General features: G+C 65.7%; 49 protein-coding genes and 1 tRNA gene (1 of these 50 cut by a window edge). 27 read left to right on the top strand and 23 right to left on the bottom strand.

What is annotated here, in order from left to right; all coding sequences use genetic code 11:
- Window positions 1–440: the 5' portion of a MarR family transcriptional regulator gene (locus QW887_RS24280; RefSeq protein WP_316195140.1), read on the bottom strand. 118 nt of this gene lie to the left of the window's left edge; only the first 440 of its 558 coding nucleotides appear in the window; it begins with the start codon at window positions 438–440; the stop codon falls past the left edge of the window.
- Between the two features lie 165 nt (window positions 441–605).
- Between QW887_RS24280 and QW887_RS24275 the strand changes: the two genes are divergently transcribed.
- From QW887_RS24275 to fahA, 5 genes are all read left to right on the top strand, one after another.
- The gene (locus tag QW887_RS24275) at window positions 606–2,240 is read left to right on the top strand and encodes an FAD-dependent oxidoreductase (RefSeq protein ID WP_316195138.1); all 1,635 of its coding nucleotides are present in this window, start codon (window positions 606–608) and stop codon (window positions 2,238–2,240) included.
- A gap of 13 nt (window positions 2,241–2,253) precedes the next feature.
- Window positions 2,254–2,481, top strand: coding sequence for a DUF2783 domain-containing protein (locus QW887_RS24270; protein WP_315750764.1), 228 nt, complete (start codon window positions 2,254–2,256; stop codon window positions 2,479–2,481).
- A gap of 27 nt (window positions 2,482–2,508) precedes the next feature.
- On the top strand, window positions 2,509–3,465 hold the full coding sequence (locus QW887_RS24265; RefSeq protein WP_315750766.1) for an MBL fold metallo-hydrolase: 957 nt from the start codon (window positions 2,509–2,511) through the stop codon (window positions 3,463–3,465).
- On the top strand, window positions 3,465–4,811 hold the full coding sequence (gene hmgA, locus QW887_RS24260; RefSeq protein ID WP_316195136.1) for a homogentisate 1,2-dioxygenase: 1,347 nt from the start codon (window positions 3,465–3,467) through the stop codon (window positions 4,809–4,811). The genes QW887_RS24265 and hmgA overlap by 1 nt, the downstream gene beginning before the upstream one ends.
- Before the next feature lie 198 nt (window positions 4,812–5,009).
- Window positions 5,010–6,284 (top strand): fumarylacetoacetase, encoded by a 1,275-nt coding sequence (fahA, locus tag QW887_RS24255; protein ID WP_316195134.1) that lies wholly within the window; start codon window positions 5,010–5,012, stop codon window positions 6,282–6,284.
- A 178-nt stretch (window positions 6,285–6,462) separates the two neighbouring features.
- Here the strand turns inward: fahA and QW887_RS24250 are convergent, their stop codons facing one another.
- Complete coding sequence (locus QW887_RS24250; RefSeq protein WP_315717011.1) at window positions 6,463–6,774, bottom strand: DUF1272 domain-containing protein; 312 nt, start codon at window positions 6,772–6,774, stop codon at window positions 6,463–6,465.
- 92 nt (window positions 6,775–6,866) lie between these two features.
- Entirely contained in the window at window positions 6,867–7,346 is a 480-nt protein-coding gene (locus tag QW887_RS24245; RefSeq protein WP_315717012.1) for an Lrp/AsnC family transcriptional regulator, read from the bottom strand.
- A gap of 122 nt (window positions 7,347–7,468) precedes the next feature.
- Here QW887_RS24245 and hppD point away from each other — a divergent pair, with 122 nt between their 5' ends.
- Window positions 7,469–8,587 (top strand): 4-hydroxyphenylpyruvate dioxygenase, encoded by a 1,119-nt coding sequence (hppD, locus tag QW887_RS24240; protein WP_315717013.1) that lies wholly within the window; start codon window positions 7,469–7,471, stop codon window positions 8,585–8,587.
- 367 nt (window positions 8,588–8,954) lie between these two features.
- On the opposite strand, the gene QW887_RS24235 is transcribed toward hppD, so the two are convergent.
- The 4 genes from QW887_RS24235 to QW887_RS24220 all read right to left on the bottom strand — a co-directional run bounded on the left by QW887_RS24235 (window position 8,955) and on the right by QW887_RS24220 (window position 14,100).
- Window positions 8,955–10,067 (bottom strand): CaiB/BaiF CoA-transferase family protein, encoded by a 1,113-nt coding sequence (locus QW887_RS24235; RefSeq protein ID WP_316195132.1) that lies wholly within the window; start codon window positions 10,065–10,067, stop codon window positions 8,955–8,957.
- Between the two features lie 283 nt (window positions 10,068–10,350).
- A complete protein-coding gene (locus QW887_RS24230) occupies window positions 10,351–11,151 on the bottom strand; it encodes a xanthine dehydrogenase family protein subunit M (RefSeq protein WP_316165695.1) in 801 nt (266 codons plus the stop codon).
- Between the two features lie 18 nt (window positions 11,152–11,169).
- A complete protein-coding gene (locus QW887_RS24225; protein ID WP_315717017.1) occupies window positions 11,170–13,515 on the bottom strand; it encodes a xanthine dehydrogenase family protein molybdopterin-binding subunit in 2,346 nt (781 codons plus the stop codon).
- Between the two features lie 99 nt (window positions 13,516–13,614).
- On the bottom strand, window positions 13,615–14,100 hold the full coding sequence (locus QW887_RS24220; protein WP_315717018.1) for a (2Fe-2S)-binding protein: 486 nt from the start codon (window positions 14,098–14,100) through the stop codon (window positions 13,615–13,617).
- Between the two features lie 296 nt (window positions 14,101–14,396).
- Between QW887_RS24220 and QW887_RS24215 the strand changes: the two genes are divergently transcribed.
- The 4 genes from QW887_RS24215 (at window position 14,397) to QW887_RS24200 (ending at window position 20,854) form a co-directional block, all read left to right on the top strand.
- The gene (locus QW887_RS24215) at window positions 14,397–16,433 is read left to right on the top strand and encodes a HAMP domain-containing methyl-accepting chemotaxis protein (RefSeq protein WP_316185585.1); all 2,037 of its coding nucleotides are present in this window, start codon (window positions 14,397–14,399) and stop codon (window positions 16,431–16,433) included.
- A gap of 407 nt (window positions 16,434–16,840) precedes the next feature.
- The gene (locus QW887_RS24210; RefSeq protein ID WP_316185584.1) at window positions 16,841–18,355 is read left to right on the top strand and encodes an MFS transporter; all 1,515 of its coding nucleotides are present in this window, start codon (window positions 16,841–16,843) and stop codon (window positions 18,353–18,355) included.
- The gene (gene otsB, locus QW887_RS24205; RefSeq protein WP_410052219.1) at window positions 18,356–19,177 is read left to right on the top strand and encodes a trehalose-phosphatase; all 822 of its coding nucleotides are present in this window, start codon (window positions 18,356–18,358) and stop codon (window positions 19,175–19,177) included.
- Window positions 19,178–19,393: 216 nt separating this feature from the next.
- A complete protein-coding gene (locus QW887_RS24200; RefSeq protein ID WP_315750791.1) occupies window positions 19,394–20,854 on the top strand; it encodes a trehalose-6-phosphate synthase in 1,461 nt (486 codons plus the stop codon).
- Between the two features lie 38 nt (window positions 20,855–20,892).
- Here QW887_RS24200 and QW887_RS24195 read toward each other — a convergent pair whose 3' ends face one another.
- The gene (locus QW887_RS24195; protein WP_315717023.1) at window positions 20,893–21,237 is read right to left on the bottom strand and encodes a hypothetical protein; all 345 of its coding nucleotides are present in this window, start codon (window positions 21,235–21,237) and stop codon (window positions 20,893–20,895) included.
- A 221-nt stretch (window positions 21,238–21,458) separates the two neighbouring features.
- Between QW887_RS24195 and QW887_RS24190 the strand changes: the two genes are divergently transcribed.
- Window positions 21,459–21,548: transfer RNA gene (locus QW887_RS24190), tRNA-Ser, on the top strand.
- A 56-nt stretch (window positions 21,549–21,604) separates the two neighbouring features.
- Here the strand turns inward: QW887_RS24190 and QW887_RS24185 are convergent.
- The gene (locus QW887_RS24185; protein WP_316195130.1) at window positions 21,605–22,504 is read right to left on the bottom strand and encodes a helix-turn-helix domain-containing protein; all 900 of its coding nucleotides are present in this window, start codon (window positions 22,502–22,504) and stop codon (window positions 21,605–21,607) included.
- 184 nt (window positions 22,505–22,688) lie between these two features.
- On the opposite strand from QW887_RS24185, the gene QW887_RS24180 reads away from it, so the two are divergent.
- The 3 genes from QW887_RS24180 (at window position 22,689) to QW887_RS24170 (ending at window position 27,775) form a co-directional block, all read left to right on the top strand.
- The gene (locus QW887_RS24180) at window positions 22,689–23,621 is read left to right on the top strand and encodes an alpha/beta hydrolase (RefSeq protein WP_316195128.1); all 933 of its coding nucleotides are present in this window, start codon (window positions 22,689–22,691) and stop codon (window positions 23,619–23,621) included.
- Window positions 23,622–24,024: 403 nt separating this feature from the next.
- Window positions 24,025–25,230, top strand: coding sequence for an MFS transporter (locus tag QW887_RS24175; protein ID WP_316195126.1), 1,206 nt, complete (start codon window positions 24,025–24,027; stop codon window positions 25,228–25,230).
- 847 nt (window positions 25,231–26,077) lie between these two features.
- A complete protein-coding gene (locus QW887_RS24170; RefSeq protein ID WP_315827899.1) occupies window positions 26,078–27,775 on the top strand; it encodes a methyl-accepting chemotaxis protein in 1,698 nt (565 codons plus the stop codon).
- A gap of 23 nt (window positions 27,776–27,798) precedes the next feature.
- Here QW887_RS24170 and QW887_RS24165 read toward each other — a convergent pair whose 3' ends face one another.
- From QW887_RS24165 to QW887_RS24145, 5 genes are all read right to left on the bottom strand, one after another.
- A complete protein-coding gene (locus QW887_RS24165; protein ID WP_316195124.1) occupies window positions 27,799–28,260 on the bottom strand; it encodes an NUDIX domain-containing protein in 462 nt (153 codons plus the stop codon).
- A 4-nt stretch (window positions 28,261–28,264) separates the two neighbouring features.
- The gene (locus QW887_RS24160) at window positions 28,265–29,506 is read right to left on the bottom strand and encodes a DUF763 domain-containing protein (RefSeq protein WP_315827901.1); all 1,242 of its coding nucleotides are present in this window, start codon (window positions 29,504–29,506) and stop codon (window positions 28,265–28,267) included.
- 87 nt (window positions 29,507–29,593) lie between these two features.
- On the bottom strand, window positions 29,594–30,574 hold the full coding sequence (locus QW887_RS24155) for a homoserine O-succinyltransferase (protein WP_316195122.1): 981 nt from the start codon (window positions 30,572–30,574) through the stop codon (window positions 29,594–29,596).
- A 12-nt stretch (window positions 30,575–30,586) separates the two neighbouring features.
- Entirely contained in the window at window positions 30,587–31,891 is a 1,305-nt protein-coding gene (locus QW887_RS24150; protein WP_315717032.1) for an O-acetylhomoserine aminocarboxypropyltransferase/cysteine synthase family protein, read from the bottom strand.
- Between the two features lie 150 nt (window positions 31,892–32,041).
- Window positions 32,042–32,998, bottom strand: coding sequence for an alpha/beta hydrolase (locus QW887_RS24145; RefSeq protein ID WP_315827903.1), 957 nt, complete (start codon window positions 32,996–32,998; stop codon window positions 32,042–32,044).
- 141 nt (window positions 32,999–33,139) lie between these two features.
- On the opposite strand from QW887_RS24145, the gene QW887_RS24140 reads away from it, so the two are divergent.
- On the top strand, window positions 33,140–34,027 hold the full coding sequence (locus QW887_RS24140) for a branched-chain amino acid aminotransferase (RefSeq protein WP_316195119.1): 888 nt from the start codon (window positions 33,140–33,142) through the stop codon (window positions 34,025–34,027).
- A gap of 1 nt (window position 34,028) precedes the next feature.
- On the opposite strand, the gene QW887_RS24135 is transcribed toward QW887_RS24140, so the two are convergent.
- Genes QW887_RS24135 through QW887_RS24125 form a run of 3 tightly spaced genes read right to left on the bottom strand, consistent with a single transcriptional unit; the run spans window position 34,029 to window position 37,106 of the window.
- On the bottom strand, window positions 34,029–34,910 hold the full coding sequence (locus QW887_RS24135; RefSeq protein WP_315750812.1) for an acyl-CoA acyltransferase: 882 nt from the start codon (window positions 34,908–34,910) through the stop codon (window positions 34,029–34,031).
- A 39-nt stretch (window positions 34,911–34,949) separates the two neighbouring features.
- The gene (locus QW887_RS24130) at window positions 34,950–35,912 is read right to left on the bottom strand and encodes an amino acid--[acyl-carrier-protein] ligase (RefSeq protein ID WP_315717036.1); all 963 of its coding nucleotides are present in this window, start codon (window positions 35,910–35,912) and stop codon (window positions 34,950–34,952) included.
- A gap of 42 nt (window positions 35,913–35,954) precedes the next feature.
- Window positions 35,955–37,106, bottom strand: coding sequence for an acyl-CoA dehydrogenase family protein (locus tag QW887_RS24125; protein WP_410052618.1), 1,152 nt, complete (start codon window positions 37,104–37,106; stop codon window positions 35,955–35,957).
- Between the two features lie 417 nt (window positions 37,107–37,523).
- Here QW887_RS24125 and QW887_RS24120 point away from each other — a divergent pair, with 417 nt between their 5' ends.
- From QW887_RS24120 to mtnA, 3 genes are all read left to right on the top strand, one after another.
- On the top strand, window positions 37,524–37,796 hold the full coding sequence (locus QW887_RS24120) for a phosphopantetheine-binding protein (RefSeq protein WP_315717167.1): 273 nt from the start codon (window positions 37,524–37,526) through the stop codon (window positions 37,794–37,796).
- 89 nt (window positions 37,797–37,885) lie between these two features.
- Window positions 37,886–38,761, top strand: a complete 876-nt coding sequence (locus QW887_RS24115) for an S-methyl-5'-thioadenosine phosphorylase (protein ID WP_316195117.1) — start codon at window positions 37,886–37,888, stop codon at window positions 38,759–38,761.
- Window positions 38,762–38,773: 12 nt separating this feature from the next.
- Window positions 38,774–39,880: an S-methyl-5-thioribose-1-phosphate isomerase gene (gene mtnA, locus QW887_RS24110; RefSeq protein WP_315717039.1), complete on the top strand. Its 1,107-nt coding sequence runs from the start codon at window positions 38,774–38,776 to the stop codon at window positions 39,878–39,880.
- A gap of 89 nt (window positions 39,881–39,969) precedes the next feature.
- Here mtnA and QW887_RS24105 read toward each other — a convergent pair whose 3' ends face one another.
- A complete protein-coding gene (locus QW887_RS24105; RefSeq protein ID WP_315750818.1) occupies window positions 39,970–40,605 on the bottom strand; it encodes an HAD-IA family hydrolase in 636 nt (211 codons plus the stop codon).
- Window positions 40,606–40,695: 90 nt separating this feature from the next.
- Between QW887_RS24105 and QW887_RS24100 the strand changes: the two genes are divergently transcribed.
- A complete protein-coding gene (locus QW887_RS24100) occupies window positions 40,696–41,466 on the top strand; it encodes a S1 family peptidase (RefSeq protein WP_409999278.1) in 771 nt (256 codons plus the stop codon).
- 110 nt (window positions 41,467–41,576) lie between these two features.
- A complete protein-coding gene (locus QW887_RS24095) occupies window positions 41,577–43,079 on the top strand; it encodes an NAD(P)/FAD-dependent oxidoreductase (protein WP_315750821.1) in 1,503 nt (500 codons plus the stop codon).
- A gap of 217 nt (window positions 43,080–43,296) precedes the next feature.
- Here the strand turns inward: QW887_RS24095 and QW887_RS24090 are convergent, their stop codons facing one another.
- The gene (locus tag QW887_RS24090; protein ID WP_315750850.1) at window positions 43,297–44,214 is read right to left on the bottom strand and encodes a response regulator transcription factor; all 918 of its coding nucleotides are present in this window, start codon (window positions 44,212–44,214) and stop codon (window positions 43,297–43,299) included.
- Window positions 44,204–47,578 (bottom strand): ATP-binding protein, encoded by a 3,375-nt coding sequence (locus tag QW887_RS24085; RefSeq protein ID WP_316195115.1) that lies wholly within the window; start codon window positions 47,576–47,578, stop codon window positions 44,204–44,206. Before QW887_RS24085 ends, QW887_RS24090 begins: the two co-directional genes overlap by 11 nt.
- Window positions 47,579–47,764: 186 nt before the next feature.
- Between QW887_RS24085 and urtA the strand changes: the two genes are divergently transcribed.
- The 7 genes from urtA to QW887_RS24050 all read left to right on the top strand — a co-directional run bounded on the left by urtA (window position 47,765) and on the right by QW887_RS24050 (window position 54,737).
- Window positions 47,765–49,027 carry an urea ABC transporter substrate-binding protein gene (urtA, locus tag QW887_RS24080; protein ID WP_316187897.1) on the top strand — a complete coding sequence of 421 codons (1,263 nt, stop codon included), beginning with the start codon at window positions 47,765–47,767 and terminating at the stop codon, window positions 49,025–49,027.
- A 240-nt stretch (window positions 49,028–49,267) separates the two neighbouring features.
- Window positions 49,268–50,194, top strand: coding sequence for an urea ABC transporter permease subunit UrtB (gene urtB, locus QW887_RS24075; protein WP_316165667.1), 927 nt, complete (start codon window positions 49,268–49,270; stop codon window positions 50,192–50,194).
- 39 nt (window positions 50,195–50,233) lie between these two features.
- Complete coding sequence (urtC, locus tag QW887_RS24070; protein ID WP_315751134.1) at window positions 50,234–51,373, top strand: urea ABC transporter permease subunit UrtC; 1,140 nt, start codon at window positions 50,234–50,236, stop codon at window positions 51,371–51,373.
- A 10-nt stretch (window positions 51,374–51,383) separates the two neighbouring features.
- Window positions 51,384–52,139, top strand: coding sequence for an urea ABC transporter ATP-binding protein UrtD (gene urtD / locus QW887_RS24065; RefSeq protein ID WP_315751135.1), 756 nt, complete (start codon window positions 51,384–51,386; stop codon window positions 52,137–52,139).
- 204 nt (window positions 52,140–52,343) lie between these two features.
- Window positions 52,344–53,033 (top strand): urea ABC transporter ATP-binding subunit UrtE, encoded by a 690-nt coding sequence (gene urtE, locus QW887_RS24060; protein WP_315751136.1) that lies wholly within the window; start codon window positions 52,344–52,346, stop codon window positions 53,031–53,033.
- A 36-nt stretch (window positions 53,034–53,069) separates the two neighbouring features.
- A complete protein-coding gene (gene fmdA / locus QW887_RS24055) occupies window positions 53,070–54,299 on the top strand; it encodes a formamidase (protein ID WP_315827910.1) in 1,230 nt (409 codons plus the stop codon).
- Window positions 54,300–54,395: 96 nt separating this feature from the next.
- The gene (locus QW887_RS24050) at window positions 54,396–54,737 is read left to right on the top strand and encodes a zinc ribbon domain-containing protein (protein WP_315717050.1); all 342 of its coding nucleotides are present in this window, start codon (window positions 54,396–54,398) and stop codon (window positions 54,735–54,737) included.
- A gap of 29 nt (window positions 54,738–54,766) precedes the next feature.
- Here the strand turns inward: QW887_RS24050 and QW887_RS24045 are convergent, their stop codons facing one another.
- From QW887_RS24045 to QW887_RS24035, 3 genes are all read right to left on the bottom strand, one after another.
- Window positions 54,767–55,591 carry an MlaD family protein gene (locus QW887_RS24045; protein WP_315717051.1) on the bottom strand — a complete coding sequence of 275 codons (825 nt, stop codon included), beginning with the start codon at window positions 55,589–55,591 and terminating at the stop codon, window positions 54,767–54,769.
- Window positions 55,592–55,647: 56 nt separating this feature from the next.
- A complete protein-coding gene (locus tag QW887_RS24040) occupies window positions 55,648–56,364 on the bottom strand; it encodes a DUF1614 domain-containing protein (protein ID WP_315717052.1) in 717 nt (238 codons plus the stop codon).
- Between the two features lie 113 nt (window positions 56,365–56,477).
- A complete protein-coding gene (locus QW887_RS24035; RefSeq protein WP_315717053.1) occupies window positions 56,478–57,047 on the bottom strand; it encodes a class GN sortase in 570 nt (189 codons plus the stop codon).
- Between the last annotated feature and the right edge of the window lie 36 nt (window positions 57,048–57,083).

The raw sequence follows: 57,083 nt of genomic DNA, 5'->3' as shown, positions 1-57,083 counted from the left end.
ATTTCGCGCTCGCGCTGCTGCAAACGCGGGATCAGCTCCTCGTACAGCGTCTTGCCCTTACGTGTCAGGCGCAGACGGAACTCGCGGCGATCCTCGGCGTTCTCGACGCGCTCGATCAGCCGCCGCTCCAGCAACGACGTCACGGCCCGGCTGATGGTCGATTTGTGCGTGCGGGTGCACGCTGCGACATATTGCGCGCTGCAGGCCTCGCGGCGGAAGCCGAGCGTCGCCAGCACGCGCCATTCCGGAATGTCGAGCCCGTAGCGCTCCCGATACTCGACGGCGAGCGCCGCGCTGACCTCGGCGGCCAGACGGTTGAGCCGGAATGGCGCGAACTTGAACAGGTCGAGCCGCTCGTCGTCCTGCGGCACTGCGGCATTTCGGTCATCCTCGACCGGCTTCGCCTGCCGCCTGGACGTCGCGGTAGATGGCTTCGCCAAGATCGCGCTCCGATTTTTGAGTTGACGCGGCCGAAGCCGTCGGCTTTAGAATAGTTGCAGGTGAGACTATCTGGCAAGACGGCCAGATGCCTCGCCCGAGGAAATGTCGGTCGCTTCGAAAGTCGTCGCTTCGAAAGTCCAAGAAAACCACAAGGCGAGCAAGCCATGGTGCAGGCCAATCCGGGGCAGGGCGCGAGCCAGGCGAAGGTTCAGTTCGGCTATCATCGGCACGAAGACCAGGATCAGGCCACGCCGGCCGCGCATCCGGTCGTCGTCGTGGGTGCGGGTCCCGTCGGGCTGTCGTTTGCCATCGATCTTGCGCAGCGCGGCCATGCGGTCGTGGTGCTCGATGATGCCGACCGGATCGGCGAGGGCTCGCGCGCGATCTGCTTCTCCAAGCGCTCGCTGGAATATTGGGATCGCCTCGGCGTTGGCGACCGGATGGTCGACAAGGGCGTGGTGTGGAACGTCGGCCGCATCTTTCACGGTCCGTCCGAGCTCTATCAGTTCAACCTGCTGCCGGAGCCCGGGCACAAGCGGCCGGCCTTCATCAACCTGCAGCAGTTCTATGCCGAGGCCTATCTGGTCGATCGCGTCAACGCGCTGCCGGAGATCTCGCTGCGCTGGCGCAACAAGGTCACCGCGCTCGAACAGCGCAACGATCATGTCGTGCTGACGATCGAGACGCCGGACGGCCCCTATCGGCTGTCGGCGCAATATGTGATCGCCTGCGACGGCGCGCGCTCGTCGCTGCGCCAGATGGTCGGCGCGGGTTTTTCCGGCAAGGTGTTCGAGGATCAGTTCCTGATCGCCGACGTCAGGATGACGGCCGAATTCCCCACCGAGCGCTGGTTCTGGTTCGATCCGCCGTTCCATGCCGGGCGCTCGGCGCTGTTGCACCGGCAGCCGGACAATGTCTGGCGCATCGACCTGCAGCTCAGCCGCTATGCCGATCCCAACGTCGAGAAGCAGCCGGAGAATGTGCGGCCCCGGATCGCGCGCATGCTCGGCCATGATCAGTTCGAATTCGAATGGATCTCGCTCTACAAATTCCAGTGCCGGCGCATGGAGCGCTTCATTCATGGTCGCGTCGTCTTCGCTGGCGATTCCGCCCATCAGGTCTCGCCGTTCGGCGCGCGCGGTGCCAATTCGGGGCTCGAGGATGCCGAGAATCTGGCCTGGAAGCTCGATCGCGTGCTGCGCGGAACCTCGCCCGCGACGCTGCTCGAAACCTACCATCTGGAGCGAAGCGCGGCCGCCGACGAAAACATTCGCGAATCCACGCGGGCGACGGATTTCATGGCGCCGAATTCGCACCAGGAAGCGCGGCTGCGCAAGGTGGTGCTCGCGCTCGCCAGGGACACCGAATTCGGCAAGCGCATGGTCAATGGCGGCCGGCTGTCGGTTCCCTCGGTCTACCAGACGCCGTTGTCGACCGAAGACGACGAGGCCTGGCACAGTGGCCCTCGTCCGGGAACATCGATGCCGGATGCGCCCCTCGAGACGGCAGACGGACGGCACCTTCACCTTACCGATGCATTCAATGCTCAGGGCCGGCGCTTCACCCTGCTGTCTTTTGCCAATGGTGAGGCGATCGATGTACCCGACGATGTCGGTGTCGTCAGCATCGGCGGTCCGAATGGACTTGCCGATGGCGAGGGTTTCGCGGGCAAGCGTTACGGGGCCGAACCCGGCACCTCCTATCTGCTGCGTCCGGATGGCTATGTCGCGGCGCGCTTCCGGCACCCGCGCCGCGCCGCGATCGCGGCGGCGGTCGCACGCGCCTCCGGCCTGAACTGAGGAAGCCGCAACGATGACGCTCTCGACCGCTTCCAATTTCGCCAAGCCCGACGATGCCTTCCGCGCCATTGTCGAAGCGCATCGCGGCCTCTCGGACCTCGAAAGCGCCGATCTCGATGCGGCGTTGGTCCTGATCCTCGCCAATCACATCGGTGACATCGGTGTGCTGGGCGAGGCGATCGCGCTGGCGAAACGCAGCATGGCGGATGCCGGCCAACAGCAACAACAGCAGCAGCAATAGGCTGCTGCACACACAAGGAATGAAGTGATGGCGAAGGGTTTCGCATCGACCACGGATCTCGCCGAGAAGAAGGTCACCTTCTCGGAGATCGGCCCGGATCTCTATGCTTTCACGGCGGAGGGCGATCCGAACTCTGCGGTGATCGTCGGCGACGACGGCTGCATCGTGTTCGACGCGCAGGCGACGCCGGCGATGGCCAACAAGGTGATCGAGCGGGTCAAGACCGTCACCGACAAGCCGATCAAATATGTCGTGCTGTCGCACTACCACGCCGTGCGCGTGCTCGGCGCCTCGGCCTATCATGCGCAGGGCATCGTCGCCTCGCAGGAGACGCACCGGCTGATCGTCGAGCGCGGCCAGCAGGATTGGGACTCCGAATACGGCCGTTTCCCGCGCCTGTTCCAGGACGCCGAGAGCATTCCCGGCCTGACCTGGCCGACCCTGACCTTCGAGGGCGAGATGACGATCCATCTCGGCAAGCGCGAGGTGCAACTGATCCAACTCGGCGCGGGCCACACCTCCGGTGACATCGTCGCCTGGGTGCCGGACGCCGAGGTGATGTTCTCCGGCGATCTCATCGAATATCACTCGGCCTGTTATTGCGGCGATGCCTATTTGCGCGAATGGCCGTCGACCTTGAACGAGATCCGCGACTTCAATCCCAAGGCGATCGCGCCGGGCCGCGGCGATGCGCTGAAGGGCGAGGCCACCGTGCGTGAGGCGATCGCGATGACGCGCGACTTCGTCACGTCGCTGTATGGCGCGGCCGAGATGTCGGTCGCCAAGGGGCGCAGCCTGAAGGAGTCGATGGCGGCGACGCGCGAGGTGATGGATCCGAAATTCTCGAGCTTCGCCATCTACGAGCACTGCCTGCCGTTCAACGTGTCGCGCGCCTATGACGAGGCCAGCGGCATCGACGATCCCGTGATCTGGACCGCCGAGCGCGACCGCGAGATGTGGGCCCGCCTGCAAGGAGAAGGATGATGAACGTCAACACATCGCCTGACCAGCTCAACCGCGCCACCGGGCAGGTGACGCCGGGCTACATGTCCGGCTTCGGCAATTCGTTCGAGACCGAGGCGCTGCCCGGCGCACTGCCGATCGGCCGCAACTCGCCGCAGCGCTGCGCCTACGGGCTCTATGCCGAGCAACTCTCGGGTTCGCCGTTCACCGCTCCGCGCGGGTCCAACGAGCGCTCCTGGCTGTATCGCATCCGTCCGTCGGTGAAGCATTCCGGCCGCTTCGCCAAGGTCGATGCCGGGCTGTGGCGCACCGCGCCCTGCCACGAGCAGGAGATCACGGTGCAGCAACTGCGCTGGGATCCGACACCGTTGCCGTCGGGCGATGTGACGTTCCTGCAGGGCGTGCAGACCATGACGACGGCCGGCGACGCCGCGACGCAGGCCGGCATGGCCGCGCATGTCTACGTCATCACCAAGTCGATGGTCGACCAGCATTTCTACAATGCCGACGGCGAGCTGATGTTCGTCCTGCAGCAGGGGCGCCTCAAGTTCGTTACCGAGTTCGGCCGCATCGATGCAGAGCCCGGCGAGATCGTCGTGATCCCGCGCGGCGTCAAGTTCCGGGTCGAGATCCCGGCGGGGCCGGCGCGCGGCTATCTCTGCGAGAATTATGGCGGTGCGTTCACGCTGCCGGAGCGCGGACCGATCGGCGCCAACTGTCTCGCCAATGCCCGCGACTTCCTGACGCCGGTCGCCTCCTACGAGGACAAGGACACCCCGACCGAGCTCTACGTCAAGTGGGGCGGCGCGCTGTTCAAGACCGAGCTCGAACATTCTCCGATCGACGTCGTCGCCTGGCACGGCAACTACGCGCCCTACAAATACGACCTGCGCACCTTCTCGCCGGTCGGCGCCATCGGCTTCGACCATCCCGATCCGTCGATCTTCACCGTGCTGACCTCGCCGTCGGAGACGGCCGGCACCGCCAACATCGACTTCGTGATCTTCCCCGAGCGCTGGATGGTGGCCGACAACACCTTCCGTCCGCCGTGGTATCACATGAACATCATGTCGGAGTTCATGGGGCTGATCTACGGCGTCTACGACGCCAAGCCGCAGGGCTTCGTGCCGGGTGGCATGAGCCTGCACAACTGCATGCTGCCGCACGGGCCGGATCGCGAGGCGTTCGAACACGCCAGCAATGGCGAGTTGAAGCCGGTCAAGCTCACGGGCACCATGGCCTTCATGTTCGAGACGCGCTTTCCCCAGCGCATCACGAAGCATGCGGCGGAGTCCGGCACCTTGCAGCCGGACTATGCCGATTGCTGGAACGGGCTCGAAAAGCGCTTCGATCCGAACCGGCCGTAGCCACGACCTCCGCCGTCATTCCGGGGCGCCGCGCAGCGGCGAGCCCGGAATCCATAACCACGATCGGCCGTGGGGATGCAAAGCTCGGCCACAACCACTGTGCCCCACACATCTGCCCGTTGCTATGGATTCCGGGCTCGCGCTGCGCGCGCCCCGGAATGACGAGCGGAGACATGGTCCGAACTCAGGAAGACAACTGTGCCCCACCCCAACGATCCCTCGCTCCGCTCCTTCATCCCGGTCGATCCGTCTTCCGACTTCCCGATCCAGAACCTGCCTTATGGCGTGTTCTCGGCGCAGGACTCGCCGAAGCCGCGCGTCGGCGTGGCGATCGGCGACGTCGTCCTCGACCTCGCCGTGCTCGAGGACGAAGGCCTGCTCGATCTGGCGCCGGCCTATGAGGTGTTCGCGCAATCCTCGCTGAATGCCTTCATGGCGCTCGGCCCCGCCGTGTGGTCGAAGACGCGGGCTGCGATCAGCGCCCTCTTGCGCCAGGACAATCCGCGGCTGCGCGACGACAAGCCGTTGCGTAGCCGGGCGCTGCTGCCGCGCTCCGACGTTACGCTGCATCTGCCGTTCCATGTCGCCGGCTACACGGATTTCTATTCGTCGAAGGAGCACGCCACCAATGTCGGCGTCATGTTCCGCGGCAAGGACAATGCGCTGCAGCCGAACTGGCTGCACATGCCGATCGGCTATAACGGCCGCGCGTCGACCGTGGTCGTGTCGGGCACCCGAGTGCGTCGGCCGCGCGGACAGCTGAAGCCGCCGGGCGCTGACGTGCCGAGCTTCGGGCCATGCAAGCGGCTCGATTTCGAGCTGGAGATGGGCGTCGTCATCGGCCAGTCCTCGCCGCTCGGCGAGATGCTGACCGAGGCGCAGGCGGAGGCGATGATCTTCGGCTTCGTGCTGCTCAACGACTGGAGCGCGCGCGACATCCAGCAATGGGAATATGTGCCCCTCGGCCCGTTCCAGGCCAAGGCGTTTGCGACGTCGATCAGCCCGTGGGTGGTGACGCGGGAGGCGCTGGAGCCGTTCCGCGTGTCGGGGCCAACGCAGGATCCGACGCCGCTGCCCTACCTGCGGCAGAAGGAGGCGCAGAACTACGATCTCTCCCTCGACGTGGCCTTGCGCGCCTCCGGCAGCAACGCCGCGCAGACCATCGCGCAGACCAATTTCAAGTACATGTACTGGTCGAGCGTGCAGCAGCTGATGCACCATGCCTCGTCCGGCTGCGCCATGAGTGTCGGCGATCTCCTGGGGAGCGGCACCATCTCCGGTCCGGAAAAGCACCAGCGCGGCAGCCTGCTGGAGATCAGTTGGAACGGCACCGAGCCGGTCGAGCTCGCGGGTGGAATCAAGCGCACATTCCTGGAGGATGGCGATTCGTTGGTGATGCGCGGCTGGTGTCAGGGCGAGGGCTATCGCGTCGGCTTCGGCGAGGTGGAAGGGACGATCGTCGTAGCCGAATAGCCGCCATACCCTCCGCAGTCATTCCGGGGCGGCCCGCAGGGCCGAGCCCGGAATCCATAATCACGATCGAGAGTGTGGATGGAGGGCATAGCCACGAATAGCTCGAGCTACACGTTCGCTTGTGAGTATGGATTCCGCGCTCGCGCTACGCGCGCCCCGGAATGACGGGGGGAAGGGCCTAGCGCTCCACCGGCGGCACGTCCTTCACGCCAGCGACGAAGGCAGTTACATCCTCGGCCGAATATTTCAGATGCACGCGCTTGTCCGACGGCACTTGTTTCACCGCGCAGACGCCCGGCCGCCATTCGTGTTCGGGGCGGATCGGCCGCGGCGCGAAGCCGCCACCGCAATTCGGGCAGACGTTGAATAGCTTCGTCTCGACGCAGTTGGCGCAGAAGGTGCATTCATAGGAGCAGATGCGCGCGTCCTGCGCCTGTGGCGGCAGGTCCTTGTCGCAGTACTCGCAGTTGGGACGAAGCTGCAGGGCCATGGTCGTCTCGCCGGGTGATTGAAACAGGTGAGTGTCGCAGAGGTGCCAGCGATGTTGAATGGCGGATTTCCCTCGATTTGCGCCAGGCCGGATCAGCTCGATGGCAGCAACGCCAGCGGCAGCCTGGTGCTCTCCTTGAGACGGTCGAGTACGATCGACGAGCGGACATGCGCCACGCTCTGGTGCGGCATCAGCACGTTGTTGACGATGTCGGACAGGCTCTTGAGATCGCGCAGCACGACCTTGAGCAAATAGTCGGAATCGCCGGTCAGCGCGTAGGCCTCCTGGATGTCGTCGACGCGGTTGACCAGCGCGCGAAACTTCTGCGCATTGTCGGGCGAATGCGTCGCCAGGGTGATCTGGATGAAGGCAATCAGCTCGAAGCCGAGCGCCTGGCTGGCGAGCTGCGCGCGATACCCCGCGATCACGCCGTCCTGCTCCAGCCGCATCCGGCGCCGCGAGCACTGCGAGGCCGACAGGCCGGCGATGTCGGCCAGCTCCTGGTTTGTGAGCCGGCCGTCGTCCTGCAGCGCGGCCAGGATACGGAGATCGAAGCTGTCGACCGAAATCATGCGCCATTTCCTCTGGTCGTGCATGGATCGTGCATATCCAGGCGAAAATGACAATGGTTTGCATGCCCTGTGCGCGGAATTCGGGAGATGATCGGCACATCAAGCTGAAGGAGCTTCCCCCGATGGGTCCATTTCCGCACGATGCGCCTCCTGCCACCATCTCCGCCGACAACCCGATGGGCACGGACGGCTTCGAGTTCGTCGAATATGCGCACCCCGAAGCAAGCGAGCTGCACGCGCTGTTCAAGCTGATGGGCTTCGCCGCGGTCGCGCGCCACAAGACCAAGGCGATCACGCTGTACCGCCAGGGTGACATCAACTACCTCGTCAACGAGGAGCCGGGCAGCCACGGCCACGACTTCGTCGCCGCGCACGGGCCGTGTGCACCGTCGATGGCGTTCCGCGTGGTCGACGCCAACAAGGCTTACGACCGCGCGATCGCGCTCGGTGCCGAGCCGGCCGACCTGCCTGCATCGCAGAAGACCTTGGACGTTCCTGTCATCAAGGGCATCGGCGGCAGCCTGCTGTATCTGGTCGATCGCTACGGCGCCAAGGGCTCGGCCTATGATCTCGAATTCGAGTGGACCGGCGCGCGCGACCCGCGCCCCGTAGGCTCCGGCCTGTACTACATCGATCACCTGACCCACAACGTGCACCGCGGCCGAATGGATGTCTGGGCCGGCTTCTACGAGAAACTGTTCAACTTCCGCCAGATCCGCTTCTTCGACATCGAGGGCCGCGCCTCCGGCCTGTTCTCGCGCGCGCTGACCAGCCCCGACGGCAAGATTCGGATTCCGATCAACGAGGATGCCGGCGATTCCGGGCAGATCGAGGAGTATCTCAAGATCTATTGCGGTGAAGGCATCCAGCACATTGCTTGCGGCGCCCGCGACATCTACGCCACCGTCGAGGGCCTGCGCGCATCAGGCCTGCCGTTCATGCCGTCGCCGCCCGACACCTATTTCGAGCGCATCGAGTCTCGCCTGCCCAAACATGGCGAGGACCTCACCCGCCTGCAGAGAAACGGCATCCTGATCGATGGCGAGGGAGTCGTCGCTGGCGGTCACACCAAGGTGTTGCTGCAGATCTTCTCGGCCAATGCGATCGGGCCGATCTTCTTCGAGTTCATCCAGCGCAAGGGCGACGACGGTTTTGGCGAAGGCAACTTCAAGGCGCTGTTCGAGTCGATCGAGGAAGACCAGATCCGCCGCGGCGTGCTGAAGGTGGAGGCGGCGGAGTAGGCGAAGGAAGCAGGCCGTCATTGCGGGAAGCGGAGCGACGAGCAATCCAGACTTCCGTCTGTCCCTGGAATGCTTGGCTTCGCTGGCAATGACGGCGTGATTGGAGGCAGTTTGCCGCCAAACTCTCAACTGTCGTCCCGGGCCAGCCCGACGGCGCGTAAGCGGCGTTGGGCACCGACTCGGGACCCATACCGCAGGGTGCGTCGATGAGGCACGGCGACAGATAATCGTCGTTTCAGGACGGCCGGTGGTTATGGGTCCCCGCGTTCGCGGGGACGACACTGAGATTGAGGCGACGGCGTAGCCAACTCGTTGACATCGGAACAGTCGAGCAGCGCTCGATCGGCGCTGCTGCAGCGATCGAGCTTTACCGCCCTGCCTGCCAAGCGCTCACCACAGCGCCGATCTCCGTCACCTCCGGCTCGCGGATATTCGACGGCGTCCGCGAGAACCTTGGCGCCGGCGCGGGCTGCGTCACGCCGTGCCGCTCGACGAACACGCCACGCGCGGCCATGTGCGCATGCTTCGGTGCCTCCGACATCGTCAGCACCGGCGCGAAGCAGATGTCGGTGCCCTCCATGATCGCGCACCATTGCTCGCGCGTCTTGCTCTTGAACACCGCGACCAGCTTCTCCTTCAGCGCCGGCCAGGCGCGCGGGTCCATCTGCGCGTCGAAGGCGGGATCGGAGAGGTCGGCATGCTGCCGCAGCAGCGCGTAGAACTGCGGCTCGATCGAGCCGATGGAGATGAAGTTGCCACAGGCGCATTCGTAGACGCCGTAGAAGTGCGCGCCGCCGTCGAGGAAGTTGCGCTCGCGCCCCTCGGTCCAGCGGCCCATCGCGGTGAGGTCGAAGAACATCGCGAGCAGCGAGGCCGCGCCGTCGCACATCGCGGTATCCACCACCTGCCCCTTACCGGACTTCGAGGCTTCGAGCAGTGCGGCAAGCACACCGACGACCAGATAGAGCGCACCGCCGCCGAAATCCCCGACCAGGTTGAGCGGCGGCACCGGCCGCTCCCTGGGTCCGATCGCGGCCAGCGCGCCGGTAATCGAGATGTAGTTGATGTCGTGACCGGCCGCATGCGCCAGCGGTCCGTCCTGGCCCCAGCCCGTCATGCGACCGTAGACGAGCTTCGGATTACGCGCGAGCACGACCTCGGGGCCGAGGCCGAGCCGCTCCATCACGCCGGGCCGGAAACCCTCGATCAGCGCGTCGGCACCGGCGAGCAGATCGAGCACCTGGGGGATGACCCCCTTGTCCTTGAGATCCAGCTCGATCACCTTGCGGCCGCGGCCGGCGACCGACTTCATGGTCTTGCGCGCACCGACGCGATCGAGCGTCACCACCTCCGCGCCCATGTCGGCCAGCAGCATACAGGCGAACGGACCCGGTCCAATGCCGGCGAACTCGACGATGCGGAAGCCCGCGAGCGGTCCGGTGGCGCGGATCTCGGTCTGTGGTGCGGTCTTGTCGAGCACGTTTGTCTTGTCCCTGCGGTGCTTCGGCGCGTGATGAGGTCGATCGGACAAAGATGGTCGCCGTGACCTTCACCCTCCGCCTCCAGGGGAGGGTGGGTGTGCTTGGCTGCTGTCCGCATCAATCAAACATCATCACGCGCGATGCGTTTCCTGATCCTTTGATTGTCCCGCGTGCATCAGGCCAACGCAAGCGCGCTGTATGCCGCAAAGCAAAACGGCGCGCATCGCTGCGCGCCGCATGGAATTTGTCGTGCCGTTGCGCGGAATGATCCGCGTCGTGAGGTCAGCCCGCGGCTTGCACCGCGCGCTGCGCCATCACCTTCACCAGATTGGCACGGTAATCGGCGGAGCCGTGGATGTCGCTCAAGAGGCCTGACGCCGACACCGTGACCCCGTCGATCGCCGAGGCCGACCAGTTCGACTTCAGCGCCGCCTCGATCGCCGGCACGCGCATCACGCCGCTCTGCGAAGCGCCGGTGGCCGCAACGCGGACGTCGCCGCCCTTCGTCTTTGTGACGAACACGCCAGTGAGCGCGAAACGCGACGCCGGGTGGCGCATCTTGGCGTAGCCGGCCTTTTCCGGCACCGGGAACGACACCTGGGTGATGATCTCGCCGTCCTCCAGCGCCGTCGTGAACAGGCCCTTGAAGAAATCATCCGCCGAGATCGACCGCTTGTTCGTCTTCACGGTGGCGCCGAGCGAGATCAGCGCCGCCGGGAAATCCGCCGCCGGATCGTTGTTCGCGATCGAGCCGCCAATCGTGCCGCGGGCGCGCACCGCGGGATCGCCGAGCACCGAGGTGAGATGGGCGATCGCGGGGATCGCCTTCTTCACATCGGCATTGGTCATGATGTCGTAGTAGGTGGTCGCGGCCTTGATGACGAGCGTGTCGCCCGACAACTGCACCCCGATCAGGTCCTTGATCTTGCCGATGTCGATGACATCGGACGGAGCAGCAAGGCGCTGCTTCATCACCGGGATCAAGGTGTGACCGCCGGCAAGGAACTTGGCTTCGCTGCCCTTGGCGAACAGCGCCGCCGCCTCGTCGACCGAGGAGGCACGATGATAAGTCGTCTGATACATGGTTGCTCCTCCGTTCGATCAGGCGTTGCCGTGGATCGCGTGCCAGACGCGGTCCGGCGTCGCCGGCATTTCCAGCTTGTTGTTGCCGATCGCATCCGTGATCGCGTTGATCACGGCGGCGGATGCGCCGATCGCGCCGGCCTCGCCGCAGCCCTTCACGCCGAGCGGATTACCCGGGCACAGGGTCGTGGTGTGGCTCAGCTTGAAGGACGGCACGTCGTCGGCGCGCGGCATCGCGTAGTCCATGAACGATGCCGTCACCGGCTGGCCGTTGCTGTCATAGATTGCGTGCTCGAGCAGCGCCTGGCCAATGCCCTGGACCAGACCGCCATGGACCTGGCCCTCGACGATCATCGGGTTGATCAGCCGGCCGAAATCGTCCGCCGCGACGAAGTTGACGAACGACGTCTTGCCGGTGGCCTCGTCGACCTCGAGCTCGCAGATATAGGTGCCGGCCGGGAAGGTGAAGTTGGTCGGATCGTAGAACGCAGTCTCCTTCAATCCGGGCTCCATGCCGTCCGGCAGGTTGTGCGCGGTGTAGGCAGCGAGCGCGACCATCGGCAGCGCGATCGACTTGTCGGTGCCGGTCACCTTGAACTCGCCGTTCTCGATGACGATGTCGCCTTCCGAGGCCTCCAGCGCATGCGCTGCGATCTTCTTGGCCTTGGCCTCGACCTTCTCCATCGCCTTGAGGATCGCGGTGAGGCCGACTGCGGCCGAGCGCGAGCCGTAGGTGCCCATGCCGAACTGCACCTTGTCGGTGTCGCCATGAACGATCGAGACTTGGCTGATCGGCACGCCCAGGCGCTCGGCGATCAGCTGGCAGAAGGTGGTCTCGTGGCCCTGGCCGTGGCTGTGTGATCCGGTGAGCACCTCGATGGTGCCGACCGGGTTGACGCGGATCTCGGCCGATTCCCACAGACCGACGCCGGCGCCAAGGCTGCCGACTGCCTTTGACGGCGCGATGCCGCAGGCCTCGATGTAGCAGGAGAAGCCGAGGCCGCGCAGCTTGCCCTGCGCCTTGGCGGCCGCCTTGCGCGCCGGGAAGCCGGCGTAGTCGATCGCCTTCATCGCCGCGTCGAGCGAGGCGTTGAAGTCGCCGGTGTCGTAGGCCATGATCACGGGGGTCTGGTGCGGGAACTGGGTGATGAAGTTCTTGCGCCGCAGCTCGGCCGGATCGACCTTGAGCTGACGCGCTGCGGTCTCCATCAGCCGCTCCAGCAGGTAGCTCGCCTCAGGGCGTCCGGCGCCACGATAGGCGTCGACCGGCGTGGTGTTGGTGTAGACGCCCATCACCTCGGCATAGATCGCCGGGATGTTGTACTGGCCCGACAGCAGGGTCGCGTACAGATAGGTCGGCACCGAGGACGAGAACAGCGACATGTAGGCGCCGAAATTGGCGTGGGTCTTGACCCGCAGCCCCAGGATCTTGTTGTCGGCATCGAGCGCCATCTCGGCCTTGGAGATGTGGTCGCGGCCGTGCGCGTCGGTCAGGAACGCCTCGGTGCGATCGCCGGTCCACTTCACCGGACGGCCGACCTTCTTGGAGGCCCACAGCGCCACCATCTCCTCGGGATAGATGAAGATCTTGGAGCCGAAGCCGCCGCCGACGTCGGGCGCGATGACGCGCAGCTTGTGTTCTGGTGCGATGTTGTAGAACGCCGACAGCACCAGGCGAGCGACGTGCGGGTTCTGCGACGTCGTATAGAGCGTGAAATGCTCCTCGGCCGCATCGTACTCGGCGATCGCCGCGCGCGGCTCCATCGCGTTCGGCGCCAGCCGGTTGTTGGTCAATTCCAGGGTGACGACGTTGGCGGCCTTGGCGAAGGCGGCGTTGACCGCCCCCTCGTCGCCAATATGCCAGTCATAGACGACGTTGCCGGGGGCCTCCGGGTGAAGCTGCGGCGCGCCGGGCTTCAGCGCGGAGGGCATGTCGGCGACCGCCGGCAGCTCCTCATATTCGACCACGACGGCCTCGGCGGCGTCGCGGGCGAGGTTCTTGCTCTCGGCGATCACGACCGCCACGGCCTGGCCGACGAATCGCACGGTCTCCGGCGCCATCGCCGGCCATGCGCCCATCCTCATCGGCGAGCCGTCCTTCGAGGTGATGGCCCAGCCGCAGATCAGGTTGCCGACCTTGTCGTCGACGATCTGCCTGCCCGTGAGCACCGCGACCACGCCGGGCATTGCCTCGGCGGCCGAGGAGTCGATGCTCTTGACCTTGGCGTGCGCGTGCGGGCTGCGGATGAAATGGGCAAAGGTCATGCCCAACAGCTTGACGTCGTCGACGTAACGGCCCTTGCCGGTGATGAAACGCTTGTCCTCCTTGCGGACGACGCTGGCGCCAATGCCTTCCATACCCATGCGAATCTCTCCCCTACCGGAGTTCTATTGTCCCGCCGCGGCCATCGCGCGCAGCGGTCGTGGTCTCGGTATTGCGGTAAACGGCGGCTCTCGCCGGCCTCATTCGGCAGCTTGCGCGACCTTCATCCGTCCGGCAGCGTCGAGCACGGCCTTGACGATGTTGTGATAGCCGGTGCAGCGGCAGATGTTGCCTTCCAGCTCCTCGCGCACCGTGCTCTCGTCGAGCTCGCCTCCGTGGCGGTGCACAATGTCGATGGCCGACATGATCATCCCCGGCGTGCAATAACCGCATTGCAGGCCGTGATTGTCGCGGAAGGCCGCCTGCATCGGGTGCAGCTCGTCACCCTTGGCGATGCCTTCGATGGTGGTGACGTTGGCGCCCGCGGCCTGGCCGGCCAGCACAGTGCAGGATTTCACGGCACGGCCGTCGATATGGACGACGCAGGCGCCGCATTGGCTGGTGTCACAGCCGACATGGGTGCCGGTGAGGTTCAGATGATCCCGCAGGAGGTGAACGAGCAGGGTGCGATCCTCGGCCTCGACCGAGACCGCCTTGCCGTTCACCGTCAGTTTGACTGTCGACACGAGTAACCTCCCGATGAATTTTTCTTATTCTGATTAGAAACAGCGCCCTCAGGACTTTGCAACTCGAATTTTCGTCTCTGATGTCATTGCGACGTCTTGCGCGCGGCCCCGGCGATTCGGTCGCATGTGGCACGCCATGCGAGGCGGCACCGGCGCGGGTGAGCGCAGGCGGCAGGCCGATGCCGCCCATTTACCGCCCCTTAGCCATTGTGACGTAGTTTTGATCACGCTCTGGTGCGTTGCTGCCGGGCGGTTGGTTTCTGGCCAATATAAAGAATGGCGTGTCGGGGGTGGGAATGTCTGCGCAGCTTGCGCCGCAGTCGCGGCGTGCCAATTTTCTGACCCTGCGATTTCGCGGCAAGATCTTCTTGGGCTTTGCCGTGGTGCTGGCCATCTCCGCCGTCAGCATCGGCTTCTCCTATCTGGGGTTCGAGCGGGTCGCCGCGGCGGTGGCGGCCTATCGCAGCAGCGTTGCGGAAGCCGACACCACCCGCACCATCGATCGCGAGCTGGTCTCGTACCAGGCTCTCGCCCGTTACTATGCCCTGACCGGCAAAGCCGACGACGAGGCGGCGGCCACCGCTGCCCAGCAGGCGCTCCAGGCCGCGATCGACAAATCGATGGCCGCGACCGGCGCCGAGCGGCGGGCGCAGGTCGGCAAGCTGCAGGCGCAGTTTCAGGCCTTCGCCAAGACATTCTCGAGCATCGTTGCCCTGACCCGCGAGAACGCGAAGCTGGCGACCGACCAGATCGGCATCATCGGCAACAAGATCCGCTTCAAGTTCGATGATCTGGCGGACACCGCCGCGCTCGCCGGCCTGCCGTCCGTGCAGACGACGGCCAAGGACCTCACCGGCCAGTACCTGACCGTGTCCGCGCTGGTCGGGACCTACATCGCCAAGCCCGATGCTAAGACGGCGGACGGCGCCATCGCGCGCACGCGCTTCCTGGAAACCTCGCTGGTGACGATCTATGCCAATGACGAGAAGATCACCCAGCGCGTCGCCGAGCTCGGCGACCTGATCAAGCAGTACCGCGCCGCCTTCATCAAGCTGTCGGAGAACATGAAAGCGCTCGGCAAGCTCGAACAGGAGATGGGCGTCGTCGGGACCGAGATCATCGCGCTGTCGAACGAGCTGAAATCCGAGGTCGCCTCCGACCAGCAGCGCATCGAGGCCGCCGCCAACACCACCATCGCGGACATCGAGCGGCTGATCGCGATGCTGGCGATCGGCGGGCTGACGCTCGGCGCCGTGCTGGCGCTGATGCTCGGCAACGGCATTTCCAGGCCGATGATCACGATGTGCAAGGCGATGCGCGAGCTCGCCTCGGGCAATTTCGACGTCCGGCTGCCCGGCCTCGGGCGCGCCGATGAGATCGGCGAGATGGCGGCCGCCGTCGAGGAGTTCAAGGTCCAGGCGGTGGCCAAGGCCGAGCGCGACGCCGCGACGCAGGACGCCCAGAACAAGGCTGCGGGCGCCGCGCGCCGGGCCGAGCTCATCCGCTTCGCCGACGAGTTCGAGACCGCCGTCGGCTCGATCGTGTCCAACGTCTCGAGCTCGGCCGAGCACCTCGAGCAGGCGGCTTCGACCCTGACGCGCACCGCCGAGACCACGCAGTCGCTGGCGAGCCGCGTGAGCGGCACCTCCGACCAGGCCACCGGCCGCATCCACTCGGTCGCGAGCGCGACCGACGAGCTGTCGGCCTCGGTCGATGAGATCGGCCGCCAGGTCCGCGAGTCCAGCCGCATCGCGGAATCCGCCGTCGCCCAGGCCGAGGAGACCGACGGGCGCATCGGCAAGCTGTCGCGCGCGGCGCAGGAGATCGGCGACGTCGTCAAGCTGATCACCGCGATCGCCGAGCAGACCAACCTGCTCGCGCTGAACGCCACCATCGAGGCGGCACGCGCCGGCGATGCCGGCCGCGGCTTCGCGGTGGTGGCTTCCGAGGTCAAGTCGCTGGCGGAGCAGACCGCCAAGGCGACCGACGACATCTCCAACCACATCTCCGGCATGCAGGCAGCGACCCAGGAGTCGGTGACCGCGATCAAGCAGATCGGCGGCACGATCCGCCAGATCTCGACCATCGCCTCGTCGATCGCGACCGCGGTCGAGCAGCAGGGCGGCGCGACCCAGGAGATCGCCAGGAACGTGCAGAGCGTCGCGGCAGGCACGCAGGCCGCCGCCGCCGATATCACCCAGGTCAATCGCGGCGCGACCCAGACCGGCGAGGCCTCGGAGGAGGTGCTGCGCTCGGCCCAGTCGCTGTCCTCGGAAAGCGCCCGCCTGCGCGCGGAGCTCAACCGCTTCATGGCGAACATCCGCGCGGCGTGAGTTTTGCGGCGACAGGCTGGTCTTCACGCCGCTCGCAAATGCGTTGGCGAGCCTGCGGCCAAACCCTCCGCTGTCATCCCGGCGAACGCCGGGATCCATACGCCGCGGCAGATGTGTCACGGGCGGTATCGATTGCGTGCCCCAATCTTGCACCACGCGGTACGGATCCCGGGTCGCGCTCGCTCCGCCCGCTTGCCCGGGACGACAGCTGAAATGAGGCGCGCCTGGGCCTCACCCAGGAAACGCTGCGGCCCCCCGGGGCGGGTCGAGCGCCGAACCCCGCCCCACTTCCGGGAACCCAGCGCGCGGCGAGACGTTGGGTCGCAGCGGCAGGGTTTCATTGCCGCATTTGCTTCATCCTCTCGGTCGAGCATGCGGTGCGACCCGCGCCGTCGCATTGGGATTCCATGGCACCCCGACAGGCATCCTTTCCGCACCTCCGCGTCATCACGTCAGCGCCGCAATCCAGCGCGCCGCCGGGCGACACGGCTGGCCAGGATCGAATCATCGAAACCAACATCCCCGCCCGGCTCGACGACCTCCGCTGGAGCGCCTTTCACACCCGCGTCGTGCTGGCGCTCGGCATCACCTGGGTGCTCGATGGGCTCGAGGTGACGCTCGCCGGCGCCTTGTCGGGAGCACTCAAGCAGAGCCCGGCGCTGCATTTCTCCAATCTCGAGATCGGGCTTGCCAACAGCGCCTATCTCGGCGGCGCGGTGATCGGCGCCCTCGGCTTCGGCTGGCTCACCGATCGCATCGGTCGCCGGAAACTGTTCTTCATCACGCTCGCGCTGTATTTGTCGGCGACCGCCGCCACGGCGCTGTCCTGGAACGTCGCGACCTACGCGCTGTTTCGCTTCCTGACCGGCGCCGGCATCGGCGGCGAGTATACCGCGATCAATTCGACGATCCAGGAGCTGGTGCCGGCGCGCTATCGCGGCTGGACCGATCTCATGATCAACGGCAGCTTCTGGCTGGGTGCCGCGCTCGGCGCCGTCGGCGCCATCGTGCTGCTCGATCCTGATGTCGCCGGCCCGGATGTCGGCTGGCGGCTGGCCTACGGCATCGGCGCCTGTCTCGGCCTGGTCGTGCTGGTCATGCGGATGTGGATTCCGGAAAGTCCGCGCTGGCTGATGATTCACGGCCATCCCGAAGAGGCGCATCGGATCGTGGCGGAGATCGAACGCGACGTCACCGGCCACGACCGCGAGGCGCGCGCAAAGGAATTGCCGAGGATGCGGCTGCGGATGCGTAGCCACACGCCGTTACGAGAGGTCGCGCATACGCTGTTCTCGGTCTATCGTCAGCGCTCGCTGGTCGGGCTGACGCTGATGATCGCCCAGGCGTTCTTCTACAACGCGATCTTCTTCACCTTCGCGCTGGTGCTGACCGACTTCTACGGCATCAAGTCCGATCATGTCGGCTGGTACATCCTGCCCTTCGCGGCCGGCAACGTGCTCGGGCCGCTGCTGCTCGGCCGTCTGTTCGACACGCTCGGGCGCCGCGCCATGATCACCTTCACCTATGGCGTCTCCGGCGTGCTGCTCGCGCTCACCGGCTATCTGTTCTCGATCGGAGTGCTGAGCGCCGCGACGCAGACCGCGGCCTGGATGGTGATCTTCTTCTTCGCGTCACCGGCGGCGAGCGCCGCCTATCTCACCGTGTCGGAGAATTTTCCGCTGGAAGTGCGCGCGCTCGCGATCGCGCTGTTCTACGCCATCGGCACCGGGATCGGCGGCATGGCGGGACCCGCGCTGTTCGGCGCGCTGCTCGACAGCGGGGCGCGCGGCGCGGTGTTCGGCGGCTATCTGTTCGGTGCCGCGCTGATGCTGGTGGCGGCGCTCGTCGCTTGGCGCTATGCCATCGCGGCCGAGCGCAAATCGCTCGAGCAGGTGGCGCGCCCGCTCGCTGTCATGGAGTAGATGATGATGTCCGACAACTCCGATCTGATCGGTTCTCCTGTGGCGGAGCCCGCCGAGATCGTTCCGACGCCGGTGAGTCTCGTGCCGCATCTTCGCGAGGTGGCGATCCTGCTCGATATCGACGGCACCCTGCTCGATCTCGCGCCGACACCGCGCGAGGTGTGGGTCCCGCCGGGGCTTGCCGAGGCACTGAACGCGTTGCTGCAACGAACCTCCGGCGCGCTGGCGCTGGTCTCGGGCCGCTCACTCAACGACATCGATCTCATCTTCGCGCCGGAGGTCTACCCCGCCGTCGGCGGTCATGGCGCGGAGATGCGGCTCGGCGGCGGCGGTGAGGCGGATGCGATCAAGGCGCCGCCGCTGGACAAGGAGCTGAAGCGCAGGCTCGCTGCGATCGCCAAGCTCAGCCCCGGCATTCTGCTCGAGGACAAGGGGTACTCGCTGGCGCTGCATTATCGCCTCGCGCCGCAGGCGGAGAAGGCGATCTACGAGGAAGTGTCGCGCATCCGCGCCGAGTTGCCGGAGGCGCCGATCGAGGTGCTGCCCGGAAAATGTGTGTGCGAGATCAAGCATGCCGGCTTCACCAAGGCGAGCGGCGTGCGCGAGCTGATGCGGCACGCGCCCTTCAAGGGACGCAAGCCGTTCTTCATCGGCGACGACGTCACCGACGAGACGGTGTTCGCGATCATGCCGGATTTCGCCGGCCTGTCGTTCTCGGTCGGCCGTCGGGCGCTCGGTGTCGACGGACATTTCGACGCTCCGGACGACGTGCGCGCGTTCCTGGCGCTCCTCGCCGACGGCGGAACTAATTCATCGACCTAGCGGTCCGCGCAGTGGTTCGGTATCGCCGCGTTATTAGTTCCATCCGCCATGCATTCGCATGTTGCATGCGTCGCTCTTGATTAGAAACGTTCTGACTTGATTGACGCTGTGATTACACCGCGCGAATGCCCGAATTTGGTTTCATTTGGTTGAAAGGGTGGCCTGGAACCATATTGATGAACAGCTGTTAACCGACATGACCAACAGGAGGGAGCTGTGAACCTCGTCGTGGTTTCGAATCGGGTGGCACGTGGCAAAGCCAACGAGCCAATGACCGGCGGACTTGCGGCAGCATTGCTGCCCATCGTGGAGAAATCGGGGGCAGTATGGGTGGGATCATCGGGACGTGTGCGCGACGGCGCGCAGACGGAACCGATCGCGGAGATCGAGCAGATCGGTGAAGGCGCGCTCGCGCTGCTGGATCTGCCGGCTGCGCACTATGCCGGCTACTACGAAGGCTTCGCCAATTCGGCGCTGTGGCCGGCGCTGCATTCACGCAGCGATCTGATCAGCGTCTCGCATGATGATTATCGGTCCTATCGCGAGGTCAACGCCTTCGTGGCGCGCGCGCTGCTCCGGTTCCAGAAGCCGGACACCTTGTTCTGGATCCAGGACTATCACTTCCTGTCGCTCGGCGCGGAGTTGCGCACGCTCGGTGTTAAGAGCCCGATCGGTTTCTTCCTGCACACGCCGTGGCCCGCGCGCAGCGTCATCGACAGCGTGCCGAATCACCGCGATCTCGTCACCGCGATGCTCGCCTATGATCTGATCGGCTTCCAGACCGAGGACGATCGCGAGAACTTCACCGCCTGCATCCGCGCCGATCTCGGCTTGCAGGTGCGTGACGGCGTGGTCAGGTCGCTGCACGGCCGCACACGTCTGGCGGTGTTCCCGATCGGCATCGATGCCGACAAGTTTGCGCAGCAGGCGGCGAAGGCGGTGGCGCATCCGGACGTGTCGCGGCTGCGCCGCAGCCTGCACGGCGAGAAGCTCGCCATCGGCGTCGATCGGCTCGACTACTCCAAGGGCCTCGTCAACCGCATCAACGCGTTCGACCGGATGTGGACGATGCACCCGAGCCTGCTGCGCGCCGTGTCGTTGCTGCAGATCGCAACGCCGTCGCGCGAATCGATCGAGGCCTATGGCAATCTGCAGAGCGAGGTCGCGCGCCTCGTCAGCGAGGTCAATGGCCGCCACGGCGAGGTCGACTGGACGCCGATCCGCTACCTCAACAAGGGCTATGGTCAGGGCGTGCTGGCCGGCCTCTATCGCAGCGCCCAGGTCGGCGTCGTCACGCCGCTGCACGACGGCATGAACCTGGTGGCGAAGGAGTATGTCGCCGCGCAGAGCCCGGTCGATCCCGGCGTGCTGGTGCTGTCGAAATTCGCCGGCGCCGCCAACGAGCTCGACGCGGCGCTGATCGTCAATCCGCATGACATCGACGGCATGGCGCGGACGATCGCGATGGCGCTGTCGATGCCGCTCAACGAGCGCCGCATGCGCTATGAGATCATGATGACGAAGCTGCGCCGCCATTCGATCCAGCAATGGTTTGCCGACTTCGTCGAGACCCTGCAAGACGGTGACTCGGCCGAGGTCGAGATCGAGCCTCTGCCTGCAGCGCCGGCGGGTTTTCTGGCCGGCCGCATGCTGTCGCCCGGCGCGCGCTATCACTGAACCGGGCGTTACACCTCGCCGCCGCACGGCGGCGAGGCTCAATGGCAGTAGGAGACGCCGTCGAGCACGGCGCAGCGCAGCTTGTTTGGCGAACTCGGATTGTCCATCGGCACCATCCCGTTGCCCTGTCCGACGAACACGCCGGGTCCCACCACCACCGATGCCTTGTTGCCGACGATGACGGACGGGTGCGGCTTCAGGCTGGACTTGGTCCCGTCCGGCCACAGGATCGCATCGCCCTGCCAGATCCCCTTGCGGCCGTCGTCGCAGGTCACGTCGACGCCCTGCTTGGTGCATTGATCGGCGCGCGCCGGGCCGGCGGCAGTCAGGCTGAATGCTGCCGCCAGCAGCACGGCGAGACGGGCAGGGGTGGATGACGGCATCGCGAGGTCCCTCGTGTGCAGCCGGACCGACGGGCTGCAAATCAGTGGTCGTGCCGGCCGGCCGGCCGGTTCATCGATCGGCCGGCGAGCGGCGGCGGCCCCCGGCCGAGCCCGCAACCAGGGCGGATTGATGATTTTTATCAGCGATTTGGGGGAAATTTGCCGCCGAGGCCCCCGCCCGGCTTGCAAAACGCCGCCGACCCCGCCAAGAGAGGGCCGCCGGAGAGATGGCCGAGTGGCTTAAGGCGCACGCTTGGAAAGCGTGTGTGCGGGAAACCGTACCGTGGGTTCGAATCCCACTCTCTCCGCCAGTCACCCATCCCAGCCATTCCGTTCAGTTGCGAGAAGATGAAATCGCTGCGGGCCGTCAGCCCTCCGGCCTCTTCCGCACGAGCGTGCGCGGGGGCACGCCATATCGACGGCGGAAGAGGCGGCTAAAATGCGAGGGGTCGTTGAAGCCCCAGCGCAGGGCAATGTCGGTGATGCTCTCGGTTCGGCGCGCGGCTTGGAGGTCGCGGCGGCAGCGGTTGAGGCGGCGCTGGCGGATGCATTCCGAGGGCGTGGTGCCGTGCTCGGCGAACAACAATTGTACGGAGCGGACGGATAGTCCGAAGTGGGCGGCGATCTCGGCGCTGTCGAGATCGGGGTCGTGCAGCTGTGCGTCGATGTAGCTCATGATGCGCGCGAACCGCGCGGATGAGCGGCGCGGTGCAGCGTCGCGGCGCACGAGGCGCGCAGCCCTGGCGACGATCTCGAGCCCGGTATCGACGGCGGCATGGGCCTCGCGGTCGTCCATCTCGGCCAGCGTGCCGGCGAAGCCCTCGAAGTAACCGGACACGGCGGCGCCGAAGCCGTGCCGGCCGGGCAGATGCAGGGGGCCGCGTCCGATCAGGTCGGGGTGAAAATTCCGGATCACGGCTTCAGGGCAGGCGATCATCATCTTGCGCAGCGGACTGAGCGTGGCGAAGGCGAGCGTCTCGCGCGTGTTCCAGACGATCACGTCGCCCGCTTCGAACAGCACCGTGCCCGTTGAGTCCTCGCCGCGCTCCCGGCCCTCGATCACGGTCATCACGACCACCAGACCGGCATCGGAAGCGCGGCGCATCCCGGCGCAGCCCTGTGCGACCTGCGCTTCGATCACGAGAGCATCGCCTAGCTGCCTCAACTGCTGACGGAGCGAGATGGCCTCGTGAATGGTCCAGCCGAGCAGTGGGTCGAGGGACGTCGTGGGCGCGGTCAGCGAGGCAAACCCTTGCACGTTCGGCATCTGCAACGCTTTCCCTCGGCCGCCCGGAGGCCCTCGCTTGCGGCGGCTGCGTCCGCCCGCGTTTCGCCGTCGTCCGGGTTCGCTTTCGCTGCCGTCCGGGACGTCGGTGCCGCGCTTGGACTAGAGCCTAGGCTGTGAACGCCGTGCAGACAAGGCGGAGAGACGAGAGCAAAGGGAGGTTGCAATGGTCGGTTCGGAACTGCGGGCTGGGTTCGAGAAGGTGGCCTTCAAGGCCGACGATGGTACGGTGCTGCGCGGCTGGCACGTGCCGCCGCAGGGGGACGCGCCGACAGCGCCCATCGTCGTGCTTCATCACGGCTTTAGCGGGCTCAAGGAAAGCTATCTCGACAAATATGCCGCCGCGTTCAGCGCAGCCGGTCTCGGCGCGCTGGTCTATGATCCCCGCAATTTTGGCGAGAGCGAAGGGCGCGTCCGGCAGGAGATCGACCCGATGCAGCAGCTGGCCGACTACCGCGATGCCATCACCTTCGCAATGACCCTGCCGCGCGTCGATCCCAGAAGGCTCGGCGCTTGGGGCTCCAGTTATGGCGGCGGTGTCGCCATCCAGGCGGCGGCGATCGATCAGCGCATCCGCTGCGTGGCAGTGCAGGTCTCGTTCCTCAGCGGCGGCGCGATCTGGAGCCACATTCCGGCGGAGACGAAGGCGCAGCTGTCGCAGCTGTTCGTAGGCGAGCGATTGGCCCGTGCCGCGGGCGAGCCGCCGATGACCATGCAGGTTGTCGCGCAGGATCCGGCGACGACGCCGTGCATCCTGGGGACATCGGACGCCTACGACTGGTGCATGGAGGCGGCGAAGATCTCGCCGCTGTGGCGCAACGAGGTTACCGTGCGCAGCCTGGAGCTCACCTTCAGCTTCGAGCCGGTCGCCTTCTTGCATCGCATCGCGCCGCGGCCCCTGATGTTGATCGCGGCCGAGGGCGACATGCTGATGCCGATCGAGGCGTCGCGGGAGGCGTTCGCGCGCGCCGGCGAGCCAAAACAGTTTGTCAGTTTGCCTTGCGGGCATTTCGCGCCCTATGTCGAGCACTTCGAACAATCATCCTCGGCTGCCCGTGACTGGTTCCGATCACACCTCCTTCAGACGCGCGAAGCTTGAGCTCCGCCGATAGGGTGGGGCTATCGCATATGAGGCGACAAGCTGTGGCGAGCGCTCGTTTCGCGGCCATCCTTCGCGATGGCCGCCTAAGGCGGCCTCTCGGGATGAGGGTCTTTTTCGCGGCCCTCATGGTGAGGAGCGCCGCTCTGCGGCGCGTTAGGCGATGCTCTTGCTTCGCCTTGAGACCCATGGGGGCTGACGATCGGCTGCTCCCGTGCGGCGCTGCTCATGCTGTTCCTGCTCGGGCCGGCGGCCGTGCGTGCAGTTGCCGGCACTGGCACGAGCACCCCGCCGGTGGCGGGGCCGCAATTCCGAAACAGCGGGGCTGATTCGGCGCGAATGCTCTAGAATTAGGATTGCAACGCGCGCCGCGCGTCACCTCCGTGCAGTGCCCCCGTCCGAAATGCCCCCCGTCATCGCCGACCCCTCCCTCCTGCGCGTCCTGATCGTGCTGGCCGTCACCCAGCTCATCGCCTGGGGCACGCTCAGCCTGCCAGCGGTGATCGGCCGGGCCATGGCGGCGGATCTGGAGATGGATCTGACCGCGATCTTCGCCAGCACCACGGTGCTGTACATGTCGATGGGGCTCTGCTCGCCGCTGCTGGCGCGGCCGTTCGTCAAGCACGGTGGCCGCCGCGTCATGATCGCGGGTACCCTGCTGGCCGCGCCGGGCTACGCGCTGCTGTCGGCCGCGCAGGGGCCGCTCTCCTACTACGCCGCATGGCTGCTGCTCGGCGTGGCCGGCAGCGCCACGCTCTCGACCGCCTCCTACATCGTGCTCAACGAAATCGCGGGCCTGCGAGCGCGCAGCGCCATCGGGGCGCTGATGCTGGTCACGGGCCTGTCGAGCAGCATCTTCTGGCCGGTCACCTCGGCCCTCTCGGCGCATATCGGCTGGCGCAGCACCTGCCTCGTCTATGCCGGCCTGCTGCTGCTGGTGTCGCTGCCGCTGTTCGTGTTCCTGCTGCCGCGGCGCGTCCATGATCATCTGCCGCCGTCCTCGGATGCGGCGGCATCGGCCCCCGCAGCGACGCCGTCGCGCGGCACGTTCTATCTGCTGGTCGGCGCCTCCGGCCTCAACGCCTTCGTCGCGTTCGGGATGGGGGCGGTGCTGATCGAGCTGTTGAAAGCCGAAGGCCTGTCGGCGGCCGAGGCGGTCGGCTTCGGCTCGATGCTAGGCGTGATCCAGATCAGCGCCCGCGCCATCGATTTTCTCGGCGGCGGCCGCTGGGACGGCATCAGCACCGCGATCGTCGCCGGACTGGCGCTGCCGGTGGCGATGCTGCTGCTGATGCTGAGCGACGGCTCGCACGCCGCGATCGGCGGCTTCATCCTGATCTACGGCCTTGGCAGTGGCGCGCTCGCCGTGGCGCGAGCCACGATGCCGCTGGTGTTCTACGACAAGGCGGCGTTCGCCAAGGCGTCCGCCCAGATCGGACTGCCGCTCAACCTGCTGTCGGCGGTGTCGGCGCCCATCCTCGTCGAGCTCTTGACCCGCTACGGCAGCAAAGCGCCGCTGGCGCTGAGCCTTGCCTGCTCGTGCGCGGCGGTGGTCATCCTGTTGCTGCTGCGGCAGCGCCGGCCGGCGCGCGCGGCGGTCTCTCCCTGAGGCGTTCGACCGAGTCGCCCGTCGGACCGGACATGGGCTCGCCGGGAGCGCCGGGCCGCGGGGACAGGTCGCATCCGTCCTGCGCCACAACGCGAAGTTCGGTCGTTGCTTCAACGACATCGCCGCAGCCGCGCCCGCCTGCGCAAATTTTGTTCTTTCGTTTTATCGGAATTCGTGCTTCTCTCTGATTGTCCCGCCTCATCGACGAGGGGCGCTGCGCATCGTCAGGAGCGTTGGGGTGGGATGTGATGGACGGGCAGGCGCCGACTGACGAGCGGCGCCGGCACGGACGGTCAAGTCGCATGGTCCTGGCATCCCGACGCTGATGCCTGCGTGGCGTGCCATTGGTGCGTTGTCGCAAACGGGGGCAAGAACGCCGGTCCCCGGGGAGAGTGCGAAGCAGCCGTAACACCATTGCGCAGGGAAGGCCGGGCAAACCCGGCTGAACCTGTGGTTCCTGCCCCGTGCATTCCTTTCCGCACGGGGGCCGCAGGAATCAGCCGATGCCTGGTCTTCCCTGCGCCCTCGATGAGGTGAGGGCTGAGCTGCACAAAGCTCGGGCGCCTGACGCGTCGCGACGACGAAACTCCGTGGGAACTCGACACCTAACCCACTGGAACTTCGCAGGGAACCGGCCGTCCCCTTGGATGATACCTCGGATTATCGCATGTTAGTTCGAACGATCGCCACCCCAGGTCGGGTTGGTTGTTCTCTGGCTTGAGTTCGCGTGAGTGGACATGATCCGTCCAAAAACTAATTAGTTCGACAGTGTTCGGGCGGCACGGATAGCAAACCATTAATGTACGGTTGGTATCGTGCATACAGTCCACGCAACGAGAACCAGAAAATGCGACACCTGACTGTCTATCAGCGTCTCGCGGCGATCATCGCCGTGATGTCGATCGCACTGTTCGCCGTCTCCGCCATGCAGATCCTGATGCTGCGCGGAACCGTTCTCGAGGAGCGGCAGACCATGGTCCGCAACCTCGTCGAGTCCGCCGTCAAGGTGCTGAGCTATTATGACGCCGCGGCGACCGCCGGCAAGATGGCGCCGGAGCAGGCGCGGCAGCAGGCCTACGCCGCGATCGGCGCAATGCGCTGGGGCCAGTACAACGACTATCTCGGCGTCTACGGAACCGGATCGTCGGATGCGGGCGTGACCTATGTCCACGCCAACCCGAAATACATCAACGTCAACCGCTGGGACTTCAAGGATTCCACCGGCAAGCTCCTGATCCAGGACATCGTGCGCATGGCGCGCGCCGGCGGCGGCTTCGTCGAGTACAAGGTGCCGCGCGCGGGGGGGACGACCGAGCTGCCGAAGATGTCCTACGTCGGCGCTTATGGCAGCGGCGACAAGATGCTGGCGATCCAGGCCGGCGTGTATGTCGACGACGTCGATGCGGTCGTCTATCAGCGCGCGCTGTGGGCCGGCTTCGGCGCGCTCGCAGGTCTGCTGGTGGCCGCGGTCGTCGCCTTCTGGCTCGGACGCAGCGTCGTCGTTCCGCTCGACCGTACCTGCGCCGTGATGGACGAGCTGACCAAGGGCAATCTGGGCCTCGAGGTGCCGTTCACGGATCGCAGGAACGAGATCGGCCGCATGGCGCGCAGCCTGCAGATCTTCAAGGACCATCTCGCCGAGAGCGAGCGTCTCCGGGCCGAGCAGGAGCAGTCCAAGCAGCAGGCCGCCGAGGAGCGCCGCACGGTGCTGGTGCGGATCGCCGACGAGTTCGAGCGCTCGATCGGCGGCGTGATCCAGACCACCGCGACCGCCGCCGGCGAGCTGCAGACCTCGGCGCAATCGATGTCGAGCATCGTCGCCGGCACGACCGACCAGAGCGCGAAGGTGGCCGCGGCCGCCGAGCAGACCGCCAAGAACGTGCAGACGGTGTCGGCCTCCGCCGAGCAGCTGTCGTCATCGATCCAGGAGATCGCCAAGCAGGTCACGCAGTCGTCCTCGATCGCTCAGAACGCGGTCGGGCAGGCGACGCGGACGGAGGCGATGGTCGACCGGCTGGTCCACGCGTCGCAGAAGATCGGCGAGGTCATGGCGCTGATCCAGACCATCGCCGGCCAGACCAACCTGCTGGCGCTGAACGCCACCATCGAATCGGCGCGTGCCGGCGAGGCCGGCAAGGGCTTCGCGGTGGTCGCCAACGAGGTCAAGGCGCTGTCGGCGCAGACCGCCAAGGCAACCGAGGAGATCACCAGCCAGATCGAAGCCATCCGCGACGCCACCGGCTCCACCGTCAACGCCATCCGCGAGATCGGCGCGACCATCGGCCAGATGAACGAGATCACCGACGCGATCGCAGCCGCGGTCGAGGAGCAGGGTGCCGCGACCAAGGAAATTGCCCGCAGCGTCCAGCAGGCGGCGCAGGGCACCCAGGGGGTCATGCAGCACATCGTCGGCGTGCGCGAGGCGTCCGGCCAGGTCGGCGCCGCGGCGGCGCAGGTGCTGAGCGCGGCCTCCCAGCTTGGCAGCCAGTCGGATCAGCTCAAGACCCAGACCGGGCGATTCCTCGGCAACGTCCGAGCGGCGTGACGTCGGCGGCGGATGGTGACAGTTCACCCTCCGCCGATCGCCACGACACGGTCGAGCAGCGCGGCCTGGGCTGGATTGATCCGGACCCTCGCCTCGGCGAGATCGAACCAGGCGGCGCGGTCCACCTCGGGAAAGCGCCTGACGTGGCCGCTACGCGGCGGCCATTCGAGCTCGAACGCGTTGCTGGTGATGCTGTCGGCATCGAGATCGATTTCGGCGGCGAATGCCTCGACCACCTTGCCGCCGCGCTGCTTGATCTCGCCGAGCGGCACGAGCGGCGCCGTCAGCGTCGTGCCGAGCTCCTCGGCGAATTCGCGCCGCGCCACCGCCTCGGCCGCCTCGCCGGCACCGAACTCGCCCTTCGGGATCGACCAGGCGCCGAGATCCTTGTTGCGCCAGAACGGGCCGCCGGGATGCACCAGCAGCACCTCGAGTCCATCGGCGGTGCGGCGAAAGGCGAGCACGCCCGCGCTGTGCGCCGGCATGCCGCTACGCCTCGCCGGTGCGCTGGATGAGGTCGCGCTCCCAGCCGAACACCGAACGGCCGTCGAGCTCTGGCGAGGCGGCGCGCTCCGTCGCGATGTAGGCATCGAGCGAGGGGCCGGTCGCGCTGCGCTCCAGCCGGCGGGCCTGGTCGTCGAGCCGCTTCAGCGCCGACAGCGCCTCGTCGCGGCCGAGCTTGGCGTTGCCGACAGCCGATTTGAGCACGCGGATGGTCTCGTCATAGACCTTGATCGGCACCGGATAGGGATGCCGGTCCTTGCCGCCATGCGCCAGCGAGAACCGCGCCGGGTCGCCGAATCGATACGGCGCGCCATGCACGACCTCGGCGACCATGGCGAGCGAGCGCACGGTGCGGGCGCCGACGCCCGGCGTCAGCAGCAGGTCGGGGAAGTCGACCGGGCCGCGCTCGGCCGCGGCCGCCAGCGTGCCGTGGAGGCGGCGGGCGAATACGTCCTTCGGCCTGACGTCGTGATGCGCCGGCATGACCAGATGCGGCAGCAGGCCCTGCGCCGGCTCCGGCGCGCTCAGCCGTTCGAACTCGGTGACGACGCGGTCGGGGCCGAGCTCGGCGAGCAGCTCGAGCTGGGCGTCGCGCGACGGCGCGGCGCGCTTGTCGGTGAGGTTGACGATCTCGCCCTGGACGGGACCGTCGATGGCGCTGTGCGGAGCGTCGACGAAGCTCGCGAGCTGTTGCGAATGCCAGTGATAGCGCCGGGCCTGGCGGGCGTCGCCATTCATGCCCTGCTGCACCACGGTCCATTTGCCGTCGGCGGTGACGAAGAAGCCGTGCAGATAGAGGTCGAAGCCGTCCTGCACCGCGGCGCTGTCGACCTTGGCGACGAGCTTGCTGGTCCGCACCAGCTCCTCGCCGTCGAGGCCGAGCCGGTCGCCGAGCAGGCGCAGCTCGTCGGGCGTCTTGCGCGAATGCTCGCCGCGGCCGCCGCAGACGTAGATGCCGAGCTCGCCGGACAGCGGCTTCAGCCCGCGCTTCAGAGCGCCGATCACGCTCGTGGTGATGCCGGAGGAATGCCAGTCCATGCCCATGACGGCGCCGAACGACTGGAACCAGAACGGATGCGACATCCGCGCCAGGAATTCGTCGCGGCCGTAATGATGCACGATCGCCTGGGTGATGATGGCGCCGAGCGAGGCCATGCGCGTGCCGAGCCAGGCCGGGACGCGTCCGGAATGGAGCGGAAGATCGGCGCTGCCGGTGCGTCGGGCCATCGGAACCTTGCAAGCGAAGTGTGCCGTGCCAATCTAACAGATTGCGCGCGACTGCGCGATCGCCCCCATGAAAGGCGGGCTGTAGCGCTATCCGGTTTGCCCGAGATGGCCGATCCAGTTGCTGAACAGCGTCTGGGCGGCGCTTTCGGCGGCGAGATCGGGCCGCAGCGTCAATCCCGGGAGCTCGGCCGCCAGCGTCGGGTCGCGCCTTTCCTTGGCCCGCCACTCGAACGCGTTGAGCACCGCCTCGCTCTCGGCGCTGAAATAGGATTTCGGCAGCCGCGGGTAGTCGTCGCGCTGCCCGGCGAGAAAGCGCGCGATGTCACGCATGTATTCGCGCTGCAGGGAGAGCGCGTCATACTCGGGATGGCCCTGGAAGAACACGAACCGGCTCGGCATCGAGCGCGCGAAAATGTCGACGCCGACTTCGTCCGAGCGGGTCAGGATATCGTAGCCGCGCTCCGCCAGCAGCGGCTCGTTGACGGCGTTGAGGCGCGAGTGCGGCACCTGAAGCGGCAAATGGATGCCGTGCGTGAGCCAGTCGTCCTGGACCTTCACGCAGTCGAAGATGCCGGAGCATTTGCTCGCCAGCCGCTGCCGCTCGATGTCGTCGAGATGCAGCACGGCCGCGTGGGCCGCGAGACACGACCAGATGGTCGAGCGCGTGTTGGTTCTGGCCCAGTCGATCACGGAGGTGAGGTCCGACCAATAGGGTTCGTCGCGCAAGGCCGCGGCGACAGGCTCGGCGCCGGTCACGATCAGGCCGTCGATGCCGAGCCGATCGAGCGACCCGATGTCGGCGTAGGACTGGGCGACGTGGCTCCTGGCCGCCTGCGAGCGAGAGATGGAGGGCAGCGAGAAGCAGTGCAGGCGGATGCGGACGTGCCGCGGCGCGCACTGCCGCAGCAGGCGGCCGATCTGGAGATCAGTCGCCTTCAGGGCGCTGTCCGGCATGTTGTTGACGAGGCCGATCGAAAGCTCGATCGGGCGTCGGCCGCGGTCGTCGAATTCAGCGGGCGCGAGGGCAGGGCTCGCGATCCTGCGATGTCGGTCGAACAGCAGGGTCATCGGCTGATCGCTCTACTCCGCCGCATCCAGCTGACGCGTGCGAGGGCAGGCCTGGGCGAGCGCCTGGTCGAGATCCTCGATGATGTCGCTGACATGCTCGATGCCGATCGACAGCCGGATCGTCTCCGGGAGGACGCCCGCCTTGCGCTGGTCGTCCGGCGGCATCTGCCGATGCGTGGTCGATGCGGGATGGCAGGCCAGCGACTTCGCATCGCCGATATTGACCAGCCGTGTGACCAGCTTCAGGGCGTCATAGAACGCCTTGCCCGCCTCCATGCCGCCCTTGATCCCGAATGTGAACAGCGACGACGCCCGGCCGTCGAGATATTTCTGGACCAGGGGATAATAGCGGCTGTCGGCGAAACCGGCGTAGTTGACCCACGCGACGCGCGGATCGTTGCGCAGGAATTCGGCGACCTTGCGCGCATTCTCGACGTGGCGCTCCATGCGCAGCGCGACCGTTTCGATGCCCTGCAGCAGCAGGAAGGCATTGAACGGCGACAGCACCGCGCCCATGGTCCGCTGATAGACGCTGCGCGCGCGCTGGATATAGGCGCTGCGGCCGAAATGATCGGTGTAGACCATCCCGTGATAGGACGCGTCGGGCTGGGTGAAGGCGGGAAAGCGGTCGGCGTGATCCTTCCAGGGGAAGTTGCCGCTGTCGACCAGCATGCCGCCCAGCGTCGTGCCGTGACCGCCGAGAAACTTGGTCAGCGAATGCACCGCGATGTCGGCGCCGTAATCGAACGGCCGCAGCAGGATCGGTGTTGCGACGGTGTTGTCGACGATCAGCGGGACGCCGTTGCGATGCGCGACCTTCGCCAGCGCCTCGATGTCGCAGACATTGCCGGCGGGATTGCCGATCGTCTCGGCGAAGACGGCCTTGGTGTTTTCGTCGATGAGACGCTCGATGGCGTCGGACGCATCGCTTTCGGCAAAGCGTCCAGTGATGCCCTGGCGCGGCAGGATGTGACCGAGCAGCGTGTGCGTGGTGCCGTAGAGCTGTGGCACCGAGACGATGTTGCCGCCGCCATCGGCAAGATTGACGAATGCGAAGTGAAGCGCCGCCTGCCCGGTGCCGACGGCGAGCGCGCCAACGCCGCCCTCGAGCTCGGTGACGCGCTTCTCGAGCACCGCCGTGGTCGGGTTCGAGATCCGGCTGTAGCGATAGCCCTCGGCTTCGAGATTGAACAGCGCGGCGCCGTGATCGGCGCTGTCGAAGGCGTAGGCGGCGGTCTGATAGATCGGAACCGCGACGGCCTTGGTGGTCGCCTCCGGCTCATAGCCGGCGTGGATTGCAATCGTCTCGTTGCGCATCGGCGATCTCCCCGCTCGCTTCGATCAATGCGGCGAGCTGCTCGTATTCCGCGAGTGGTGTCGTTGTAGGAGCGCAGGCGTAAAGCGGGCAATAATTCGCGACAAGAACGACGAAATAACCCTAACGATATGTGGCCGAAGAGCTTCGAATTAGCGCGCAACAGGGACACGCAGGAGCGACCGGATCTGCTGCCCGACCAGATCCAGTGCGACCTTCGCCTGCGGCAGGATCGCACCGAGGGCGTGGAAATTGTGAACCATGCCGTCGTGACAGACATGCGCGACCGTGACGCCGGCCTCCGCGAGTCGTGCGGCATAGGCATTGCCCTCGTCGCGCATCGGATCGAACTCCGCGGTGTGGATCACGGCGGGGGGAAGCCCAGCCAGCGTCTCGTGGCACAAGGGCGATATCAGTGGATTGGCGACATCGACCTCGCCGGCCAGATAGTCGGCGAGGTCGGCCTGCCAAGTCGCCCTGTCGATCAGATAGCCGGTCCCGAACAACTCGCGCGACGGCCAGGGGTTGGAAAAATCAAGCACCGGGCAGATCAGGCATTGCAGCGCGATCCTGAGACCGGTGCTGCCGGCAGCCTGCTGACAAACCGCGGCGGCGAGCGTGGCGCCCGCGGAATCGCCGCCGATCACAATGCGATTGCCGTCGATGCCGAGCGCGGCCGCGTGATCGATGGCGAAGTGAACCGCAGCGATCGCATCCTCGATTGCTGCGGGGAACGTGTGCTCGGGAGCGAGACGGTAGTCGATCGAGAGCAGCCGGCAGCCGGCGGCGGCGGCAAGCGCGGCGGCGACCTTGTCGTGCGTGTCGATGCTGCCTGCCACGAGACCGCCGCCGTGAAAGTATACGAAGCCGGGCGGCATCCCGGTATCGTCCAGGCCTGCTGCAGGCGTATACAGGCGATAACGAAGCAGCCCGGAGGGACCGGAGAAATCGCCGTCCCGCGTGATGGCGGCGCCGCAGTCGTTGCGCGCGAACTGCATCAGTTTCGCCAGCGACTGCCGGCGTTGCCGGGGACTCGGAGGCTCCCGGCTTTCCGTCACAACGGCCGCCACCATCGAAAGCAGGCGCTGGGCGCGAGGGTCGAGCGGCATGACAGCTCCAGTTAACCAAGGCATCGGGCATTGTGCCCATCAGCAGTGAATCGATCATGAGCGGCAGGTCGCGACCGGGAAATCCTTAAAATATTCACGCCAGAAGTGCAGATACGATCGATGCCGAACGGGAGCGCCGCCATGACCCACATCGTCAAGCCTGTCAGTTACTCGCAGACCTGGACCTTCTTCGACGGCGAATGGCGCGAGGGCAATGCACCGATCATGGGCGTCCGGACCCACGCGACGTGGCTCGCATCGACCGTGTTCGACGGGGCGCGCGCATTCGAAGGCGTGACGCCCGATCTCGATCGGCACTGCGCGCGGGTGAATCAGTCCGCGATCAATTTCCGGCTCAAGCCCGTGGTGGACGTCGAGACCTGGATGGGGCTGGCGCGGGAGGGCGTCGCGCGCTTCGCAGCAAGAGCCGAGCTCTACATCCGCCCGATGTACTGGGCGCAGCACGGCGCCGGCGGTGGTGTCATGTTCGATCCCGAGACCACCAATTGGTGCCTGTGCATCTATGAGGCGCCGATGCCGCAGCCGACGGGCAACGCCATCACGCTGTCGCCGTTCCGGCGGCCGACGGCCGAATGCGCGCCGGTCGACGCCAAGGCGGCGTGCCTCTATCCGAACAATTCGCGCGCGCTGATCGAGGCGGCCTCGCGCGGCTTCAACAATTGCCTGATGCTGGATCTGCTCGGCAACGTCGCCGAGTTCGGCAATGCCAACGTGTTCATGGTCAAGGATGGCGTTGTCTTCACGCCAGTGCCGAACGGAACCTTCCTCAACGGGATCACGCGACAGCGCGTGATCGAATTGCTGCGAGGCGACGGCGTCAGTGTGGTCGAGACGACGCTTCGATATGACGATTTTCTGAACGCCGACGAGATATTCTCATCGGGCAACTTCGCCAAGGTCGCGCCGGTGATCCGCATCGACGAGCGGACGATGCCGATCGGTCCGGTGTTCAGCCGTGCGCGCACGCTGTACTGGGACTATGCGCAACAGGCCAGGGCGGCGGCATAGGTCAGGACCCGTAGATCGGAAGCTCGGTGTCGCTGAGATCGCCGAGCCGCGCCGGCTGCGGCCCCTTGATGTACTTGCGGCCGCGGCGTTCGGTGTAGACGCCGTACAGCCCGGCGACCGGTCCGTTGGCGTCGACGATGACGGACACGCGGCCCCGCAGCAGCAGGAAACGGCCGACGGCGCCGGCGCAGGCGACATAGTCTGAGATGTCGCGGCAATAGATCAGCTGCATGGCGGGCAGTGCGAACCGTCCTTGCCGGATGCGCGCCTGCTGCAGCACCAGGGGAATGCTGCTCTGCTTCGACCTGACCACGATGCTGAGACAGCCATGGCCGGCGTGGCGGATCAGCAGATCCGCTTCGTCGGATGGAATGCCGTCTACAGCGTGCGCATCTGCCGCGACCTGTTGGACTCGAGCGCCCTGGCCCGCAGCCGAGAGTACCGGAATGGAAAACAACAGGCCGCGACAATAGGCACGAAACCCCTGAGCCTCGATGATCGGCCAGGTCCGGCGCGCGGCGCTGATGTTGACGTAGGTGACCTCGGGCCGCCGCTGGGCGATCGCGGTGAGCATCGTCGCGTAGTTGCGGAACGCCGGCTCGACATACCAGCTCGAGAGATTGCACCAGATCCGGGGCTGCGCTGGTGTGCCTCGATTGCTGTAGATCAGCAGCAGGACGCCGACCGCATTGCCGCCCTGCTCGAGCAGGTAGCCGTAGCGTGGATAGCCCTCGGGCGTCGGGCGCGCGGCCTGTCGCTGCAGGCCGCTCGACCAATAGCGGCAGGGGCGCCGGGGAAAGCCGCGCGCCAAGAGATCGGCGACCGCGTCCAGATCGGAGGCTCCGATCTCGCGGCACCGGATCGGTGGCTGGAGCGCGCTCATGAGATGGTCTGCCGATCCCTCGCCGGCGGCTTGGTGGCGTCAGCCGACGGTGCTTGCCTGGCGCTCGAATTGCAGCGCTTCCCGCACGCGCGACGGCCAGCGCGTCGGATCGATGCCGTGGGTGTGGAACAGCGCGACTGCCAGGCGGTCCATGCCGAAGGCCACGCAACCGGTGTGCGCCGGCGCACCGTCGGCATCGTCGATGCCCCAGGTGGTGCCGAAATGCTCGCGATGATAGTTGAAGCTCATGCAGGCGGTGGGCTGCTCCTCCGAGCGCAACGGCACCAGCAGCTCGAATTTCAGCGCCTGCTGCTTCTGGCTGACCGCCTTCATCTGGCCGACGCGGCCGAAGAACGGGTCGCTGGCATGATCGACGCGGAACGACAGGCCGAGATCGCGCGCAATCGCCTGTGCCTTTACCATCCAGCGGTCGCGGAATGCCGAGACGTCGTCGGGCGTGCCGATACAGACATATTCGCGCATCCGGAACGACTGCAGGCGGTCGAGATGACGCGACGGCTCGCGGCGGAAGCAATCGGCCGCGACGTCGAAGCGCAGGCCGCCGACCGGCAGCGCGCCGCGGCTCGCCGCGATCGGATAGACCGGATAGCAGGCCGCGGGCGACAGCACGAGGTCGGCTGGTGACAATGAGGTGGTCCAGTCGCCGCCCTTGTCGAACCGTGCCACGGCTTCATGGATGTCCCGCTCGGTGCCGTGCAGGCCGCAGACGCAGCCGAGCAGGTTGGGGAAACTCTTCAGATAGCCCGACTTTTCGAGCTGGGCGCGGCTCATGACGGGCGGAAAGCGCATGACCTCCGTGCCGGGCTCGCGATGCCGCGTGATGAGCGTCGCGAGCCGCTCCACCACGCCTTCATACAGCGCGGTCCGCGCATAGACGCCATCCGCGCCCATGCGATGGAACAGCGCGCCGGTCAGATGATCGAGCGCGTCGGCCGGCTGGGGTGCAATCTCGGGCGACTGCGGGAGAACGGGAATCGTCATTGTGCAAATCCTGGGTCGAGGCAATGGCTGCAATCGGCGCGATCATTCATGGAGCGAAGTCGGTACCGTGCTCATCAAGTTGGCCGTGGCAATGTTTGCGAGAATACGGTCGTTGTTGATCATGATCGGCGCCGACAGAACGTCGCGCAGGTGGCGGCCGATCGAGAACTCGCCGTCGTTGCGATAGCCCGAGAGACCGCAGGCGCGCATGGCATGCATCACGGTCTCGACGGCAAGTTCAGAGGCCTGCACCTTCAATAGCGTGATGGAGGACTGGAAGTCGAGCGAACCCAGCGCCCGCTCGTCATACTCATGGGCGACGAAGGCATCCATGTTGGTGACGATCATTGCGCGCAGCCGGGCCAGCGCCATCTTCGCCGCGGTGTAATGCGCAGCTGCCGGCGGCATCTGTCCGCCGGCGCCGCGTGCGGCCTTGCGCAGGAAGCGCTGAGCGCGCTCCACGGCAGCCGCAGCGATGCCGGCCCAGGCCGACGACCAGCACAGATGTGCGAACGGCGTCATCGTCTGGCCGTGGATGCGCTCATAGGGCTCGGTGAACATGCGGTCGGAGGGACAACTCACCTCGAGCGCGAATCCTGTTGAGCAGGTGCCGCGCATGCCCAGCGTTTCCCAGCCAAGGGTGCGCGAGATCGTGTAGTCGTCCCTGGTCAGCGCCAGCAGCACCTGATCGGAGGCGGCGGCGCCGTCGGCGCGCCGTGCAATCGTGACGAGGCCATCGGCTTCCGCGCCATAGGAGATGACCGCGGCGTCGCGCTTCAGCGAGATGCGGCCATTCTCGTGGCCGACGGCCGCAGCGCTTGCGCGGATGTTGCCGCCGTTCTGTCCCTCGGTGGTGGACGAGGCCATCAGCAGCTGCTCGGATGCGATACGGCGCATCAGGGATTCCATGTAGGCGCTGCCGCGGCCGTGACGCACCAGGCAGGCGACCTTGGTCTGGTGCATGGCGAAGATCATGGCGCTGGAGGCGCAGGCGCGGCCGAGCGCATAGCAGGCATCGGCAATGTCGTGAATCGAGGCACCGAAGCCACCGAACTCGACCGGAATCTGCATCCCGAGCAGCTTGTGCTCGCGTGACGCTTCGATTGCGGCCTTGGGGAAGCGGCCGTCACGGTCGACCTCGTCGGCTTCCGCGGCGGCCCGCGCGGCAACAGCGGCGGTCCGCTGCAGGAACATGTCGCTGCGATCGAGCAGGAGGCTCTCGCCATCGTCGGGGATCGGGTTTCGAAGCGCGGTTCCCTGGAGAGTCATGACCGATCGATACTCCGGATTTTGTCTCGTTGAGAGATCGGCACGTGCGTCCTCGCAAGATCAGGACAGATGCACTGCGCCTTCTTTGGGCTGCACGCAGGGTATGGATTTGATTCAAATACGTCGACGAAATTCAGGGTAAACGCCGCGCCATCGACGGGTGGGGGTTAATTCCTGGTTGTTTTGGTCCGAGAATTCTGGACCAAGCCGTTAGCGTTAAGACGAGTTCAGACTTGGAACGGGATGCGGCGTAACTCTTTCGACGCCGAATTGCATTATCTCCCTGCGCGAGCGTCGATCAGATCCGACGTGCCCGAACAAGCCGCGAGTGAAGAGGTCCCCATGCCGAGTTTCGATGTCGATGTCAGTCACAGGATCGTGGCGCTCGTGCGCGATATCCTCGCGCAGAACGCCACGGCCGCCGACGTGACGGCGGATGCAAAGCTCGTCGACATCGGGCTGACGTCCATGGACATGGTCAACCTGATGCTGGCGCTTGAGGCGGAGTTCGATTTCACCATTCCGCAGGAGCTGATCACGCCGGAGAACTTCCAGTCTGTCGCCACGCTGGAGCGTCTGGTGAGCGGTCAGCTGGCGGCAGCCAAGGCTGCCTGATCAGTTGCCACGCCCCACGGATCGCCGCGTCGCTGTTTTCAATTCGTCGCAAAGCTGGCATTCTCGTCTCGGTTGGAGATGGGGACGTCATGACGAAGGCTGTGCTTGGCATTATCGGCGGCTCAGGCATCTATGAGCTGCCGGGACTGGAAGATGCCCGCGAAGAGGTGATCGCGAGCCCCTGGGGTGAGCCGTCGGCGCCGGTACGCCGGGGGACGATCGCGGGCCTGCCGATCGTGTTCCTGCCGCGCCATGACAAGGGACACCGGCTGTCCCCCTCCGACATCAATTATCGCGCCAACATCGACGTGCTGAAGCGCGCTGGCGTCACCGACCTGGTGTCGCTGTCGGCCTGCGGCTCGTTCAAGGAAGAGCTCCCGCCGGGTACCTTCGTGCTGGTCGATCAGTTCGTCGATCGCACCTACAAGCGCGAGAGCTCGTTTTTCGGCAAGGGGTGCGTCGCCCACGTGTCGATGGCGCATCCGGTTTCGCCGCGGTTGCGCATTCATCTGGCGGCGGCGGCCGAGGCGGAAGGCATCGCGGTCGTGCGCGGCGGCACCTATGTCTGCATGGAGGGGCCGCAATTCTCGACCTATGCCGAGAGCATGACCTACAAGGCGTCAGGCTATTCGGTGATCGGCATGACCAACATGCCGGAGGCGAAGCTCGCCCGCGAGGCCGAGATCTGCTACGCGACGGTCGCAATGGTGACCGACTTCGACTGCTGGCATCCGGATCATGACGCCGTTACCGTGCAGGACATCATTCGCGTGCTCACCACCAACGCCGACAAGGCCAAATCACTGGTCTCGCGGCTCGCCCGCGAGTTTCCGCGCGAGCACGAACCGTGCCCGATCGGCTCCGACCGTGCGCTCGATACAGCCTTGATCACTGCGCCGGAGGCGCGCGATCCCGAGCTTCTGAAGAAGCTCGATGCGGTCGCAAGCCGTATCTTGCGCGGCTGAGGGGGATCGAACATGAAGGTGGACGGCCGGCACTATCGCAGCATCTGGCTCGACTCCGATGGCTGGTCGGTCTGCGCGATCGATCAGCGCCGATTGCCGCACGAGTTCGTGGTGGCGAAGATCACGACATGCGAGGAGGCCGCTGACGCGATCCGCGGCATGCTGGTCCGCGGTGCGCCGCTGATCGGCGCTACCGCCGCGTTCGGCATGGCGCTGGCGATGCGCGACGACCGCTCCGATCCCGGCATCGACCGCGCCTACGAGATGCTGATCGCGACGCGGCCGACGGCGATCAACCTGAAATGGGCGCTCGACACGATGAGCACCATGCTGCGCCGGCTGGCGCCGTCGGAGCGTCGCGATGCGGCCTATTCCCGCGCCGTCGACATTGCCGGCGAGGACGTCACGATCAACCAGGGCATCGCCGCGCACGGCTTCGCGCTGATCGAGGCGGCCGCGGCGCGCAAGAAGCCGGGCGAAGTCGTGAACGTGCTGACCCACTGCAATGCCGGCTGGCTTGCGACCGTTGATTGGGGCACGGCGACCGCGCCGATCTATCTCGCGCACGATCGCGACATTCCGATCCATGTCTGGGTCGACGAGACCCGGCCGCGCAATCAGGGCGCCTCGCTGACTGCCTGGGAACTCGGGCATCACGGCGTGGCGCATACCGTCATCCCGGACAACACCGGCGGCCATCTCATGCAGCATGGGATGGTCGATCTCGCCATCGTCGGCACCGACCGCGTCGCCGCCAATGGCGACGTCTGCAACAAGATCGGCACCTATCTGAAGGCGCTGGCCGCGCATGACAATGGTGTGCCGTTCTATGTCGCGCTGCCGTCGCCCACGATCGACTTTGCCGTTGCCGAGGGACGGCAGATCCCGATCGAACAGCGCAGTGCGCAGGAGGTGACCGAGATGACCGGCCGCACCGCCGACGGCCGCATCGAGACCGTGCGCATCGTGCCGCCGGGATCGCCAGTCGCGAACTACGGCTTCGACGTCACCCCGGCCCGGCTGGTGAGCGGGCTGATCACCGAGCGTGGCGTGCTGCGGGCCGACGGCGCAGCACTGGCGGCGGCTTTTCCGGAGCGGGCCAAACAGACGAACTATTGAGATCAGCGTCGTTGCGAGCGCAGCGACGCAATCAAGAATCCCACGAAGCCTCTGGATTGCTTCGGCGCAAGTTCGCCGCGCAATGATGATCAGCGCAGGCTCAATCCCGTCGCCGCTTCCAGCTCCGCGATCGCCTGCGATGCGCTGACGACCTTGATCGTGGTCATGCCCATCTCGCGCGCCGGCTTCAGGTTGATGCCGAGATCGTCGAGGTAGACGCAGTCCGCGGGGCTGACTCCGAGCGTCTCGGTCATCATCTGGTAGATCCGGGGATCGGGCTTGCGCAGCCCGATCTTGGCCGATTCGATCACGTGATCGAACAGCACCATCACTTCCGCGACGTACAACGAGCGGCCGCCCTGGCTGCCGGTTGCGTTCGCCGGGAGATTGTTGGTGATGCAGCCGGTCTTGCATTCCGCCTTGATGCGGCGGAGGGCCTCGACCATGTCGGGCCGGAGATCGCCGGCGAGCAGCGGCAGCACCTCGCGCCCGCTGACCGCTGCGCCACCGAGTGCCAGCGACTCCTCGGCAAACAACCTATCAAACGTCTCGAGGTCGATTTCGGCGCGCTCGAATTTCGCCCAGGCGTTCTCGAGATGGTTGGCAGCATTGGTGTTGCGGATGATGTCGACGGGATAGCCGCGCTCCTTCTCGAACCGCGCGAATGCCTCGAACGGCGATGTCGTCATCACGCCACCGAAATCAAAGATCACCGCCTCGACCATGTCAGTCCCGTCCTCGCTCGATCCCTGGATGATCGCTAGCACGGGACGCCGCACTTGGCGACCTCGGCGGCAGCCGCTATTGCTGCCGCGATGAAGCCGTCTCACGCAATCATTGCAGCCGCCGTCCTGCTCGCGCCATCGCCAATCCTTGCCATCGTCGGCAACGCGCCGGCGCTGAATGACGGCATCGGCCGCTCCGTGGTCACGATCGTCGGCTCGCGCGGCAATTTTTGCAGCGGCGCGCTGATTGCTCCGAAGCTGGTGCTGACCGCCGGACATTGCGTGCAGCCGGGGCTCGATTACCGCATCGTGGAATACGATCGTGACCGCAAGCCGGTTCTCAAGACGGTCCGGAGGGTGGCGGTGCATCCGAGCTTCAGCGTGCAGGCCATCCTGGCGCATCGTGCCACCGCCGATGTCGCGCTGCTGGAATTGGAGGCGCCCGCGGACGCGCGCGTGCCGGTGGCGCTCGGCGTGCCGCAGCCGCCGCTTGCCGCCGGCAACGCGTTCACGGTCGCAGGGATCGGCGTCGCGATTCCCGGCGACGGCAAGAGCGGCGGCGTGGTGCGTGGGGCGGCGTTGGTTGCGACGGGCAAGCCAGGCACGTTGCAAATCCGGCTGGTCGATCCGGCGACGCAAGGCGCGCGGTCCGGACTGGGCGGATGTACCGGCGACTCCGGCGGCCCTGCGTTCGAGACGCAGCCGCGGGGTCAGGTGCTGATCGGCGTCATCTCATGGTCGACCGGACCGAATCTCGGCGCCGGCTGCGGCGGCATGACCGGCGTCACGCCGCTCACGCTATATCGCGATTGGGTCGCACAAATCGCGCGGCAATGGGGCATGCCGCTCAGCGGAAATTGAGATCGTTCAGGGCTGGGTTGCGGCTCGCCGTCGCGGGTTGACCATCGTCGTGATCGGGTTCAGCCTGTCACGCGAGGAAACACCATCAAGACCAAAGCCCAGGGACTCACATGAACGTCATCGCGCCCATCCGGGAGGCCGCGTCCTCGCACGCGACCGAACACTTCGACGTGCTGATCGTCGGCGCCGGCATCTCCGGCATCGGCAGCGCCTATCAGCTGAGCAGGCAGATGCCCGACAAGCGTTTCGTGATCCTGGAGAGCCAGGACAGCTTCGGCGGCACCTGGCGGACGCACCGCTATCCCGGCATCCGCTCCGACAGCGACCTGCATACGTTCGGCTACAGCTTCAAGCCATGGGTCGGGCCGCCGATCGCGACCGCGGAAGAGATCCTCAAATACATGGGTGACGTGATCGAGGAGAACGATCTCGGCCGGCACATTCGCTATGGCCACCGCATCGTGTCGGCGAGCTGGTCGAGCGCGACCGGTCTCTGGACGGTGCAGGCGGTGAAGGGCAGGGATCAGCAGCCCGCCACCTTTACAACGAATTTCCTCTGGATGTGCCAGGGCTACTACCGCCACTCGAAGGGCTACACGCCGGAGTGGCCGGACATGGCGGAGTTCAAGGGCCGCATCGTGCATCCGCAGGTGTGGCCCGAGGATCTCGATCTCACGGGTAAGCAGGTCGTGGTCATCGGCTCCGGTGCGACCGCCGCGACCATCCTGCCATCGATCGCGGGCCAATGCGCACACGTGACCATGCTGCAGCGCTCGCCGACCTACTTCCGCATCGGCCGCAATGCGATCGAGCTGGCCGAGGAGCTGCGGAGACTGCAGGTGAAGGAGGAATGGATCCATGAGATCGTCAGGCGCAAGATCCTGTTCGAACAGGATTGGTTCACCAAGCGCTGCCTGACCGAGCCCGACCAGGTGAAGAAGGAGCTGATCGGCCAGATCAGCGCCATCCTCGGACCCGACTACACCGCCAAGCACTTCACGCCGAGCTACCGTCCGTGGCGGCAGCGCATCGCCTTCGTACCGGACGCAGACCTGTTCGAAGGCATCAAGAGCGGAAAGGCTTCGGTCGTGACCGACGAGATCGAGCGGTTCACGCAAGACGGCATCAAGCTGAAGTCCGGCGACGAGCTCAAGGCCGACATCATCGTCACCGCGACCGGCTTCGATCTTTGCGTGCTCGGCGATATCGCATTCTCGATCGACGGCAAGCCGCTCGACTTCGCCGACACCGTGACCTATCGCGGCATGATGTTCACCGGCGTGCCGAACCTAGCCTGGGTGTTCGGCTATTTCCGCGCCAGTTGGACGTTGCGCACGGACCTCGTCGCGGATTTCGTGTGCCGCCTGCTCGCGCACATGAAGGAAAAAGGCGTGAGCAAGGTCGTGCCGGCGCTGCGCCCGGAGGATCACAACATGCCGCTGCTGCCATGGATCGACCCGGAGAACTTCAACCCCGGCTACATGATGCGCAACATGCACCTGCTGCCCAAGCGCGGCGATAAGCCGGAGTGGCAGCACAGCCAGGACTATTGGAGCGAGAAGGACCAGATCCCGGCAATCGATCTGGATGATCCGGCGTTCGTGTATGGGTGAGCTTTTGACGGCCGGCGTGCCGCTCCAAAGACGGCGTCGTCCCCGCGAAAGCGGGGGTCCATAGCCACCGGCAGGTGTGTTGGGCACAACGTCAACTTTCGTCCCGCCTCAAGCAGCATCACGCGGTATCGGTCCCGGGTCGGCGCCCGCCGGCGCTTCGCGCCGCAGGGCTTGCGCGGGACGGCAGTGATGGTTGGGGCACGCTGGTCGGCCCGCCTCATCCCTCCCGCCGCGTCACCCCCGTCGCGACCGCCGCGGCGGCGGTGCGGTTCTCGACGCCGAGCTTGGCGTAGATCTGCTCGAGGTGCTTGTCGACGGTGCGCGGACTCAGTCCCAGAATCTGCGCGATGTCGCGGTTGGTCTTGCCCTTGGAGAGCCATGACAGCACCTCGCCCTCGCGCGTGGTGAGACCGAACTCGCTGGAGAACTCCTTGGGCAGCTCACCGGAGGACTCCTTGGCGAGCCGCAGCAGGAACTCGTTGGGCCCGGCTCCGCCCATGTAGTAGAGGCGCAGTTCGGGATGATCCGGGATCGAAGCGGCGGCCTTCGCACCGCCCTTGCCGTTCTGCGCCTGATCCAGCCACAGCCGCAGCGCCTCCGGCAGCACGAGGTCGTCGGCGGTGCCAAGACTGTCCGACAGCAGCTTCTGCGCCTGCGGCGTTGCCCACATCAGCCGTCCCTCACGGTTGACGGCAAGCAGGAAGCGGCCGGAGACATCGAGTGCGGCGCGCGCGCTCTGCGTCATCCGGGCGTTCGCGAGATGCACGCGGATGCGCGCCAGCATTTCCGAGACCGCGATGGGCTTGGTGACGTAATCGACGCCGCCGGCCTCCAGTCCTTTCACGATATGCTCGGTATCGGCGAGCCCGGTCATGAAGATCACGGGGACGTTGGAGAGGCCGGCCTCGCGCTTCAGCTTGCGGCACGTTTCGAAGCCGTCCATGCCCGGCATGACCGCGTCGAGCAGGATGATGTCCGGCGTGATCTGGTCGACGATGCGCATCGCGGCCGCGCCGTCGAGCGCCACCATCACGGTCATGCCGGCGCTATCCAGCGCGTCGGTGAGCAGCCGAAGCGTTTCTGGCGAGTCGTCGACCACCAGCGCGACGTCACGCTTCCTGCTGTCAGTGCTCATAGGCATGCAAGGTCTTCAGAGTTGCCATGTACTGATCGAGATCGAAGCGGTCAACGAGCGTGCGCATATGTGCGACGAAGTCGGCATGCTCCGGATGCGCATTGCGGATCTCGTCGAGCTTGAGCTGAATGGCCCTGATGTAGCCGATCTGGCCGAGGCTCATCAACTCCTCGACATAGTTGAGCGGGGGCCTGGATCCGGTGTCCGGCCGCCAGCGTGGCGAAACCACGGGGATATCGGTCTGGTAGCTCCATTCGAGCTTCAGCAATTGACGTATCGCCTCCAGCAGCCTTGGGATGTCGATCGGCTTCATCAGGTAGCTGTCGTGAAATGGTTGCGCCAACGGCCGGCCGTGCGCTTCGAGCGCGCTCGCAGATGTCATCAGGATCCGGGCCTGATGATGACCGCTGTTGCGCAAGGTCTCGGCCACTGTCCAGCCGTCCATGCCGGGCATCGAGATGTCCAGAACGAACAGATCCGGCTGGCAATGTTGTGCAAGCGCGAGGCAGGCGGGACCGTCGGGCGCGCTCAGCAGGATGAAGCCGAGCGGCGTCAGCACCTCGCGCAGGAGGTCGCGATGCACAGGATCATCGTCGGTGATCAGAATCGTCCTGCGCGGCCCGAGATAGCCGGCCACCGGCGCCTTCACCGGTGGATGCCGTGTCGGGTTGGTGACCTCCGACAGCAGGATCTTGACCTTGAACGTGCTGCCCGCGCCGACTTTGCTCACGACCTTGATGTCGCCGCCCATGACGCCGGCGAGCAGACGGCTGATCGTCAGGCCGAGCCCCGTACCCGTCTGCGGCTGCGCAACCCCGAGCGCGCCGCGCTCGAAGGGCGCGAAGATGCGCTCCAGATCGTCAGGCTGGATGCCCGGACCGGTGTCGATCACCTCGAATTCGGCCACCGGGCTCCGATAATGCACGACGAACTGGACGCTGCCTTCCCCAGTGAATTTGATGGCATTCGACAGCAGGTTGATCAGGATCTGGCGCAGCCGCTTCTCGTCGGCATAGACGACCAGCGGCAGTACGGCAGGCCGCTTGAACACGAAGTCGACGCCCTTCGCCGCAGCCTGCAATCGGAACATGCCCACGAGCTGATCGAGGAATTCGCTCAGGCGGACCTCGTCGCGCGACAGATAAAGTCGCCCGGCCTCGATCTTGGAAATATCGAGAATGCCGTCGATCAGGCCGGACAGATGATCGGCGCTGCGGCGGACGACGCGGACCTGGTCCCGCGGCTTCGGTGCAAGGCTCGTGTCCTGCTCGAGCAGTTGCGCATAGCCGGAGATCGCGTTCAGCGGCGAGCGCAGCTCGTGGCTGAGGCCGACGACATAGCGGCTCTTGGCGAGATTGGCCGACTCCGCCACCTCCTTGGCGCGTTGCAGCTCGGCGTCAGTGCGCTTGTGCGCCTCGATCTCCTGAATCAACAGCTGCGTCTGCCGGCGCGTCTCGGCCTCGGCGGCGCGACGGCTCTGCTGCGCCAGCACGAACAGCCAGGTCACCACGCCGATGATGATGGACAGGGCGAAGAACACCTTCCACAGCACGTCGGAGATGATGCCCTTGAAGCCCGGGAGCGCCGCCGAGGTCTCCAGATAGATCATGCCGAGCGTCAGTGCGACGAGCCCGGCCGATGTCAGAAATACACCGACATAGTGACCGAGCTGCGAGTTGATCTTGGCCAGCAACGACTCTGGCAGCATGCCGCTGAGCGCCGCTGCGACCTGCGCCTGTGCCCGCGCGTGCGGCTTGCACAGGTCGTGGCAGCGGGCGTCGAGCGAGCAGCACAGCGAGCAGATCGGACCCGCATAGGCCGGGCAAGAGGCGGTGTCCTCCGGCTCGAACTGATGCTCACAGATGCAGCATTGGATCCGCTCGATGTTCTGCCAGCTCCGCTTTGGCTTGCGTGCCAGATAGTATTTGCCGTCGGTCAGATAGGCGATCGCAGGCGCGGTGACGAGCGCGACGCCGAGCGCGACGAAGGTCGACAGTGCCTTTCCGGTCGGCCCGAACAGGCCATAGAAGGCGCTGATCGAGACGATCGTCGCGATCGTCATCGCGCCGACACCGACCGGGTTGATGTCGTAGAGATGGGCTCGCTTGAACTCCATCTGCGGCGGGCGCAGGCCCAGCGGCTTGTTGATCACGAGGTCGGCCACTAGTGCGCCGACCCAGGAGATCGCGATGTTGGAGTACAGCGCCAGCGTCTGCTCCAGCGCCTTGTAGACGCCGATCTCCATCAGCAGCAGCGCGACGACGACGTTGAACACCAGCCACACGACGCGCCCCGGATGGCTGTGCGTCAGACGCGAGAAGAAGTTCGACCAGGCGATCGAGCCGGCATAGGCGTTGGTGACGTTGATCTTGATCTGGGAGACGATCACGAAGGTGCCGGTCAACGCAAGCGCCAGGTCCGGCCGGGCCAAGACATAGCGGAACGCCTCCAGATACATGTGCGCGGGTTCGGCTGCGTGGTCGGCGGAGACTCCGTGGCTCAGCGCGAAAAAGGCGAGGAACGAGCCTGCCAGCAGCTTCAGTGCCCCGAGCACGATCCAGCCGGGGCCAGCCGACAGCAGCGCGATCCACCACGAGCGCTTCGATGTGCGGCTGTCGCGCGGCAGGAAGCGCAGGAAGTCGACCTGCTCGCCGATCTGGGCGACCAGCGAGAACACGACCGCCGCCGCGGTCCCGAACAGCGCCAGATCGAGATGGCCCATGGGATCGCCGTGCTCGCCGGGAAACTGCTGCCATTCGACAAAGGAGTGCGGGCTGGCATAGGCGATTGCGGCAAAGGGCAGGATGTGCAGCACGACCCATAGCGGTTGCGTCCATAGCTGGAAGCGACTGATCAGGGTGATGCCGTAGGTGACGAGCGGGATGATGACGACGGCGCTGATGAGATAGCCGATCGGCCGGGGAATGCCGAAGCACATCTCCAGCGCCGAAGCCAGGATGACCGCCTCGATGGCGAAGAAGATGAAGGTGAACGACGCGTAGATCAGCGAGGTGACGGTCGAGCCGATATAGCCGAAGCCGGCGCCGCGGGTCAGCAGGTCGATGTCGATGCCGCATTTGGCCGCATGATAGGCGATCGGCAGGCCGCAACAGAAGATGATGACGCTGGCGACCAGGATCGCGGCGGTCGCGTTGGTGACGCCATAGTTCAGCGTAATGGTGCCGCCGATGGCCTCGAGTGCGAGGAACGAGATCGCGCCCAGCGCGGTGTTGGCGACGCGGGCGGCCGACCAGCGCCGTGCGCTCTTGGCCGTGAAACGGAGCGCATAGTCCTCCAACGTCTGGTTGGCGACCCACTGGTTGTATTGGCGCCTGACGCGGTCGATCCGCTGCCGCCCTGCCACTCTCGAACTCCTCACCCGCGAGCGCTTGTCCGCACGCTCGTCCTGCCCCTCGCAAGACTTACGCAGAGCCTACGTCGCGCTTTTGCGGTGCAGTATACGCAATCTTGCGTATCCGTGCGTTGCACAAAGCGCGCCATCCTTCGTCTGACCCAACGCGTGTCCTCGAACCAAATAAATGGGGTGCTCATGTCAGACGAAACGAAAAAGGGCCTGAAGTCGCCGCTTCGGCGCCAATTGCTGATGGGAATGGCCGCGATCCCGGCGCTGGCCATGATGCCGCGGCCGTCCTTCGGCGCCGGCCCCGCAACCTCCGCTGTCAACACTACCGGCCTTGCAGTCACGGATAGCGAAGTCACCGTCGGTATTCTGCATTCGGTCACAGGCACCATGGCGATCTCCGAGACCGGGTCAGTGCAGGCCGAGAAGCTCGCGATCGAGCAGATCAATGCCGCGGGCGGTGTGCTCGGCCGCAAGATCAAGTACATCCAGGAAGACGGCGCGTCCGACTGGCCGACCTTCGCCGAAAAGGCGAAGAAGCTGCTGGTCAACGACAAATGCGCCGCCGTGATGGGCTGCTGGACCTCCGCCTCCCGCAAGGCGGTGCTGCCGGTGTTCGAGCAGTACAACGGCATGCTATACTACCCGACCTTCTACGAAGGCCTCGAGCAGTCCAAGAACGTCATCTACACCGGCCAGGAAGCCACCCAGCAGATCATCGCCGGCCTCGACTGGGTCAACAAGACCAAGGGCGCGAAGACCTTCTATCTGCTCGGCTCCGACTACATCTGGCCGCGCACCTCGAACAAGATCGCGCGCAAGCACATCGAGGGCCATCTGCAGGGCTGCAAGGTCGTCGGCGAGGAATACTTCCCGCTCGGCCACACCCAGTTCAATTCGGTCATCAACAAGATCAAGCTGACCAAGCCGGACGTGATCTACGCGATCATCGTCGGCGGCTCCAACGTCGCGTTCTACAAGCAGCTCAAGGCGGCCGGCATCGACATGTCGAAGCAGACGCTGCTCACCATCTCCGTGACCGAGGACGAAATCGACGGCATCGGCGGCGAGAACATCGCGGGCGCCTACGCCTGCATGAAGTACTTCCAGTCGCTCGACAATCCGAACAACAAGACCTTCGTCGCCGAATTCAAGAAGATGTGGGGCGAGAAGACCGTCATCGGCGACGTGACGCAAGCCGCTTACCTCGGTCCGTGGCTGTGGAAGCTGACGGTGGAAAAGGCCGGCAGCTTCGACATCGACAAGGTCGCCGCCGCCTCGCCTGGCATCGAGTTCAAGGGCGCGCCGGAAGGCTACGTTCGGATCCACGAGAACCACCATCTCTGGTCCAAGACCCGCGTCGGCCGCGCCAAGGCGGATGGTCAGTATGAGCTGATCTACGAGACCGCCGACTTGGTCGAGCCCGATCCGTTTCCGAAGGGCTACCAGTGAGCTGATCTGTCGCGTCTCATAGCAACAGGCGAATGAGATCGCTGATGCTGCTGCGCGGGAAGTGCGCTCCCTCCCCCCTTGTGGGGGAGGGCTGGGGAGGGGGGTACCCCACCCGCAGCTCGGCGCGGAGGCCCCCCTCCCTAGCCCTCCCCCACAAGGGGGGAGGGAGCGATCTTGGCTGCGGACACACTGTGCCGGCGCCGATCCATTTTGCAGCAGGGCATCACGAGAGGACGGATCATGTTCGGTGACTATTCCATCGGCGACCTCGGGGCCATCTTCGCGATGCAGGGCTTCGCGGGCCTCATCCTGTTTTCGGTCTATGTGCTGATGGCGCTGGGGCTTGCCATCATCTTCGGCCAGATGGGCGTCATCAACATGGCGCATGGCGAGTTCATGATCCTCGGCGCCTACGTCACCTGGATGACGTCGAACGCCTTCCAGCATTTCCTGCCCTCGTTGTTTCCTGGCTACTTCTTCGTCGCGATGATCTTCGCCTTCATCGCCTCCGGATCCCTCGGCATGCTGGTCGAGTGGGCGATGATCCGCCGTCTCTACAGGCGGCCACTCGACACGCTGCTCGCCACCTGGGGTCTCAGCCTGATCCTGCAGCAGGCCTATCGTTCCGTGTTCGGCGCGCGCGAGGTCGGCGTCGAGTTGCCGGATTGGATGATGGGCTCTTGGCAGGCGACCGACGCCATCCAGATCCCAATCAACGGCATGTTCGTGATGTGCTTGACCATCCTGATCACGATCGTCGTGGCCTACGTGCTGTTCCTGTCGCGCTGGGGCAAGCAGGTGCGCGCTGTGGTGCAGAACCGCGTCATGGCGGGCGCCGTCGGCATCAACACCGAGAAAGTCGACCGCTACACCTTCGGCCTCGGCTGCGGCATCGCCGGGGTCGCCGGCTCCGCCTTCACCATGATCGGCTCGACCGGTCCGACCGCCGGACAGCTCTACATCGTCGATACGTTCCTGGTCGTCGTGTTCGGCGGCGCCGCCAGCCTGCTCGGTACCATCGCATCGGCCTTCACCATCTCCCAGGCGCAGTCGACCATGGAGTTCTTCATGTCCGGCTCGATGGCCAAGGTGCTCACGCTGTTGGCGATCGTCGCGATCCTGATGCTGCGCCCCCAGGGGCTGTTTGCCCTGAAGGTCCGCAAATAGCCGAAACGCGCAGGGAATAGGGAATCAGAAGGCACGGTCATGATCATCAACACGCGCTTCTTCAACCGCTCCGAGCTCATCGGCTTCGCTTCGCTGCTGCTGCTGCTCGTCGTCATCCTGCCGCTGGCACTCGACATCTTCCGCCTCAACCTCGTCGCGAAGTATCTGACGTATTCCTTCGTCGCGATCGGCCTGGTGCTGTGCTGGGGCTATGGCGGCATTCTCAGCCTCGGGCAGGGCGTGTTCTTCGGCCTTGGCGGCTACTGCATGGCGATGTTCCTCAAGCTGGAAGCCTCCAGCGTCGCCAACACCAAGATCCAGTCGACGCCGGGCATTCCGGACTTCATGGATTGGAATCAGCTGACGCAGCTGCCGTTCTTCTGGAAGCCGTTCCAGAGCTTCCCGTTCGCGCTCGCCGCGATCATCCTGGTGCCGGCGATCTTCGCCTTCATCATCGGCGCTGCGATGTTCAAGCGGCGGGTCGGCGGCGTGTACTTCGCAATCATCACCCAGGCGATCGCGGCGATCATGACGATCCTGATCGTGGGACAGCAGGGCTACACCGGCGGCATCAACGGCATCACCGACCTGCGCACGCTGCACGGCTGGGACATCCGCACCGACCACGCCAAGTACATCCTCTACTTCGTCGAGGTGTTCTTCCTGTTCGCAGCGATCCTCGTCGCCCAGTTCATCCGGCTGACCAAGCTCGGCCGCATCCTGGTGGCGATGCGTGAGCAGGAGGACCGGGTCCGCTTCTCCGGCTACAGCGTCGCCAATTTCAAGATCTTTGCTTTCTGCGCGGCCGCCGTGTTCGCCGCAGTCGGCGGCGCGCTGTTCACCTTGGAAGTCGGCTTCATGTCGCCGTCCTTCGTCGGCATCGTGCCGTCGATCGAGATGGTGATCTACACCGCGGTCGGCGGCCGGCTCTCGATCTTCGGCGCGGTCTACGGCTCGCTCCTCGTCAACTTTGCCAAGACCAGCCTCTCGGAGACGTTCCCGCAGCTCTGGCTGTTTGGCCTGGGAGCGCTGTTCATCGCCGTCGTCCTCGCTTTCCCAAACGGCCTCGCCGGCATCTGGGGCGACTACGTGCAGCCGCGCATCGACAAGCTACTGGCCTCCCGCACCAAGAAATCCGGCAATGGCGGCCTCGTCGCCAACGGCGCCCCCGCAGAGTGAGGACACAGCGATGCTCATCGGTCATCAGCCCAAGGAATTCCTGCTCGCGGTCGAAGCGCTCACCGTGTCGTTCGACGGCTTCAAGGCGGTCAACGATCTCTCCTTCTATGTCGAGGAGAACGAGATCCGCGTGATCATCGGCCCGAACGGCGCAGGCAAGACCACTGTGCTCGACCTGATCTGCGGAAAGACCAAGGCGACCTCGGGCTCGATCCAGTTCCGCGGCAAGGAGCTGACGAAGCTGCGCGAGAACGAGATCGTCAAGGCCGGCGTCGGCCGCAAGTTCCAGACGCCGTCGGTGTTCGAGGATCTCACCGTGTTCGAGAATCTCGAGATCTCGTTTCCGCGCGGTCGCACCGTTTTCGGCTCGCTGACTTTCCAGCGTGACGCCGCAGTCAAGGATCGCGTCGAGGAGGTCGCCGAGATGATCTTCCTCAAGGATCGTCTCAAGACCTCGGCGGCCGTGCTCAGCCACGGTCAGAAGCAGTGGCTCGAGATCGGCATGCTGCTGATCCAGAACCCGGACCTTCTGATGCTCGACGAGCCCGTCGCCGGCATGAGCGTCAGCGAGCGCGCCAAGACCGCCGAGCTGCTGAATCGCATCATCAAGGACCGCTCGGTGCTGGTGATCGAGCACGACATGAAGTTCGTCGAGGACATCGCTCACAAGGTCACCGTGCTGCACCAGGGCCAGATCCTGTCCGAAGGGACGATGGAGCGAGTCAAGAACGACCCCAAGGTCGTCGAAGTCTATCTGGGGCACTGAGCCGATGCTCGGGAAATCGCTCGATCCACACCCTCGCTGCGCCCCCCTCCCCCTTGCGGGGAGGGGTCGGGGGTGGGGGTCCACACGGGCAGTCTCGCCCGGAGCCACCCCCCTCCCCAACCCTCCCCCACAAGGGGGGAGGGAGCTTAGTGCCAATGCCGCTCGATCGGCCGTCTCACTCCCTCTTGCATAGGAAGATATCCGATGCTCGCAATCTCCGATCTCCATGTCGCCTATGGCCAGAGCGAGGTGCTGCATGGCCTGAACGTCAAGGTCGCGCCCAACGAGATCGTTGCGATCATGGGGCGCAACGGCATGGGCAAGACCACGCTGATGAAGTCGCTGATGGGCATCCTTCCGGCCAAGAGCGGTTCGATCGCGATGGACGGCGCCGAGCTCGCAAGCCTGAAGAGCTATGAGCGTGTCGCCAAGGGCCTCGCTTACGTGCCGCAGGGCCGCATGATCTTCTCGACCATGACGGTGAAGGAGAACATCGAGACCGGGCTCGTCGTGTCCGGCGGGTCCGAGGTGCCCGGCGACATCTACGAGCTGTTCCCGGTGCTGCTGGAGATGAAGGGACGCCGTGGCGGCAATCTCTCCGGCGGCCAGCAGCAGCAGCTCGCGATCGCGCGCGCGCTCGCCACCAAGCCGAAGGTGCTGCTGCTCGACGAGCCGACCGAGGGCATCCAGCCGTCGATCATCAAGGAGATGGCGCGCACCCTGAAGCGCATCCGCGACGAGAAGGGGCTGTCGATCGTCGTCTCCGAGCAGGTGCTGAGCTTTGCGCTCGACATCGCCGACCGCGTGCTGGTGATCGAGAACGGCGAGATCGTCCGCGACGATCCGCGCGACCAGGTCGATGCTGCGCAGGTCTCGAAATATCTGTCCGTCTAACCACTCCGTGCAAGCAAGTAACAAGGGGAGCTTCTGATGCCTGACACACTGATCAAGGTCGATCTGACCAAATCGGCCTACGAGAACGACAAGGTGCACAATCGCTGGCACCCTGACATTCCGATGGTGGAGTGGGTCAATCCGGGTGACGACTTCATCATCGAGACCTATGACTGGACCGGCGGCTTCATCAAGAACAACGACTCCGCCGACGACGTGCGCGACATCGACCTGTCGATCGTGCACTTCCTGTCCGGCCCGATCGGCGTCAAGGGCGCCGAGCCTGGCGACCTCCTGGTCGTCGACCTGCTCGATGTCGGTCCGCTGAAGGAGAGCCTGTGGGGCTTCAACGGCTTCTTCTCCAAGCAAAACGGCGGCGGCTTCCTGACCGACCATTTCCCGCTGGCGCAGAAGTCGATCTGGGACATCAAGGGCCTCTACACCTCGTCGCGCCACGTGCCCGGCGTGAACTTCGCTGGCCTCATCCATCCCGGCCTGATCGGCTGTCTGCCCGATCCGAAGCTGCTCGCGACCTGGAACGAGCGTGAGAATGCGCTGATCGCCACCAACCCGACCCGTGTGCCCGGTCTCGCCAACCCGCCGTTCGCGCCGACCGCGCATGCCGGCCAGGCCAAGGGCGACGTCAAGGCCAAGATCGGCGCCGAGGGCGCCCGCACCGTGCCGCCGCGCGAGCATGGCGGCAATTGCGACATCAAGGACCTGTCGCGCGGCTCGAAGATCTACTTCCCGGTCTACGTGCCCGGCGGCGGCCTCTCGATGGGCGACCTGCACTTCAGCCAGGGCGACGGCGAGATCACCTTCTGCGGCGCCATCGAGATGGCGGGCTGGCTGCACATCAAGGTCGACGTCATCAAGGATGGTGTGGCGAAGTACGGCATCAAGAACCCGATCTTCAAGCCGTCGCCGATCACGCCCAATTATCGCGACTACCTGATCTTCGAGGGCATCTCGGTCGATGAGACCGGCAAGCAGCACTATCTGGACGTCCACATCGCCTATCGCCAGGCGTGTCTCAACGCCATCGAGTACCTGAAGAAGTTCGGCTACTCCGGCGCCCAGGCCTATTCGATCCTCGGCACCGCGCCGGTGCAGGGCCACATCTCCGGCGTGGTCGACGTGCCCAACGCCTGCGCCACCTTGTGGCTGCCGACCGAGATCTTCGACTTCGACGTGATGCCGTCGTCGGCGGGTCCGATCAAGCACATCAAGGGCGACATCCAGATGCCGATCTCGCCGGACAAATAGCGGTCTCCCTGCGCGATGGGTGCGGGACGGCAGCGTATCGGCCGCCCCGCATCCGCCGCGTGAGATGGAGATGATTGTTGCGCAGGAGAAGAGACGATGCCGGTCTATGAATATCTCTGTGATGCATGCGGTCCGTTCACGGACATGCGTCCGATGGCGGAATGTGATGAGCCGCAGGCCTGTCCGCAATGCCAGGACATGGCGCCGCGCGTGATCCTCACCGCGCCCGCCTTCGCCTGCATGCCGGCGGAGCGGCGCACGGCGCATGCCACCAACGAGCGCAGCCGTCACGCGCCGCAGACGGTGGCCGAGTACAAGGCCAAACACGGTGCAGGCTGCGGCTGCTGCGGGCCTAAGAAATCGCCGCGGCTGATGACCAAGACCAGGAGCGGCGCCAAGGGCTTTCCGACGGCGCGGCCCTGGATGATCAGCCACTGAACGAACGCGAGGGGCGGCGCGTCCGCCCCTCAGCGTGACGCCGGCACGCGGCGCGGACCCGGACCCGCCGGCTGGCCGCCGAACTTGACGGTCATCGCATTGGCGCCGTCGCTGATGTCGACCAGCGTCTTGCGGCTGTCGTCGATCACCTTGGCAGATTTGCGCTTGAAGCCGTCGACCAGCTCGCGCATCGACTTGATCTGGTCGAACAGCTGGCCGGGATTGCCGTCGGCAAATCCGGGAATGGCGCCGTCGATCTTGGTCACGAGCGTGTCGAAGCCCTTGAAGATGTCCTCGGCCTTGTCGATCGCGGAATCGAACGCCGCGGTCTTGGCCTGCAGCGAGGCGGTCTCGCTCTCGAAGCTCTGTAGCGCCTCCTTGATGGCCGGCGCATTGCTGACGACGTATTTGTCGATGTTGTGCACCGTCTCGACCATCGTCTCCTGGTCCTTGAGATCGGCCGTCAGCACCGGCACGCCGTCGCGATCGAGCGGCACCGGCGGCGCCGTCGGCGCGCCGCCGACCAGCGAGATCGCGGCGATGCCGGTCAGGCCCTGGAACTCGATGCCGGCGGTGGTGTCCTTGCGGATCGGCGCGGACTTGTCGAGCGTGATCATGGCAACGATCTTGCGCGGGCTTTCCAGATTGATCGACAGGATCTGCCCGGCCTGCACGCCGTCGAAATTCACCGGCCCGCCCTTGCGCAGGCCCGCCGCCGAGCCGCCGTCGAACACGACGCGCATCATGCTGCGCTGCTCGGCAAGGCGATGCTTCTGCTTGATCAGGACGCCGCTGATCCCGGCCGCGACGGCCGCGATCGTCAGGGTTCCCACGATGAGATTGATCGCGCGCATTCCGTGCCCACTGCTGTCTCGCTCGATTTTAGCCGCTATGTCTCCCGGTTGAAAGCTCAGCGCGCAAGGCCCGGCCGGGAGGGCGCGGCGAGGCCGGCCAGCAGCACCGCCAGGATACCGGTGAGAAAAATGCCATCGAACGTCCCGGCACCGCCGATCGAGGCCACGGGCGCGCCGAGGCTGCCGATCTTGTCGAGGTTCATCAGGTCGGCGCCGACCAGCGTGCCCATCGAGCCGCCGATATAGGCCAGCGGCGCGGCATATTCGCGCGACAGCAGGAACGCCAGGATCGCGGTCACGACAACCGGCGCGAACACCGGCACGGCGATGCCGACGCCCTGCACCGGCGTCGCCATCGCGTGGATGATCACGGCGATCACCAGCACCGCGATCGCGGCGCGCAGCCAGAGCTGGTAGCGCAGCATGAGATAGGTCGACATGATCGTCGGGATCACGGCGCCGCCGACATTCACAGCGAGCAGCGTGCCGGGCCATTGATGCACCAGCGGCACGACATATTGCATGCCGAAAAAGTCGATGATCTCGCCGGAGCGCGCGACCTGCCCGGGCAGCATGGTGATCGGAATGTTGAAATAGCTGCCGACCAGCGAGCCGAACAGCAGCAGCATCGCGGTGCCCGAGCTGACGCCGAGCTTCATGTAGGCGTAGCGCAGGATGCCGAGCTGGATCAGGACGATCAGGACGCCGAACGCCAGCACCAGGATGGCGAAGAAGACCGGCGTGATTGGCAGATATTGGACCTGGGAATGCATGTCGGAAGCGCTTGGATGTGAGCCTTGCTGAGCCCGTGGGATCATCCCACGGGAGCGGCAGGGTGACAAATGGGCATTCGTCGCCTGGTTCCCAAGAACGGCCATGCTCGTGTTCATTTGCCCGCAGCGATCATTGTGGCGTGCAGCACATAACGCTCCGGCCCCTGTGTCAGGGCGTCGAATGGCCAGCAGGTCGACAGCACCAGTTCGGCGCTCTCGGTCCCTGGATCGATCCCCGAGGCATCGAAGCGCACCACACGGGCGGCGTCGGCGCGATAGCGGAACGTCTTGCCGTCGCGCCTGACGATGTCGATCTCGTCGCCGATTTTGATGTCGCGCAGGAAGCGGAAATGCGTGTCGCGGTGCGCGGAGTACACCGCGACGCCCGGCTCGCCCGGCTCGGCGCTGCCTTCGACATGGCCGGCACCGAAGGCGAGCGCCTGGCCGCTGGAGCCGGCCAGCGCGATGGTGGAGACGCCGAGGCGCTTCACCTCGATGAGCGCCACCGGGACCGTGTCGGCCCAGGACCAGGGCTTGGCGGCATGGCCGGTCGCAACGGTCTGGCTGAACGCGCGGTCGAGCAGCACTTGCGCGAGAACGGCCTTGGCGTGGATGAAGGCGCCGTGGCCGAACAGGATGAGACCGACGAGCGCGACGGCGAGCGGGGTGACGAAGCGGGGCATTGTCTCTCCTCCCGTCATTGCGAGGAGCGAAGCGAC

The sequence above is a fragment of the Bradyrhizobium sp. SZCCHNRI3052 genome, assembly GCF_032484895.1.
In the GTDB taxonomy this organism is placed as follows: domain Bacteria; phylum Pseudomonadota; class Alphaproteobacteria; order Rhizobiales; family Xanthobacteraceae; genus Bradyrhizobium.
Note: the sequence above shows the minus strand (reverse complement) of the source record. Positions and strands in the feature narration are given on the sequence as shown.

What these genes read in the sequence shown, in the direction of transcription:
- QW887_RS24270 (WP_315750764.1), top strand. Translation starts at nt 2,254, where the DNA reads ATGACGCTCTCGACCGCTTCCAATTTCGCCAAGCCCGACGATGCCTTC.
- urtC (WP_315751134.1), top strand. Translation starts at nt 50,234, where the DNA reads ATGATCATCAACACGCGCTTCTTCAACCGCTCCGAGCTCATCGGCTTC.
- QW887_RS24230 (WP_316165695.1), bottom strand. Translation starts at nt 11,151, where the DNA reads ATGTATCAGACGACTTATCATCGTGCCTCCTCGGTCGACGAGGCGGCG.
- QW887_RS24160 (WP_315827901.1), bottom strand. Translation starts at nt 29,506, where the DNA reads ATGGCCCGACGCACCGGCAGCGCCGATCTTCCGCTCCATTCCGGACGC.
- QW887_RS24225 (WP_315717017.1), bottom strand. Translation starts at nt 13,515, where the DNA reads ATGGGTATGGAAGGCATTGGCGCCAGCGTCGTCCGCAAGGAGGACAAG.
- mtnA (WP_315717039.1), top strand. Translation starts at nt 38,774, where the DNA reads ATGAAGGTGGACGGCCGGCACTATCGCAGCATCTGGCTCGACTCCGAT.
- QW887_RS24215 (WP_316185585.1), top strand. Translation starts at nt 14,397, where the DNA reads ATGTCTGCGCAGCTTGCGCCGCAGTCGCGGCGTGCCAATTTTCTGACC.
- QW887_RS24040 (WP_315717052.1), bottom strand. Translation starts at nt 56,364, where the DNA reads ATGCATTCCCAGGTCCAATATCTGCCAATCACGCCGGTCTTCTTCGCC.
- urtD (WP_315751135.1), top strand. Translation starts at nt 51,384, where the DNA reads ATGCTCATCGGTCATCAGCCCAAGGAATTCCTGCTCGCGGTCGAAGCG.
- QW887_RS24175 (WP_316195126.1), top strand. Translation starts at nt 24,025, where the DNA reads ATGCCCCCCGTCATCGCCGACCCCTCCCTCCTGCGCGTCCTGATCGTG.
- otsB (WP_410052219.1), top strand. Translation starts at nt 18,356, where the DNA reads ATGATGATGTCCGACAACTCCGATCTGATCGGTTCTCCTGTGGCGGAG.
- QW887_RS24170 (WP_315827899.1), top strand. Translation starts at nt 26,078, where the DNA reads ATGCGACACCTGACTGTCTATCAGCGTCTCGCGGCGATCATCGCCGTG.
- QW887_RS24150 (WP_315717032.1), bottom strand. Translation starts at nt 31,891, where the DNA reads ATGCGCAACGAGACGATTGCAATCCACGCCGGCTATGAGCCGGAGGCG.
- QW887_RS24155 (WP_316195122.1), bottom strand. Translation starts at nt 30,574, where the DNA reads ATGACCCTGCTGTTCGACCGACATCGCAGGATCGCGAGCCCTGCCCTC.
- urtE (WP_315751136.1), top strand. Translation starts at nt 52,344, where the DNA reads ATGCTCGCAATCTCCGATCTCCATGTCGCCTATGGCCAGAGCGAGGTG.
- fmdA (WP_315827910.1), top strand. Translation starts at nt 53,070, where the DNA reads ATGCCTGACACACTGATCAAGGTCGATCTGACCAAATCGGCCTACGAG.
- QW887_RS24105 (WP_315750818.1), bottom strand. Translation starts at nt 40,605, where the DNA reads ATGGTCGAGGCGGTGATCTTTGATTTCGGTGGCGTGATGACGACATCG.
- QW887_RS24130 (WP_315717036.1), bottom strand. Translation starts at nt 35,912, where the DNA reads ATGACGATTCCCGTTCTCCCGCAGTCGCCCGAGATTGCACCCCAGCCG.
- QW887_RS24050 (WP_315717050.1), top strand. Translation starts at nt 54,396, where the DNA reads ATGCCGGTCTATGAATATCTCTGTGATGCATGCGGTCCGTTCACGGAC.
- QW887_RS24195 (WP_315717023.1), bottom strand. Translation starts at nt 21,237, where the DNA reads ATGCCGTCATCCACCCCTGCCCGTCTCGCCGTGCTGCTGGCGGCAGCA.
- QW887_RS24275 (WP_316195138.1), top strand. Translation starts at nt 606, where the DNA reads ATGGTGCAGGCCAATCCGGGGCAGGGCGCGAGCCAGGCGAAGGTTCAG.
- QW887_RS24180 (WP_316195128.1), top strand. Translation starts at nt 22,689, where the DNA reads ATGGTCGGTTCGGAACTGCGGGCTGGGTTCGAGAAGGTGGCCTTCAAG.
- urtB (WP_316165667.1), top strand. Translation starts at nt 49,268, where the DNA reads ATGTTCGGTGACTATTCCATCGGCGACCTCGGGGCCATCTTCGCGATG.
- QW887_RS24120 (WP_315717167.1), top strand. Translation starts at nt 37,524, where the DNA reads ATGCCGAGTTTCGATGTCGATGTCAGTCACAGGATCGTGGCGCTCGTG.
- QW887_RS24140 (WP_316195119.1), top strand. Translation starts at nt 33,140, where the DNA reads ATGACCCACATCGTCAAGCCTGTCAGTTACTCGCAGACCTGGACCTTC.
- QW887_RS24125 (WP_410052618.1), bottom strand. Translation starts at nt 37,106, where the DNA reads ATGTTCCTGCAGCGGACCGCCGCTGTTGCCGCGCGGGCCGCCGCGGAA.
- QW887_RS24250 (WP_315717011.1), bottom strand. Translation starts at nt 6,774, where the DNA reads ATGGCCCTGCAGCTTCGTCCCAACTGCGAGTACTGCGACAAGGACCTG.
- QW887_RS24210 (WP_316185584.1), top strand. Translation starts at nt 16,841, where the DNA reads ATGGCACCCCGACAGGCATCCTTTCCGCACCTCCGCGTCATCACGTCA.
- QW887_RS24165 (WP_316195124.1), bottom strand. Translation starts at nt 28,260, where the DNA reads ATGCCGGCGCACAGCGCGGGCGTGCTCGCCTTTCGCCGCACCGCCGAT.
- QW887_RS24245 (WP_315717012.1), bottom strand. Translation starts at nt 7,346, where the DNA reads ATGATTTCGGTCGACAGCTTCGATCTCCGTATCCTGGCCGCGCTGCAG.
- hmgA (WP_316195136.1), top strand. Translation starts at nt 3,465, where the DNA reads ATGAACGTCAACACATCGCCTGACCAGCTCAACCGCGCCACCGGGCAG.
- QW887_RS24100 (WP_409999278.1), top strand. Translation starts at nt 40,696, where the DNA reads ATGAAGCCGTCTCACGCAATCATTGCAGCCGCCGTCCTGCTCGCGCCA.
- QW887_RS24090 (WP_315750850.1), bottom strand. Translation starts at nt 44,214, where the DNA reads ATGAGCACTGACAGCAGGAAGCGTGACGTCGCGCTGGTGGTCGACGAC.
- QW887_RS24045 (WP_315717051.1), bottom strand. Translation starts at nt 55,591, where the DNA reads ATGCGCGCGATCAATCTCATCGTGGGAACCCTGACGATCGCGGCCGTC.
- QW887_RS24035 (WP_315717053.1), bottom strand. Translation starts at nt 57,047, where the DNA reads ATGCCCCGCTTCGTCACCCCGCTCGCCGTCGCGCTCGTCGGTCTCATC.
- QW887_RS24185 (WP_316195130.1), bottom strand. Translation starts at nt 22,504, where the DNA reads ATGCCGAACGTGCAAGGGTTTGCCTCGCTGACCGCGCCCACGACGTCC.
- QW887_RS24265 (WP_315750766.1), top strand. Translation starts at nt 2,509, where the DNA reads ATGGCGAAGGGTTTCGCATCGACCACGGATCTCGCCGAGAAGAAGGTC.
- QW887_RS24135 (WP_315750812.1), bottom strand. Translation starts at nt 34,910, where the DNA reads ATGAGCGCGCTCCAGCCACCGATCCGGTGCCGCGAGATCGGAGCCTCC.
- QW887_RS24145 (WP_315827903.1), bottom strand. Translation starts at nt 32,998, where the DNA reads ATGCCGCTCGACCCTCGCGCCCAGCGCCTGCTTTCGATGGTGGCGGCC.
- urtA (WP_316187897.1), top strand. Translation starts at nt 47,765, where the DNA reads ATGTCAGACGAAACGAAAAAGGGCCTGAAGTCGCCGCTTCGGCGCCAA.
- QW887_RS24115 (WP_316195117.1), top strand. Translation starts at nt 37,886, where the DNA reads ATGACGAAGGCTGTGCTTGGCATTATCGGCGGCTCAGGCATCTATGAG.
- QW887_RS24095 (WP_315750821.1), top strand. Translation starts at nt 41,577, where the DNA reads ATGAACGTCATCGCGCCCATCCGGGAGGCCGCGTCCTCGCACGCGACC.
- hppD (WP_315717013.1), top strand. Translation starts at nt 7,469, where the DNA reads ATGGGTCCATTTCCGCACGATGCGCCTCCTGCCACCATCTCCGCCGAC.